This window comes from uncultured Methanobrevibacter sp., assembly GCF_902764455.1.
In the GTDB taxonomy this organism is placed as follows: domain Archaea; phylum Methanobacteriota; class Methanobacteria; order Methanobacteriales; family Methanobacteriaceae; genus Methanocatella.
In genome coordinates this window covers 1-57,671 of the sequence record NZ_CACWVY010000036.1, presented here as the reverse complement: position 1 = coordinate 57,671, position 57,671 = coordinate 1, and the positions used below count along the sequence as shown (strand labels likewise).

The following is a 57,671-nucleotide window of genomic DNA, read 5'->3' as shown; positions in this document are numbered from 1 at the left end:
CCTGATGATTTGGATGATGTTGAAAGCTATCTGTCAATTGACGGCAAAGTAGTTGGGCTGAACAGATTCGTAAGCGATTATTTTAAACAAAGCATTATCGGAATTATCAACACATTAAACCTTGATGAATACGGTGTTGAAAATATAGGTAAAATTGAACTTGTAATCCCTGATGAAGAAAAAACGGAAAAAAGTCCGAATGATGCAAGGTGCAGAATTTTAATCAACAATAAAGATCTTGAAATAAATGAATTTACAAACAGAATTGTCTCAAATTCAATTAAAGGCATGGTAAGTTCAATCAAAACAGAAAGTGATGTTAAAGTGATTGACATTGACATTTCCAATATTGCAAACGGAAACTTGAAAAATGCCGACATCAGCCTGAAGACAAACGGCAATGACGTTGAAATAAACAAGTTCACACAGGGAATTTTAAAGGAAACCATTTATGCTACAATAAATTCATTGAAAACAGACGGTGAAATTAAACAGATAACAATCAGAGTGGAAGAATGGTAATATGTTAGAAGATGTAGTAAAAGACAAATATGAAAGACCAATTCTTTCACTAAGAATTACAATAACAAACAGATGTAATGTAAACTGTTTATACTGTCATCACGATGGAATGGTTCGCTCCAAAGATGAAATGACTGCCGATGAGCTATATACAATATGTAAAATAGCTAAAAAAATTGGAGTTAAAAAAATAAGGCTTTCAGGAGGAGAACCTTTAATTAGAAAAGACATTGTTGAGATTGTTGAAAAGATAGCAAGTCTCGATTTCAAGGACATATCCCTTACAACTAACGGAACATTTCTAGAGGAATATGCAGAAGACCTGAAAAAGGCAGGTCTTGACAGGGTCAATGTAAGTCTTGATACCCTGAATCGTGAAACTTATGAATTCATCACAAAAAAGGATTATCTGGAATCTGCGAAAAAAGGAATTCTGAAAGCTGTTGAAGCGGGTCTGTATCCCGTTAAAATCAACATGGTAATAATGAAGGACATTAACCAGAATGAAATTAAGGACATGTTTAAATTCTGCAGGGACAATGATATTGTACTTCAGATTATTGAACTGATTGAAAGTGAAAATTGTGATGATGATAAATTCAGCGAAGACTATCACTATAAGTTAGATGATGTTGAAAAAGAGTTAGCTGATATAGCTGATGAAGTGCGAGAACGTAAGTTTATGCAGGGCCGTAAAAAATATTACATTAACGGTGGAGAAATCGAGGTAGTCAAGCCAGTTGATAACGCTACCTTTTGCGCAAATTGCTCCAGATTAAGGATAACCCCTGACGGAAAAATAAAACCTTGCCTGCTTAGAAACGACAATCTTGTCGAACTGATATCACACATCAGAAATAATGAAAGTGAAGAAAAATTGGAAGAAATCTTTTTGAGTGGAATCTACAAACGTGAACCGTTCAACAAAGACTAATTGAGTTTTTCATTAACTTCTCTTATTCTTTCTATTTCTTCAACAAAAAGGGCATGCAAGTCCACATCTTTTTTCATTAATGTGTGTATTCTGGTGTGTATTTTAATGTTTTTAGGCATTTTCATGAAATCTTCACCATAAGACATTGCAAGATAAGATTTTGGATCCCTTGCACCCAGGAAATACTGGTCATCAAATTTAACCTTTTGCAGAGGAAAAATTTCTTCTTTTTTATAGATTCTGATTCTGCCTGGCCTTAAGTTTATAGCTGACGGAATAATATATTCATCTTCATGGTCAACAATGCCTACAATTTCATTAAGTTTTTCATTGGCCTCAACAGGGTTGATTTTGAAATATTCCTTTTCTAAAAATTCTTTTTGAGTTTTTTCGACTTGGTCAGAAATTCTATTTTTCAATTCCTCTTTTTCCAGGTTATCATCATTTTTTAAATATTCATATGGAAGAATGTCAACGCATGCAAGCATGTTAGGCAACTTAGGACTTTGAGATATGAGCTGGATAAAACCTGTTACTGTATTATCATATTTTTTCATATCCTTTATTATGAGATAATCTTCAAGATTATTCTCCTTAATCTCTTTTCTTGTATACTTAAGCAATTTATCGAAGTTATGTTTAAGCATACCCAAATCAAAATCATCATCCCAAGGCAGGAAACCTCCGTGACGGACAGGTCCAAGCAAACTGCCATAATCCAGCCAATATTCAATGTCATATTTCTGACATATTTTGTCTAGAAATATCATCAGTTCCATGCATAAATCCTGCATATCCTTCAGAGCACTTTTTGGTGTGGTTTCATGGAAAATATACAAATCATTGAATAATTGGTTATAGGAATCCAAAATTTTATACTGATTTTGATTTTGCTTTTTTAGACGTCTAATCTCAGCATTCAATTTAAATTTGTCATTGTTTGGCTGCCTTCCTTCCCTTCTTCCGTGCAGCACATAATGTACCAATGGATTTTCACCTGATTTCTTAACATCAGCATTGTGTTTTAAATAAAAATTATTATCGAAAAGTTTTCCAGGCTGTCTGCCTTCCTTATATCCGTGATAGAGATAGTGATGAAGAGGATTTTCATTAGCATCCTTAACATCAGGATTGTTTTTTAAATAAAAATTAGGATCAAATAAATCTAACTGGTTAATTTTTTTTGAAGCTTTATACATTTTATATGCTTTTTTAAGATTTCCTTTTTCTTTTAAAATATAAGATAACATTTTTTCACTTATTCTTTTGTAATATACTATTACTATAATATTATTTTTATTTAAAAGTTTGTATGAAAAATAGAGCTAAAAAGTAACTGAAAACTAGGAATTTTAAAAAATAAAGCTCAATAACAGTGATTAAATAAAAAAAAGAAAAAATTGGTATAAAAAGGAAAATCCCAATTATAACCATTTAGCTTTGGATACGTGGTCTGTGAATGGAAGTGGGTCGTCACTGCCCATACCAGGGATGTATCCGTAGATTTCTCTTACTTTGTTGTTTACAGTACTCCATACTTTGTATCCACCAGGTACCCATTCAGGACCTTCAGCTTCAAGACAGCAGTCTTCACAGAAACATAATGGACATGCTTCACGACAGCCGTAACATTTCATACATTTGGAGAATTCATCTTCGTATTGGTAGAATACGTCGATAATGTCTCCGGTAGTACCTGCATAGTCAACATCTTTTTTAGCTTGAGATTCTTTTAACATGAAGTTGTTAATGTTTTCTCTGATTTTGACACCTTTTTCGATTGGTTCAGCGGTTTCAATTAAACCAGCTTCAATTACTTTGTCTAATACTTCAGCACCAGCATCGGAGAATACTTCTACGAAAGTAGCTTTTCCAGCTAATTCGCCGATAACTCCCCAGTTACCTAAAGCTAAGTCAGCGTTGGAAGGTATTTTGAGATTACATCTTTGACAGTTTTCTCTTCTACCCATACCTTGTTCTTCTAATTCATCAATTTTGAAACCTTTTTCCCCGTCAGCGGTTTCCATGATGAGTTTTCCTTTAGCAATTTCTTCTTTGATAACATCTTTAGGATCGAGTTCGTATACATCTCTAATCATGTTCATGGTTGGAACAGGTGACATAGTTCCACCACAGTTTACACCAATCATAATCACGTTATCTTCGATGATTTTGCCTTTTTTCATTAATTCACGGATGGTCATTGCATCACAAGGTTTACATGCAACAGCGAGTTTCATGTCTCTTGCACCATCTAAGTATTTGGATACAAATTTAGCAATGTTTAAAGTACCACAGTGAATGGAACCTGCAGTTTTAATAACATCAGCAGGGTCAGTTACGAGAGTTGGTACACCATCATAAATATCGTGACCTTGGGTTACACCTACAACACCGTCAACGATACCTTCTTCTAATAAGTATTTCATGATAGTGGTTACTACTCCACCGTACTCTCCTTTTTCTTTGATATCGTCTATAGCAGAGTATGCGTAGTACATATCGTTAATTTTTGCGCTCATTTAAATCTACTCCCAATTTATTTACCTACTTTTACGGTAGTAGTAGCCATGTTTTCAGCTTTAATTTCAGTGTCGGTACCATCTTTGTAGACTTCTCCTTTCATTTCTACTTTTTCAGGGAGTTTTTCTACATTAATAGCACAAGCTTTTAATTCAACCATTTTGGATTTAGGGTCGAAAGAATCGGAGTTAGTTAATACATTTGCAGCACATTCTACAAAGTGCATTGGAATGTTTACAATACCTTCTCTGATGTCATCAGTTACACGAGCAGGAATTGCGATTTCTCCTCTTCTAGAGAATGCTCTTACTACTTCACCGTTAATAATTCCTCTTGCTTCAGCATCTTTAGTGTTGATTTCGATGAATCCAGTTTTTACCTCATTGTTTAAGGTTTCACATCTTCTGGTCATTGCTGCGTGGTAGTGGAATAAAATCCTTGTAGTAGTTAATAATAATGGGTATTCATCATCTACAGTTTCAACAGGACCTTTGTGTTCTAATGCTTGGAATACACCTAAACCATCAGGGTGTGCGAATTTTTCTTTGTGCATTAATGGTTGACATGGGTCGTCTTCAGAAGGACAAGGCCAGTGGAGTGCTTCTGGAGTGTCTAATCTTTTACGGTCCATACCTGCCCCATGCGCCTTCAGGAGGTTCTTGAGCTTTGTGTAAGCATTGTACTCTTCTTTCACCACTGGTGAAGGTACCTTCTTGTTCACCCCAACCTGCTGCAGGTAATACAACATCAGCACATTGTGCGGTATCGGTTAAGAAACATTCTTGAACAACTAACATTTCTAAGTTAGCGAGTGCTTCTTTGGTGTGTTGTACATCTGCATCAGAGAGAACTGGGTCTTCCCCGTGGATGTATAATACTTTTAAGTCACCAGCGTGAGCAGCGTTCATCATTTCTACTAAAGTTAAACCAGGAGTGGTTGGTAAGTTTACTTCGTAACCTTCTCCACTGTAGTAGTCGTTGAACCATGCGGTGGTTTCTGGGTCTTTAACTTACAAGCACCTTGTACGTTGTTTTGTCCTCTTAATGGGTTTACACCAGTACCTTGTCTACCAATGTTACCAGTTAACATTGCGAGGTTTGCAGTGGACATTACGTTATCAGCACCGTGAGAGTGTTCGGTAATACCTAAGGAGTATACGATAGCTGCTTTGTCAGCAGATGCGTATTCTACAGCTAAGTGTTCAATAACTTCAGGTTTGATTCCGGTAATTTCGGAAGCCATGTCTAAAGTGTATTTTTGTACGGTTTCTTTCATTTCTTCGAAACCTTTGGTTCTGTTTGCGATAAATTCATCATCTTGTAAGTCTTTGTCAATGATGACTTTAATCATAGCGTTCATTAAAGCTACGTCAGTACCAGTTTCAAATTGAACATATTCATCTGCAATTTTAGCAGTAGGAGTGAATCTTGGGTCTAATACAACTAATTTAGCACCATTTTGTTTAGCTTGGATTAATTTACGTCCAAATAATGGGTGTGCTTCCATGTTGTTTGATCCAATACAGAAAATGTAGTCAGCTTCTTTAATACTGTCGAATCCGTTGGTCATAGCACCGGAACCGAAAGTAGTAGCTAAACCTGCTACAGTAGGACCGTGACAAATACGTGCACAGTGGTCTACGTTTTGAGTACCACAAGCTACTCTTGCTAATTTCTGAGTAATGTAAATGTTTTCGTTAGGTGAACGAGCACATGCGTAAAATCCAACTTTGTTAGGATCTTCGTCAGATACTTCTTTGAGTTTGTTAGCAACAAGGTCTAATGCTTCATCCCAAGAAGCTTCTCTAAATTCACCATTTTCTTTTATTAAAGGAGTAGTTAATCTGTCTTCCCTATTAATAAACTGATATCCAAAGTTACCTTTTGGACATACTTTACCCTCGTTTACAGGGTGTCTTTTTAAAGGTTCTACACCAACAATTTTACCGTCTTTTACAACGAAGTTGAGTCCACAACCAGTACCACAGTACGGACAGATTGTTGGTACATATTTTATTTCAACCATTTTATAATCTCCAAAATATATTATTTTTTAAATAATTTAAAAAAAGAAGCTTTAAAAAGCTTCTTTAAATTTTAATTTACAAGCTTATCCTTTTAAGTAGGTGTACCAATAGATACATGCTACAAAGATAGCTCCACCGATAATGTTACCAAGAGTAACTGGTACTAAGTTACCAATAATAATACTGCTCCAGTTTACTCCTTCAGCGCCTAAGAACATACCTAACGGAATGAAGAACATGTTTGCAACACTGTGCTCAAATCCGATACATACAAACGCCATGATTGGGAACCAAATACCGACGATTTTACCAATTACATCATCAGATGCATTAGCTAACCAAACAGCTAAACATACAAGCCAGTTACAACCTATACCTCTAATTAAGGCTGCAGTAAAGCTCAGTTTAACTTTGGCCTCAGATACTGCAATTGCTTTAGCGGCAATAGCGTTAGAAGGATCAGCAGGGACAATTCCGCCCATGAAAGCGAGAACGTATGCTACGAATAATGCACCAACGAAGTTGAAGATCCAACTGATAACCCAGTTTTTAGCGAGACCTCCAGCGGAAGCATTACCATCTAAAAGACCTAAAGTCATAAACATTACATTTCCTGTAAATAACTCAGATCCTGCAATTACAACAATGATTAAACCTACAGGGAACACTGCACCGAATACGAATTTTTCTAAACCCATAGGTGCGCCTGCTTTTAACATTCCTGCACTAGCTACGATAGCTAATAAACCACCGAATGCAATATAAGCTCCTGCTAAAAAGGAGAGTAATATTACATTAACAATATTTGCAGAGTTTTTTGCGCCAGCAGTTCCGGAAATTGCTTTCGCAGTATCTACTGGACTTTTAAAAGATGAACTCATTTTATCAACCTCTTATTCCCTTTTTTTAATTTTTAAAATAATACTATGGAATCCCATAAATAAGATTAATTCAAAGTATTATGATAATATGTTTAGCTTTAATATATAAAAAGGCTTTGTTATATGAAGCTAAAAGAAATATTTAAATAGGAGAATTGAATTATATATAATTGTAATAATTAATCATTATAAATTTTTTTTCATAACGATACATATCTATTTTTTTATTAATTACCTTTTGATTATCCATATTACTGGTTTATAATAAAATTTTATCAAGTAATTCTAAAAAAAAGTATTTTTTAACTTGTAATCTAAAAATAAATGCAGTATAGAGTGTTTCTAAAATATCGATTATAATATAATTTCATATCACTTTTAGCTAAAAAAGGCCTAATCGTTGGTAAAAAATTTACAAAAAATAAACAATGAAAATATTTTTTTATTGACCTAAAATTATAATAAATATTCGTATAATATCAAACAAACTTTGATTAAATCGAATAAAATACTTTTTCGAAAGAAAATTTAACTCAAATCAATATAACTTAAATTTTACTTAAAAAATTAAAACTCGTTTACTCATACCATTCACATCAATGAAATATAGCATAAATCCTCAAAAATATCGAAAAATTAATAAAAATAATTATTATATATTGTTTTGAGGATTATTATGAAAGTCGAAACAATTGAAGCAATCAACTATAAAAATGGAAAAGCAAAAGAAGTTGAAGAAAAAGTCGTACTTGATGAAACCATTACACTGACAATTAACAATGACATTAGCCGCAGCTTATCTGCCATTGAAGATTCTCTTGAAGAATTTGCAGTAGGATATCTTCTCAATGAGAACATGGTAAAAACACTTGATGACATAAAAAAGATAGAAGTTGACGGATCTCAGATTAATGTGGAAATTGACGATACCCTTTTGAAAACAAATGAAACCGTTTTATGTTCTGACTCTGCAGGAGGATGGAGAAGTAAAATCAAACATGTCAATCCCGTTGAATCCGATTTTCAAGTCAGTGTCAGTGAACTGATTGACAGAATCGAAGAGTTAAAAAACAATGCTGAAATCTGGCAGGCCACCGGAGGAACACACGTTGCCGGAATTGTCTATAAAGATCAGTTTATTGTAAAAGAAGACGTAAGTAGACATGTTGCTGTGGACAAGGTTATTGGTTATGGGCTATTGAATGATTTTGATTTAACACATTCCTATGTAATATATAGCGGAAGAATGCCTGCGGACATGGTTATAAAAATGACAAGAGCAGGTGTGCCTATTCTGGCGTCTAATGCCGCCCCTGCAAATTCAGGATACAATATTGCAAAAAAAGGAAATATTACACTGGTCGGATTTTTAAGAGGCCAACGCTGTAATATATATAATAATCAGAACAGAGTAATTTTTGACTAAAATTACTCCATCACTGCATGTCTGTTTTTCAAATCAGATTCAGTCTGATGCATCTTATCCATCAATTCAGAAACTACTGCATCTAAAAACACTAAAGTAGTCAGTTCAAACGCTGTTCCCAAAGGAGTAAGTGAAGTATAGTTACCATGAATCTGACGTTTCATATAGTTTTCATCATCCACTTCCTGTTTGGTTCTTCCTTTAACAAAAAGATAACCGTCAGCCAATTGACCAAGAGTTGAATCAGGATAGGAAGTGACAGCCAATACTTTGGCACCCCTACTTTTAGCAATATTCGCTGCAGAAACGATAGTGTTAGTTTCACCGGAACCTGAAATAGCTATAATGCAGTCTTTTTCATAAATAGCAGGAGAAATAGTTTCACCAACAACATATGCACTTATTCCCAAATGCATTAATCTCATGGCAAATGCCTTAGCTGCAAGACCAGACCTTCCCGCACCAGTTACAAAAACATTTTTGGCACTGATAATCACATTTTCAAATTCTTCTATAGTTTCTTCATCAAGATATTCTACAGCATTTTCAATATTATTCAATATCGCCTGAATTGAATCTTTCATTATTTCCATTATATCTACCCAAAAAGTTAAAACAATATATTTTATATTATGATTCTGCTTTATATATAATTAATGAAATTTCATAGCAAAGGACTGATAAGCCTAGATATAAATGGTGAAATTTATAGCTATAAATTGTACCAAAGCCTAGAATCACTATCCAAAACAAAATCACAAAGACAATCTGCAAAAGAATTAAACATATCCCATACAGTCTTTAACAGAAGATTGCTTAAAGCTGAAGAAAAATTAGGTTTTAAAATTACTGAAAAAGTGGGAAACGGCACAATACTTACAAGAGACGGCCTTGATTTACTTGAAGAATTTCAAAAATACATAATAAAAATTGAAACTACAAACAACCTGAACATTGCCGGAGGACATATAAGCTCCGGACTTCTGGAAAGCATTAAGCATCCATTCAATACGAACATCTACAGCAGTTCAGACAAGGATGCATTCGAGCTTGCAAGAAGAGGTGCAGTAGATATTTTAACATTGGACGATCCCCTTATAGCATATGAAAGAGATATCGATTTTACACCGATAGCCTATGACTATCTTGTTCTGATTTCAAGCCCGAACTGTGAGGAGATAAAAAATATCAGCGATTTGAGAAATCTGGATTTTGTAAATGTTACAGGCTCGGCCCAAAGGCTTGCATGGAACACACTGAAGCATTATGATATAGAATACAATATCAAATATAAACTCACATCCCAGTTTGATGCTTTTAAATTGGTTAGAAACTCAGAAAACCTGCATTGTTTTTTAAATGCAAGTTATTTTAAAGGAAATGAAATATTAAAATTCGATACACGCCATGTAATCAGTTTAATTAAAGTTAACGAAGATAAAAGCGAAGTTGATGAGTTTATTGACTTTATATTAAATGAGGGTCAGGAATCAATTAAAAATCAGGGCTTCATACCTATCTGAAAAATTACTTCTCAAATGCTCTTGCAAAAATAGATTATATAATATATTATATATAGTAGTTTCAGTGACAATGTGAAATTTCACAGATGTGTTTTTTATTACTTTCAAAAGATTAAATAATGAGAAAGCACAATATTATATTGAAATATAAAAAGGCGATATTATGGCAAAAAACAGAGATTTATTAGCAATTGGCCACTCTGCTCATGATTACATTATTAGAGTGCCTGAATTTCCAAAAGCAAACTTTTCAGCTCCAATTACCAATATGAAAACCTTTAATGGTGGTGCAGCAGCCAATGTTGCGTGTGTTGGTGCAAACCTCGGATTGAAAACATCATTGGTTTCAGCTGTTGGCGGTGACTTTAAGAAAAGCGAATACTTTGAACATATGCAAAATTTAGGTATTGATACCGATTCATTAATCATTGTTCCAGGTGAAGCAACACCAACCGCATTCGTCCTCACCGATGACAATGATGACCAGATCAGTTATTTCTACTGGGGAGCTGCCCGTGAATTTGCAGAAAGCAAAGTTCCTTCATCTGCAATTAAAAATGCTCAAGCAATACACTTGGCAACAGGCGATCCTGATTTCAACTGGAAATGTTCCGAAGAAGCTAAAAATGAAGATTTGCTTGTTTCATTTGATCCGGGCCAGGACCTTGGAATGTATGATACTAAAAAATTGATTGATGTTTTGGAAAACACTACAATCCTTTTCTGCAATCATCATGAAATTGAAAGAATCCTTGATGCACTGGAGCTTGATTTAAATGGACTTAGGGAATTAGGACCTAAAATCATTGTTAAAACCTGTGGAGCACAAGGCAGTGAAATTTACTCAAATGAAGAAAAAATTAAAATCGACGCTATAAAAACAGAAGCAGTCGATCCGACAGGTGCAGGAGATTCCTACAGAGCAGGATTCCTGTCAAGATTCTTAAATGGCGCATCATTAGAAGAATCCGCTAAATTTGCATCTGCAGTATCTTCTTTTATTATAGAACAACAAGGCTGTCAAACCAACATGCCTAGTTTCGATGATGCATTTGAGAGAATGAATGGATTTTACTAAATCCATTTCCTTAACTTTTTTTAAAGTATACTTTATTATTATCAATAAGGCTTTAATTTTGAAATACTAAATGAAGAATTACTATTTTTTAAAAAAAAATTTATATATATCAATAAAGTTTGAATTAACAATAATCCAATTAATTTAAATACTATTAAATAAAAATAACACAATATCAATCTATAATGAGAAAATAGTAATATAAATTTGACTGTTTAATCTATTAATTAAGGAGGAGAATAATGACACAAATTAGTGATGCAAAAAAAGGCATTTTAACAGATGAAATGAAACATGTTGCAGAAATTGAAGGTGTTTCAGAAGATTTCATCTTAAAATCAGTAGCTGAAGGTACCATTGTAATACCAAGTAACGTTAATAGAGATATTGAAGCATCAGGTATTGGTGCAGGATTAAGAACCAAAGTAAATGCAACTGTAGGTACTTCAACCGATATCGTTAACTTTGATGAAGAAGTATTAAAAGCACAAATCGCAATAGACAACGGTGCAGACTGTTTAATGGAATTAAGTATCGGAGGAGACTTAGACGTAATAAGAAACAGAGTTTTAGACATGTCTCCATTACCAGTAGGTTCAGTACCTGTTTATCAGGCAGCTATTGAAAGTATCAGAAGAGACGGCTCTGTAGTTTACATGACTGAAGATGATTTATTCAACACCATCGAAAAACAGGCAAAAGATGGTATTGACTTTATGGCAGTCCACAGTAGTATTAACATTGAAACTTTAACCAGACTCAAAAGGCAAGGCCGTGTAACCGGACTCGTCTCAAGAGGAGGTTCATTCATGTCCGGATGGATTGTTGAAAATGAACAGGAAAACCCATTATACGCTAACTTCGATTATGTTTTAGAAATTGCAAAAGAACATGACGTAGTTCTTTCACTTGCAAACGGTATGAGAGCAGGGTCCATTGCCGATTCAACCAATGTATGATTGAAGGACCAGGACACATTCCAATCAATGAAATTCCAACAAATGTAATGATTCAAAAGAAAATGTGTTCCAACGCTCCTTTCTACATGTTAGGACCTATTGTATGTGACGTAGCACCAGGTTACGACCACATCGTATCCGCAATCGGTGCAGCATCCTCTGCAAAAGCCGGAGCAGACTTCATCTGTTACGTAACTCCTGCAGAACATTTGGCTTTACCTAACCCTGATGACGTAAGAGAAGGAGTAATTGCAACCAAAATCGGAGCTTACGCTGGAGACCTGGCAAGTGGCCAAATCGACGGTTCACAAGACTTAGCAATGGCTGAAGCTCGTAAAAATCTCGATTGGGAAGCACAATATGCCTGTGCAATGTTTCCGGAAGCTGCACGTGCAAAAAGGGATCAAAGACCTCCTGAAGAAGAAGACACCTGTACCATGTGCGGTAACTTCTGTGCAGTAAAAATCGTAAACGAATGGTTGGATCAATCCGATTCCGACTTAATCAAATAGATATTCTTATCTATTTAACTTCTTTTTTTATTTTTAATGTTGTATAAATCATTGCCTCAAAAAATTCAAAAACCTCAAAAACAAGAAAAAATTTTCATTTTTAATTTTAAGTTAAAAGACCTTATTTTTCATTAACACTAAGCTTTTGAAATTCACATCTGATTTTTGAACTGGGGTATATATCCTGCAGGTAAAACTCATTGAAAAATGCAAATTGCTGACGTTAATGTCAATGGATATTTGACAACAATTTTACAAAGTCACAACAATTTTACCAAATGACTGCAATTTAAGAAATAAGTATTTAAATTATCCAGTTACCTAAAATATTACCTTTAAAATAGTTATAAATGAAAATATTTAAATATAATCAGAATATAAATACAACCAAACCAATTTTAAAGGTGAACAATATGAACATCAACAAAAACATTTCCATTGTTTATGACACAGAAACACTAAATACCATAAAAATAATGATAAAAGAAGGATTTGACAAACTAAACTCATTTTTTAGTGTAAAATCTTCAAAATTTAAAGTATACTTTGAATTAAAAGAAAAATTTAACGAAATTGCCGATAAATTACGCAACATTAAATCTTTCAGCAATGAATTTGCTTATTTCCGTTTCATAAAAAGGAAAATATTACACATCATTTACCAAAATTGTGAAGACAAAAATTATGGCCATTATGACTTCGCATTAGAGTTATTTGACTTTTTTATGGAAATATGGGATGCAAGAATTAAATTAAATAAAGAATTTTCTCAAAAAGAATTAGAATTATATGAAACACGACAAATTTCATTTAAAAGAAGATGCCACAAGTATCGACGTGAGTTTTATCTCAATATTTACCATCCTGACGGAGAATATAATGAAAAAGAGATTTATAATATTCATAAAACATTAATGGAATGAGATGAATGCAATTTTTCACTGATACTAACATACCTATAGCCTACACCGTTATTCATGACAAATGGCATGAAAATGCAATTAAATTTTTTAAAAAACATGAAAAAGACAATATTTTTTGGTCCAACTTAGTTAAAAAAGAGTATGATGAAAAATTAGGAGACATTATTGATGAAGTGACAAATTTCTTGGAAACATCAGAAGATTTGCTAAACATTAATAATAAAGATTTTATAAACTATTACGATTTTGAAAAATATCTTCTTAAAAGAACAGGAGAATGTAACTTAGATAGAACTAAAAAACAAAAAATTCTTGAACATTTTTGGGAGAAATATGGCTTTTCAGAAGGTATTTCTGGAATCATTTCATCAAAATTTTCAGTTTTTATAAATTATTTTGAACTAATATATTATACACGAGAATCACGACTGGAAAACATTTTAATTTTGCATGATTGCGGTTTAAACAACTATTTAAAATATTTAGATTATGCAAAAAAATTATACAAATGGGGTGTTCACAAGCCTGACTGCAAAATAGTCATCGATGCTCACGACTGCGGAAAAAACCATGACGATTTGATATTCATTTCAGCTGATAAAAAAATGATAGAAAAAATCTTAAACCATAATACAAACTTTTTAAGCATTACTGAATTCCGGTCATGCAATTAGATAGATACCCGCCTATCTTTAATTTAATTGTATCTCTTTTACATTAACATTGACATTTCAAATTCTACAGCAAATTTTAAAATAGTGATATATCCAATTGTCAAATTAACTTCAAAATAGCGAACATCAACCGTTAATGTTAATGTTAACATTCACCAAATGTTAATTCAATGGGAGATGATTGAATGGAAACTAACAGTGATGCTTCTAGAGAGGAATTAATTGAAACAATTGAATTTTTAAAGCAGGAAAATGAAAAGACCGTTGATGAACTAATGGAAAAGCTAAGAAGTATTGAAGGTGAACAGCTCAAAACCAACATCACCAATCGCCAAATGGAAGGAAAGATTAGAGAACTGAAAGGTGAAATCAACTCATTCAAAAAGACCCCACTGATTCTTGCAACAGTAACAGAAGTCTTTGACGACAAGCAGGTTGGAATTCAGGGAGCTGTAGGCCATGAATTTTTAGTTACATATCCCGGTTCAATAAAAAAAGAATTACTTCAGCCCGGCGCCAGAGTTGCACTGAATCAGAAGAACTTAGGTGTTGTCAGTGTATTTCCAGCTAAAAAAGACAAGAATGTAGCAGCAATGGAAATTGACGAGAAACCAGAAACCACCTATGAAGACATTGGCGGACTGGATTTGCAAATTACAGAAATTAAAGAAACAGTGGAACTTCCAATTAAAAATACTGAAATATTTAAGGAAATCGGAATCGATCCCCCAAAAGGAATACTTCTTTACGGACCTCCAGGAACCGGTAAAACACTTCTTGCAAAGGCAGTTGCCAACGAAACCAATGCAACATTTATAAAAATCGTGGCATCTGAATTTGTAAACAAATACCTGGGAGAGGGTTCAAGGATTGTGCGTGATGTCTTTGAGCTTGCAAAAGAAAAAAGTCCTGCAATAATATTCATTGATGAAATTGATGCAATAGGAACAAAACGTGTAAGCAGCAGCGAAGGAGCAGACAGAGAAGTCCAAAGGACATTAATGCAGCTTTTAGCAGAACTTGATGGATTTGAATCAAGAGGAGATGTAGGAATCATCGGCGCTACAAACAGACCGGACATTCTTGATGAAGCTCTTTTAAGACCTGGAAGATTTGACAGGACAATTGAAGTGCCGAATCCAGTAAAACAAAGCAGACAAAAAATCCTTGAAATCCATACTGCCAAAATGAAGATAGATGAGGACATTGATTTCGACAGCATCAGCGAACTTACAGATGGATTATCCGGAGCTGACCTGAAGGCAGTATGCACAGAAGCCGGAATGTTTGCAATCAGAGCCGAAAGAAAAAAAGTCATCTCAAAAGATTTCCTGGATGCAATCGATAAAATTATGGAAAATATCAAATAAGTTAATCTTTTTATATTAATAGATAGATATATTATTATAATATAACTTATTTTATGATAATTTTTTTATTAATAATGGTGAATATAGATGACACACTGGATTGAAAACATAGCTGATGAATTAAGTAAAATGGATGTAGAAGAACATATCATTGCAAGCGGAACCTCAATTTCAGGTTCAATACATATTGGAAACTCTTGCGACATATTTATAGCTAACGGAATTGGAAAAAAATTAAGAGAAAAAGGAAAGAAAGCTAAAACAATATGGATTGCAGATGACCACGACCCTTTAAGAAAAGTTCCATATCCATTACCTGAATCTTATGGCAAATACCTTGGAATGCCATACTCAATGATTCCATGTCCTGACGGATGCTGTGCAAACTTTGTAGAACACTTTGAAAAACCATTGTTTTCAGTAATGGACGATTATGGAATAGAAATAGAAGCCAAATCCGGTTTTGAAATGTACAAGTCAGGTGTATATAACGACTACATAAGAACCGCACTTGAAAATGTTGAAAGAATCAAGGAAATCTTCAACGAATACAGAAGAGAACCGTTGGCTGATGACTGGCTTCCTTACAACCCGATTTGTGATGAATGTGGTAGAGTAAACACCACCTATGCTTATGATTATGACGGCGACATCATCAAATACAGATGTGAATGTGGCCATGACGGTGAAATGGACATCAAATCAGGAAACGGTAAACTCACCTGGAGAGTTGAATGGGCAGCCAGATGGAAAATATTCGGAACCACCTGCGAACCGTTCGGAAAAGACCATGCTGCAAGCGGCGGATCCTACGATGTAAGTAGTGTGATTTCAGAAGAAATCTTTAACCATCCTGCACCATATCCAGTGCCATACGAATGGATTACACTCGACGGAGAAGCTATGAGTAAATCCCACGGAGTATTTTTCGCTCCTGATGAATGGTTAAAAATCGGACCTGCTGAAAGTCTCCATTATTACCTGTTCAGATCAAAACCTATGAAAGCAAAAGATTTCTCACCAAAAATGCCTTTCCTGGACTTTATTGATCAGTTCGATACTGTTGAAAAAGTATTCTACGATGAAGTGGAAGCACCATCTGAAAAAGAAGAAAGGAAATTCAAGGAAATCTATGAAATAGTGCAGATGAATCCGGATGCACCTCTGCCTTTCAGACCTCCATTCAGATTTTTGGTCAATGCTTACCAGATTGCAGGTGATGATTTAGAAAAAATCTTTGAAATATTAAAAAGAAACTCACAACTAACCAAAAGCTTTGAAAATAAAGAATTTGGTGATTTAACCGAATTGGAATTAGCTCAATACCGTGAAAGAGTCGATAATGTAAAATATTGGTTGGATACTTATGCACCTAAATTTGTAAAATTCCAAGTGCAAACCAAAAAAGTACCTAAATTACCATTAACCGACGAACAAACCGCATTCTTAGGCGATTTAGCTGATTTGATTGAAAATAATGAGTTTAAAGATGCAACTGAATTGCACGATGCAATGTATGAAATCCTGGAAGCGCAAGGCTTAAAACCTCAAAAAGGTTTCCAGGCAATATATAAAATGATTTTAGGTCAAAAACAAGGTCCAAGAGCAGCATCATTCCTGTTAAGCCTTGACAAAGACTTTGTAGTAAAAAGATTAAGACAGGAAGCTTAATCTTTTAAATTTTTTCTTTTTTTAAATTAAACTTTTGAACTCTTTTTTCATTAAAAATTCATCTACAAAACGATAATCCAATTTTTCAAAAATTTCAACTAAAATATCTTCCCTGCTATCAAATTTGACAACCACACTACTAAATTCATAGTCCATTGCAATTTTTTCGAGTTGCCTGATTAGTTTATAAGCTATTTTTTCACGGTTATCATATGAATTTAAAAATAAAGTAATAATCTCTGCAGAATCGGCATCATATACTTTAAAACTGCTGCAACCAACAATTTTTCCGAAATTATCTAAAAGCAATACTACCTGAGGGTCATCTATCTTACACCCGAAAGATGCACAGAATTCTATAAATCTTTCATCCCTTTCATCAGTCACTATTATTTCCATCTTTAGCCTCCGTAGTATTTCCTACTTTTGCAAGCTCTTCATCCCAGATTTCACAGTTATTGCAGGTGAATTTCAAAAACAAGTCCCTGCATCTTAAATCATTTAGAACAACAACTTCAACGCCGTTGCATTTAAGAAAATTTTCAGCGCCCATAAGTGTGGTATTCTCACCTATGACAACTTTTGGTATATTATACAGTATTACAGCTCCCGAACACATCGGACAGGGAGATAATGTAGTATAGAGAGTGCATTTAATATAATCTTCATAATTGAGACGCCCTGCATTTTCGATTGCATCCATTTCCGCATGCAAAACAACAGAATCATTCTGAATTAGTCTATTATGTCCTCTGGATATGATTTCATTATCTTTAACGAGGACTGCTCCTATTGGAATTCCGCCTTCCTCTAAAGATATTTGAGCTTCCTTAATTGCTTCACCCATAAAATAGTCATCTTGAGTCATTTTAAAAAAAAATAAGTTATAGATGAAATTAATCATCTATTTAAATCTGTTGAATAATCCTTTATTGGATTGTTTTTCCAAATCTTCTTCAAGTTTAGCAATTTGTTTTCTTAATTCAGAAATGGTCTTGTTTGAATCATTGGACAATTTGTCATAGCTGCTTTCCTTAAGTTTAAGTTGAGTTTTAAGAGAGGAGATTTCTTCCTTATATCCTTCAATCTCTTTTTTGTTATTGTTGTCAACTTCCTCTTTATAGTTTCCAAGTTCAATAAGTTCAGCTCTTAACTTGTCAACTTCTTCAGAAAGCTCTACATTTTCTTTTCTGGAAGCTGCCAGTTTTTCACTTAATTCATCGACTTCATTGGATAATCTGGCGTTTTCTTCTTTGATATCATGAACATCGATAGCAGCTAATTTATCTTTATACTCTTGTATTTTAGCTTCAAGTTTTTCACGAACAGAATCAACTTCAGATTCCAGTTTGTCTGCTCTTACTTTACTAACAGCACTTTCAGCACCGAGTTTTCCAATTTTATTACTTAAATCTGCATTAATATCCAATTGATCGAAATATTTCCTTGTGGTTTTTTCCAATGCATCAGTCAATTCTTTTTTAAGTTTGTTCAACTCGGCATTTTCTTTTTTGAGTTTTGGTATAATTTTATTAGTTAAATAATTTAGTTCACTTGACTGATTTGATAATTTTTCATCTTTTTCTTTGAGTTTCTTTTTCAAATCATCAAATTTGGAATCATTTTTATCGGCTGATTTATTTTCACCAACAGGTTCCTCATCATCAATGACTCCATTGATTACCGGATCATCAATAACTTCCTCAACGACAGGTTCATTAATAACCTCTTCAGTCTCGTCATCCTCTTCAACAGGCTCTTCGAAAACCTCTTCCGGTTCATCATCAGCAGCCTCTTCAACAGGCTCTTCGACAATTTCTTCACTAGCTTCTTCAACTACAGGTTCGCTAGTTACTTTTTCAACAACAGGTTCTTCGGAAACTTCTTTAGGAGCTTCTTCAGCTTCTGATTTTCTATTTTTAATTTTGTCTAAATCTAATTTAACTTTTTGGCCATACATGGCATTCATTGGTTTATCACTTGGCATTAAAATCACCGTAATAGCAATTATAATTAAAAATTCGACAGTCCAAATACAATATAATAGAGTTATATTTAATAACATATTTAACTTTTTTTTATCATGATTTTTCATATTGGAAAATCTTAAAATAATATGAAAATCTAACTATATTATACTGAATTAATTTTGTAACTTGGGCGATACCATGGATTATTTTGATAGATTAGAAAAAGAAACCCATCACCTATACGACATAGCTAATAAGGCAAGGTCCAAAGGATTGGATGTTGAAACAGAAACAGAAGTGCCCCTTGCAAAGGATTTAGCTGAAAGAGTAGAAGGGCTGGTTGGCCCTGAAGGTGTGGCAGCACGTATTAAGGAATTGGAAAATGATATGGACAGAGAGTCTGTTGCATTTGAAATTGCAGCCGAAATTGCATCAGGAAAATTTGAACTTACCGGTGAAAAGGCAGATTGGAATGAGGAGCAAAGGTGTGACCAAGGTTTAAGAACTGCTCTTGCAATTTTAACAGAAGGAGTAGTAGCTGCACCGTTAGAAGGTATTTCAGATGTTAAAATCAAAGAAAATTTTGATGGAACAAAATACATTGGAGTTTACTTTGCAGGCCCTATCAGAAGTGCAGGAGGTACTGCTGCTGCTTTAGCTGTGCTTCTGGGAGATAAAATCAGACAGGCTATAAATATTGATGCATTCAAACCTATTGAAGATGAAATCGAAAGATATGTGGAAGAAGTTGAACTTTATGAGTCCGAAGTTACAAACCTGCAATACTCACCAACACCAGAAGAAGTGAGATTTGCCGCTAACCACATCCCCGTGGAAGTTTCAGGAGAACAGACCGACCAGGTAGAAGTTTCACACAGGGATTTGGAGCGTGTTGAAACCAACAACATCCGTGGGGGAGCACTGCTTGCGATGGTTGAAGGAGTTATCCAGAAATCCAAAAAGATTCATAAAATATCTAAAAAATTAGGGCTCGACTGGGAATGGCTTACCGAGTATTCAAAACCTAAAAAAGATGATTCCACAGGAGATGACAGCGGAGATTCAGATATTGTAAGCGAACCTAAATATATTCAAGATATTATTGGAGGAAGGCCTATTTTAGGATATCCTTCAGAAAAGGGAGCATTCAGATTAAGATACGGAAGATCAAGAAATACCGGCCTTGCTACCATGGGAGTTCACCCTGCAACAATGGCACTGCTTGAATTTTTAGCCGTCGGAACACAGCTTAAGATTGAATATCCCGGAAAAGGTAACTGTGTTGTTCCTGTAGATTCCATTGAAGGACCTACTGTTAAGCTTAAAAATGGTGATGTTTTAATTCTTGACAGCGTTAGAAAAGCACGTGAAGTTAAAAAGGATGTCGTTGAAATACTCTTTTTAGGTGACATGCTTGTTGCATTCGGAGAATTTTTAAGAAACAACCAGCCGTTATACCCGTCAGGATGGGTTGAAGAATGGTGGATTCAACTGCTGATGCAAAGTGAGAACTTTGACAAGGACAATAACGATCTGGATTTGCATAAGCTTGAATACGAATATTTAAGTTCAGTTGAAGCACTGACATTATCAAAAAAATATGATATTCCTCTTCATCCAAAATACACTTACTGTTATAATGACGTTACCATTGAAGATTTGAATTCATTGATTGATTTAATAGAATCTGCCAAATTAAATTATAAACCGAATGAGGAATTGAAATTAGACTTATCTTATCCTAAAAGAGTTTTGGAAATTATCGGCGTTCCTCACATTGTCCGTGACGGCAAAATCATTATAGACAAGGACCATTCATATGCCCTTTTGGTGACATTATCCAAAAGGCTGCCTGAAAAGGACACAACAATAGAAGCCGTTAATGAAGTTTCACCTATTGAAATTAAAAATAAAGCTCCGGCATACATCGGTACACGTGTCGGCAGGCCTGAAAAATCTAAAGAAAGACTTATGAGACCTGCACCACATGGACTGTTCCCAATTGGAAATTTCGGAGGTTCCAGAAGACTGATAGCAACAGCAGCTAAAAAAGGAAGTATCAAAGTGCAGCTAGCAAGAAGGAAATGTACAAATCCTTCCTGCGGAATCAGTTCAAACAATTCTCTTTGTCCGAAATGCGGAAGTCCGACTGAAATCGGTGCTGCCAGTGAAAAAAACATACCTCTCGCATCCATGCTTAAAAAAGCATCAGATAACGTTAAAGTAAGAAGAGTTGACGAAGTTAAGGGCGTAGTAGGTATGATTTCCGAATCAAAACTGGCCGAACCTCTTGAAAAAGGAATATTAAGATCCAAAAATGAAGTGTTTACATTTAAGGATGGAACAATACGACACGATTCAACAGATTTGCCATTGACACATTTTATCCCAAAGGAAATCGGAGTTACTGTTGAAAAGCTCAAAGAAATGGGCTATGAAAAAGATTGTTATGGAAATCCTATTGAAAATGAAGAGCAAATTATAGAACTTAGAGTACAGGATATTGTAATTTCCGACAATTGCGGAGAATATCTGCTTAGAACCGCACAATTCATTGATGACGAACTTACAAGATTTTATGATATGGAACCCTTCTATAATGTTAAGGAGAAAAGCGATTTAATCGGACATCTTGTTGCAGGTCTTGCACCTCACACATCAGCAGGAGTGCTTGGAAGAATTATAGGATTTACAAAGGCATTGGGATGTTATGCCCACCCTTATTTCCATTCAGCAAAACGTAGAAACTGTGATAGTGACGAAGATGCAGTCATGCTGCTTTTGGATGCTTTAATTAACTTTTCAAAATCATACTTACCAAATACTAGAGGAGGAAGTATGGATGCTCCTTTAGTTTTATCTTCAAGAATTGACCCGGAAGAGATAGATGACGAATCTCACAACCTGGATATCTTTGAAAGATTCCCTGTAGAATTTTATGAAAAAACATACAGCCCTTTAAAACCTGCTGAGGTTTTGGAATACATTGACAATGTGGAAATGCATCTGGGAACTCCGCAGCAATACGAAGGACTGATGTTTTCCCATCACACATCAAATATCCATGCAGGACCTACAATTTGTCTTTATAAAACCTTACCATCAATGCGAGAAAAAGTTGAAGCTCAAATTAGTCTTGCTGAGAAAATCAGGGCAGTTGATCAAAGAGGAGTTGTTGAAAAGGTATTGTCTTCTCATTTCTTGCCAGACATCATGGGCAATTCAAGAGCCTTTTCTAAACAGAAGGTAAGATGCACCAAGTGCGGATCAAAATACCGCAGAATACCCCTCAGCGGAAAGTGCAGATGTGGAGGTAATTTAATCCTGTCAGTTTCAAAAGGGTCTGTTACAAAATACCTTGAAATTTCACAGGAACTGATTAACAGGTACCCTATATCTCCATACTTAAGACAACGTTTAGAAATTCAAGAGTTTGGTATTAACTCGCTGTTTGAAAGTGACAAGTCCAAACAAAGCTCACTGGATGTTTTCTTCTAGTGAGATTACTTCTCAAATGCTCTCGGACATTTGATTTTTATTAGAAATTATATAGTAAATTTCAGAGTGGACAAATATTGTTCGTAATAAGACGAACGATTTATATACCATGAAAAACTATGTATTAACTATATGTTCGTATGTATACGAACAATAATTATACATGTGTTGACATAGATTATAACAACTGAGAGACGACTCTCTCTCACTTGGATAATAAATTTTTTTAAAAACTAGGAAAATGGTGTGAATGAAATGGAAAAGATCTCAGAATTAGGAAATAATTTAAATGAAACCGTTAAAATAAATGTAGAGAAAAATAACGGTATCAGAGAAAGATTCAGTTATGAAAAATTAGTAAAATCATTAGTAATGGTGGAAACCCCATTCTTTGAATCTGACAAAATTGTAGCTACAGTAGTATCTCAGTTATATGATGGAATTAAAACTAAAGAAATTAAAAAAATCGTCTACGAATGCCTTGAAGATATCGACCCAGAAATCGCAAATAAATACTTAGCAAGTACACAATTAAAAGTACGTACATCCAGAGACACTATTGAAGCATTTGACTTATCAAAAATCGCTAACACCTTAATTGAAGAAACTGGTGCTAGCCAAGAAACTGCTTTTGAAATTGCTACTGAAACCTGGAAAGAACTTAAAAAATTAAATGTTGAATACTTGACCGCTCCTATGATTAGGGAAATGGTTAACACAAAATTAATTGAATATGGTTTAGAAGACTTAAGAAGCCGTTACACTCGTTTAGGTATTCCGGTATACAATATCACCTCATTAATTGAAAACGGAAACAGAGATAACGCAAACATGATTCACAACCCTGAAAGTATTCACAAACATGTAGCAGACGAAGCATTAAAACAATACGCACTCTTAAAAATGTTACCTGCACATTTAGCAGACGCACACATGTCCGGTGACATTCACATTCACGATTTGGAATTCTTCGCAGGAAGACCTCTCAACTGTATGCAGCATGATATAAGAACCTTCATCAAATACGGACTTAAAGTGGACGGTACCGGTGACCACACATCCATTGCAGGTGCACCAAACCACATGGAAACTTTAATGAACCACACAGGTGAAATCATGCTCGCAGCACAACAAAACATGTCCGGTGGACAAGGAATGTCCCTTTGGAACGTATTTGTTGCTCCATTTGCAAGAGGAAGAACCTACGATGAAATCAAACAATCAGTACAAATGCTTGTTTACAACTTAAACATGGCTTACGCAGCAAGAGGATCCCAAGTACCATTTACAAGTATGGCATTGGAATTCGGAGTTCCTGACTTCTTAAAAGATGAAACCGCATACGGACCAAAAGGTAAAGTAGTTGGAACCTATGCTGATTTTGAAGAAGAAACCAGATTAATCCAAAGAGCATTCACTGAAACATTACTCGCAGGAGACAACGAAGGTAAACCTCATTTATTCCCAAATACTATTTACACCCTCCGTGAAGAAACAATGACCAGTGAATACGAAGATGACATAAGATTAGTTCACGAATTATCTGCAAAATACGGTTCATCCTACTTTGTAAACATGTTCCCTAAATACAGAGGAAAAATGGCAAACTATATGGGTTGCAGAACCTGTTTACAAGACACCTGGACTGGTGACTGGGATCAAGACTGTTTAAGAACAGGTAACCTTGCATATGTAACTTTAAACTTCCCAAGAATTGGATACCAATCCAAAGACGAATCCCAAGTATTTGAATACTTAGATGAATACATGGATCTTGCAACTGAAACATTAATGCTCAGAAGAGAACAAGGATTAAAATGTTTAAATGATTTCCACATTTTACCATTCTTAAAACAGCAAGTTGCTGAAGATTCCTATTACAGAATCCAAAATTCAACCTTATCTTTTGGATTTGTCGGACTTAACGAAATGTTATTATCCTTATTCGGTGAAGGTATTGAAAATCCTGAAGCCAACAAATTTGGTATCAAATGTCTCGAATACGTAAATGACAGAGCTGAAAAATTAAAAGAGGAAACTGGACTTAGATGGTCTGTTTTACAAACCCCTGCAGAATCCACTGCATACAGATTTGCAACTCTCGATAAAAAACTATTCGGAGACCAAGCAATCGTACAAGGTGACGGAAATGCTAACTACTATACTAACTCCTCACATGTACCAGTAGATACCGGATTATCCTTAATCGAAAAAATCAAAATTGAAGAACAATATCACAGTTTAACTCCTGGTGGACACATCTTCCATGCATTCATGGGAGAATCTTACTCAGATCCAGATTCATTAATGAGTTTAACTAACAAAATTGCAAGAAAATCCGATATCGGATTCTGGGCTTACAGCTCAGCATTAAGCTTCTGTTTAAAATGTAAAACCTTAATGAAAGGTTTAAACAATACTTGTCCTACCTGCGGTGAAAGTGAAGATGTAGAATGGTATGACAGAATTACCGGATACGTACAACAAGTTGGACGTGCAAAATCTGCATCCGGAGGATGGAACCCAGGTAAACGTCAAGAATTAATTGATAGAAGAAGATTTGAAGATAACTAAACAGTTATCTTCTTCACACCATTTTTTTTACACCAAACCATCAATACTTATTAAAACTCATTATTTTAAAAAAAAATCCTTAACTCGTTCTAAAACTTAAATATTATAGTACATATTTATATAATATATAACATATCTATTAACATAACTAATATTAGTTATACGATTTTAAATTAAAAGGTGAAAAAATGAGAAAAGGTTTACTTGTATTAATTGCATTACTTGCAATTTGCATTACAATTAGTGCTGCAAGTGCAGCAGATTGGAGTTTCAACTTCGGAAGCTCCAGCAGCTCCGATGGCGGAGACATTAAAATAGACAATGACAAGCTTTCCCTTCAAGGTATAAACTTCAAAATCCCTGAAGGATACAAAGAAAATGAATCTGCTAGAATATTAGCTAAAGACACTAATCAATTTGGTGAAAACGGAAAAGTATCTGCTACTGAATTCTACAACAACAATAGTACCATCGTAATTAAAACATTCTTCGCAACAGACGGTAAATACGAAAACCTAAACGCTGATAATGCAACTGAAAAAACTATTGGTGGTCAAAAAGGATTCGTTACTGAAAAAGATGGTGAAGTACTTTTCGATTACCTTATTGACGGTAAAATATGTGAGATTGTAGCTCCAAATGAAGATACAATCGGATCCCTACTGAAAGTATAACTACTTTTTTGAATGTGGCTTAATGCCACATATTTTAATTTTCTTTTAATACTTTTACAATATTGTTTAAAATAATTCACTTTTTAATATATACCACACATATAATCAATTTTATATATCACCATTATTAACCTATTAAACATTGACTCAAACAAAATAATTACTATAATTTAAAGGAGAAAAATAAATATGAAATTGTTTAAGATAAGTACAATATTTCTATTATTAATGATTTTCTCTGTTGGATTTGTTTGTGCCGAAGATATAAATCAGACCGGCGATAATTTAGAAATAAATGATGGAGACATCATTTCAGCCGGTGAAGTTAAAACTTATGATGATTTATTTAAAAGTATCGGTGATGAAAAAGCAGATTTAACAGCAGATTATACATATAACAAAGAAAGCGATACGTTAAAGAGAATTAACATTACAGGAGAACCTAATTATAAATATATCATTAGCGGTAATAACCATACTATTGATGCAAGCAACATTGCAGGGGTTTTCAAATTTACCAAAGGTGATTTTGTAATTAATGATTTGACTATTAAAAACTGTGCAGAAAGTGCTATAATAGCACAATCTTCTACAATAACATTAAACAACGTGAATTTTATAAACAATAAAGATCCTACAACTGGTGCGGCCGTTTATTCATATAACAGTATAGTGAATACATATAACTGTCTGTTTGAAAACAATGACGCTCCGAATGGTGGAGCTATTTTTGCTGATGAAAGTAACTTGTACATTAAAATGACTACATTAACAAATAAAAATCCTGTAAAGTGGTCATTAATTTACGCTACACAATCAATTATTGATATTCAAAATACTCTTATTGAAAATGCGACATCCACATATGCAACAGCACTTTATGCAACAGGATCCAAAATAAATATTAAAGACAGTGTATTCTCAAATTTATATGCCAGTGCAAGTGCAGGTGCAATAGGTATCAAAAACTTATATAAAGGAGACGACCCATTTTCATTCAATATACAAAAGTGTAAATTTGTAAATGTCAGCTCTGCAAAAAACGGTGGAGCAATTTATGCGGATGTTAACGGTGCTATTAGCAATTCTTCTTATGCTACTGAATGGGTTATAATCAATAATACCCTATTTGACAAATGTTCCTCCGGATTCGGCGGAGCCGTTCTGCAGCTTGGAGGAAAATTGAATATTATTTACAGTACATTGTCAAACAATAAGGCAACTTACTGCGGAGGAGCTGTTTATACCTCCAACTGTACATTTTATGCTGGAGGAGACGTTTTTGAAAACAATACTCTTTTATATAAAGACCAGTACTTCGCCAAAGGTGGAGCAATGTATCTAGATTACGGCATCCAAGAGATTGAATTTTCAGATTTCTTAAATAATTTAGCTTATGAAGGCGGAGGAATCTATTCATTTGGCAGTTATATTGCAGTCAAAAATTCCACATTTGAAAATAACAAAGAAGCACTTCATGGCGCATTCCTTAAAAAAGGCTCATATTACAATGGAATTAGTACAAAAAGCCAAGATAAATTCGACTTAAACGATGAAGAATTTGCAACTTTTGTAGATTTTACAGGTAAAAAAATAGTTTTAAACCCAATTGAAGTAACCGGAAGTGTTGATGACACTTCATTTGACTTGCGTAAATTTGGAGTTGTAACTCCTGTTGAAAATCAGGGAGATAACGGAGCATGTTGGGCATTTGGTACTACAGGTGCTTTTGAATCCGCATTCTTAAAAGCAACAGGAATTACATTAGATATTTCCAACAATAACATCCAAAACTCCGGTATCAGATATTCAATTTATGGAATACCTACCGTAACTGAAGGAGGTTACATTTTCAGCGGTTTAAGCTACATTTTAAGTTGGTTAGGTGTTGTAAATACTGAAAACGACCAATACGATGAACTTGGAAAAATATCTCCAGTAATATTTACAGAAGACAACTACCATATTACAGATGCAGTCATCCTTGAACCTAAAAACATCACTTCAATGAAAGATGCATTAATAAAGTATGGAGCATTGACCGTTTTTGTTAATGGAGCAAATCCAAAAAATGAATATTTCAACAATGAAACAAATGCTTCCTACTGTAACAATGAAAGTTTAGGAAATCATTTCGTTACCGTAGTCGGTTGGGATGACAACTATTCCAGAACAAACTTTAAATTAGATCCAGGTCATGACGGTGCATGGATTGTTAAAAATAGCTGGGGAACAGACTGGGGAAATAAGGGATACTTCTATCTTTCATATTATGATGCACCACTTACAAGCGACTATGCAGTGGGTTATGTAATCAACAATACTGAAGTCTATGACAGGCTTTACCAGTATGATGTTGCCGCTTTCCAAGACAGCTACTTTGGCAGTACAAAAGGCAATGACATACTTTACAGAAATTATTATACCAGTGCAGAAGGGGATTTGATTGCTGCTGTTGGAACCTATTTCCAAAACCCTAATCAAAATTATAAAATAACAGTTTTTGTTAACGGCAAACAGGTATACACCCAAAGTGGAAAATCTAAATTCAAAGGATTTGAAACAGTGAAATTAAACAAATATGTTGCTGTCGGCAAAAATAGTAATTTTACAATCCAAATTCAAACAAAAACTGCCCCATACCTTGAAAATTCAAGACAATACTTTGAAAAAGGCACTTCAATATATCAAAACGGCGATAACATTATAGATTTCAGTGCTGAAGGTAAAGCATTTTGTATTAAAGCATATACCTTCAAAAATAATAATACTGATTCAAATCCAACTCAATATTACAGTCCAGGCAATACTGTAATTAAAGGATTTGTTGAAGGTGCTAAAGTAACTATTTCCCAGGACGGTAAAAGCATAGCTTCAACTACTGTTAAAAACGGTAAAGCAGAATTTGACAAAAATTTAACCCCTGGAAATTATAGTCTTACTGTAGAGTATGATGACATCGAAATTGAAGATATCTTCGAAATATATTCCACTATTGATGCAGATGATGAATATAAAAAAGCATACGGTGCCGAATTAAAAATTGAAGCTAAATTCTATGATGAATTAGGTAACACTTTAAATAACACCAGCATTACAGGATCAGTTGATAATAAAAACTTCACATTAACTACTGATGTCAATGGTAGTGTGACTGTAGACCCCAACAAATTAGCTATAGGCACACATGAATTGATATTACTCAATCCTAAAACTGGAGAAATATCTTTTACTACAATCAATATCGTATCAAGATTCTCCAATGTCAACAATATTGTAATGGATTACTATGATGGAACTGCATTTAAAGTAAGAATATTTGATGATAACGGAAACCCTGCTGGAAAAGGCAAAAAAGTAACATTTAAAATTAAAAATAAGAATTATTCAAGAACTACTGATGCAAATGGTTACGTTTCATTTAAAATACCTAATACCATTACACCAGGAACCTCTAAATTAAAAGTTACATATGCCGGTTCAAGTATTGTAAAAACAGTTAAAGTAAAACAGGTATTGAAAGCAGCTAAGAAAACTGTAACTGTCAAAAAATCCGCTAAAAAATTAGTTTTAAAAGCAACCCTCAAAACCAGTAAAAACAAAGCTATAAAATATAAAAAAGTTTCATTTAAAGTAAATGGAAAAACATACTCTTCTAACACTAATAAAAAAGGAATTGTTCAAGTTACAATTAAAAAAGCAGCTATCAATAAACTTAAGGCAGGTAAAAAATACACCGTTAAAATTACCTATCTTAAAGATACCATCAAAACAACCTTAAAAGTTAAACGTTAGAGATTCAAATTCTCTAACTTTCTTTCTATTTTTTTTGAATAACCTTAAATATTTTATCAGATAAAGTAGGATTTGTATAAAATATTTTGAGGCTAAAAATGAAATATAAGAAACTTATTTTACAGTCATTTATATTGCTCGTATTAATGTTTTCAATTACGGCAATATCTGCAGCCGATTTAAATGATACTGATAATTTCGGAGACATATCAAATAACCCTAAAACATATGATAATTTTTATGAAACAATAAAGAGCAACACGACAAAAATTGACCTTGATAGTGATTATAAATTTAACATTGACGAAGATATAAACTATATTTCAGGAATTCCAATAGAAAAAGACCTTGTAATTAATGGAAATAATCATATAATTGACTGCAACAATATGACACGGGCATTTGAGCATTCAAACGGCAGCTTAGAAATAAATAATTTAATTATTAAAAATGGATATATAGCTCTGGGTTCTGCAATTACCTCAAACAATAATCTAACCCTAAACAATGTAACTTTTATAAATTGTAATGGTCTAAATAGGACAACTAACAATAATTTCGGAGCAGTATTTTCTACATTTAACAACTTAAATATCAACAATTGTAAGTTTATAGACAATTCAGGAGAGAATTCCGCTTCAATATATGCTTCAAACAGCACAGTCACCATATACAATTCAATTTTTACAAGCAGTTCCACCCGTATTCTCAAAGGACACATACGAGTGGAAAATTCAAATCTTACAGTTACAAACTGCAGCTTTTCAAATACAACATCAAAGTATGCAACAGCAATATTCGCTTTGAAGGGCAATGTAGCAATCTACAACACCAAATTTAAAAACCTTATGGCCAATAAAACTGCCGGTGCAATTTTTTTAAAATTATCTGATAGCTTGAAAATAATCAATTGTCAATTTGACAATATCCTCAGTGAAAAGAATGCTGGAGCGGTCTTTGCAGACATAGATGGAGGTGAACGAGATCATGAAGGCACAGTTAAAATTGAAAATACCACCTTCAACAATTGTTATTCTGAATTTGGCGGTGCCTTTCTTCAGTTAGGTGGAGAGTTAAATATTGAAAATTCAAATTTCACTTCAAATCAGGCAAAATATGAAGGGGGAGCTATCTACACCAGTTTTGCCAATGTGAACATTTCCAAATCAAATTTTAAATTCAACAGTTTAATCGACGAAATGTCCTACGGTGGAGCCGCATACTTTGATATGGGAACTGCTATTCTCAAAGAAAACATTTTTGAAAACAATTTGGGCTTTGAAGTTTCCACCATCTATGCACATGATATCAATCTAACTTTGAGCAGTAACTACTTCAACAATCCTTCAGAAGTTACAAGCATATACACAGAATTTGGAAGTGCAACACTGCAAGACGAGAACAAATTCAACAACGACACCCTATCATTTAACAATACAGATTACGTTTTCAATATAGAACTTTCAAATAAACCATTCATATTGCTTAACAATACCATAGCATATACCACATTGCCTTCCGCATTTGATTTGAGAAATCTAAGTTGGGTTTCTCCGGTTAAAAATCAAGGATTCATGGGTTCATGTTGGGCATTCGGAAATGTCGCTGCAATGGAATCAGCATTACTAAGATATGCAAACAGCACTTATCTACTCTCAGAAAACAATCTTCAAAATACAATGCTCCAATATTCAAAATATGGTGAACTGGAATCAACAGAAGGTGCAAGCCCATATGCAGCAGCAGCTTATGTAATTGACGGACTTGGAATTTTCCCCAGTGTCTATGACAGTTATGATGAGCTGGGAAAAATTTCTTCATTAGTTACAACAGCCAATGATTTCCATATTCAAAATGTGATAATTATCCCTCCAAGAAAAAACAGCACAGACAATGACCTAATAAAAAGTGTTTTAATCAGATATGGTGCTTTAGCGGTTACTCATAAAGCAAACTTCAATAATAGTTACTTTGAATCGCTACTCGGCACACAATATTATTATGGGAATGAAAAAGCAGACCATACAGTTTGTATAGTTGGATGGAACGATACCTATCCAAAAGAGAATTTCGCTAAAACCCCTCCCGGAAACGGTGCATGGATTGTCAAAAACAGCTGGGGAACCGATTGGGGTGATGAGGGATATTTCTATGTTTCATATTATGACACCTCCATTGCACGCCACGGACATCCTACAGGATACATTATCACCAATGACACCTACAACATGATTTATCAAAATGGTATTGGAGGGACATTAACTTCCCTTGATATGGATTGCTATGCGAATGTCTTTACCGCAGTAAAGGACGAATTGATTGGTGCAGTTGGAACTTATTTCAACGAAACCGGCACAAATTATGAAATAACAATAGAAGTAAATGATATCGAAGTTTACAAACAAAATGGAATAAGTGAATTTAGCGGATATGCAACAATAAAACTAGATAAATATGTCCAAATAAAAAAAGGAGATAACTTTACAGTATTCATAGACAATAATAAATTGTTTGTTACCTATGACTATCGAGTTCATGCACAGACAGACAAATCATTTGGAAGTGCCGATAAAGGTAAAACATGGACAGATTTGGTAAAACAGGGAAACGTTGCTATTTTAAAAGCATATACAGTTACTGACATTAATATTACAAGTAATCTGGTGAAATATTATGGTAATGACACTCCATTTGTTGCAAAAGTTGGTGCAGGCGAAACCGTCATTTTTGAATTTGAAGGTAAAAACTACACTGTAATTGCAGATGAAAACGGATTAGCCAAACTTTCAATAGACAAAAATACCGGAAATTATAACATTACAACAACATACAACAACATTTCAATTGTCAATTATATTATAATAAAGAGCGCAATTCTTTCAAGCAATGTTACAAAAGGATATAACAGCAACTACAATTATAAAATGCAAATATTGACTTCTGCCGGGACCCCCTTAAACAACACTAAAGTTGCAATTTCCATCAATGGCAACTCAAGAAACTATACAACTGACAATTCAGGTTACATTACCATCCCATTTACAAAATTAACCAAACAGCAAACAATTCTAGTTAGAAATCCTTCTAATGGAGAAAATAAAATATCTAAAATTATAGTTAAATCAAGGTTCAGCGGCGCTAAAAACGTTGCAATGTATTACTTTGACGGATCCAAGTTTAAAGCAAGGATTGTTGGTGATGATGGTAAATTTGTAGGTAAAAATCAGGCAGTAAGCATCAAACTCAACAAAAAAACCTACAAAGTTAAAACCGATAAAAATGGCTACATTACCTTAAAAATACCAAATACAGTAAAACCTGGAAAATATACCTTAAAAGCAACTTACAAAGGTCAAACAATTTCAAAAACTGTTAATGTAAAACAAAACCTTAAAACAAGTAAATACACCGTTAAAAAAACTGCTAAAAAACTCAAAGTTAAATAAAAATGTTATCAAAAAACTCAAAGCAGGAAAAACATACACCATGAAGGTTACATACCTCAAAAACACCATCAAAACAACATTAAAAGTTAAACGTTAGAGGTTCAAAGTCTCTAACATTTTCTTTCTATTTTTTGAATAACTTTAAATATTTTATCTTATAAATTATAATTTGTATAAAATATTTGAGGCTAAATATGAAATACAGAAAGTTTATTTTACACACATTAATATTGTTTGTATTATTGTGTTCAATTACGGCAATATCTGCAGCCGATTTGAATGATACAGACAATTTTGATGTTTTAAAAGATGATAATCAAGACGGATCCTTTATGAATCTCGAAGGAGACATGTCACTTCAGGGTTCAACATTTAACCTTGAACAGAACTATAAATTCGATAATACAAGCGATTTGCTGTATGTAGACGGAATAAATATAACCAAGAACAATTATGTGATTAATGGAAACAATCACGTAATTGACTGTAACAATCAAGCAAGAGCATTTACTATCACTGGAAGCAATGTGATGGTAAATAATCTAATTATTAAGAATGGATTTCATGATTTGGGTTCAGCAATCAAATCCACATCAAGTTTAACATTAAAAAATGTGACTTTTATAAATTGTTCAGGTAACGGAACTGAGAATGTAGGTGCGGTTTTTTCAAGTGAAGCCCTATTAACTGTTATGAATTCTAATTTTATTGATAATGCTGGAGAAGAAGGAGCTTCAATATCAGGTTATGGCTCTATAGTAATAGTCGGTAATTCTACATTTATCAGCAGTTCAGATAAAATCATCAAAGGTCAGATTTATCTTTACCAATCAGATGCAACAATTGACAAATGTAATTTTTTAAATACTACCTCTAGGTACGCAGCGGCAATATTTGCCGAAAAAGAACTGGAGTTAAAAATTACCAATTCAAGATTTAAAAACCTGCACGCAAATAAAACCGCAGGAGCAATTGCAATTAAACTAATTAAATCATTAAATGTTGAAAATTGTGAATTTGACAACGCTACCAGCGCCAATAATGGTGGTGCAATCTTCGCAGATGCAAATGGAAATATTGTTAAAAATAATCCTATGACCGTTTGGATAGATGAAAGCAGATTCACTGACTGTTATTCCGGATTTGGTGGAGCCATTCTCCAATTAGGTGGAGGGTTAACTGTTTTAAATTCAAATTTCACATCAAATGTAGCAGAATATGAAGGTGGTGCACTCTATACCAGTTATGCTATTGTGCAAATTACTAATTCAAAATTCGATTCAAACACCCTTTTAGACAATATATCCTATGGTGGAGCGGCTTATTTCGATATGGGAAGAATACGCATTGTTGAAAGCGATTTTACAAATAACTTAGGTCATGATGTTTCAACCCTCTTTTCATATGACAGCAATGTAACTTTGATAGATAACTATTTCAATAACCCTTCCAATGTTACAAGCATATATGCAGTATATGGAAAAGTACTTTCAAGTGGAAACAACTTTACTAATGATAAACATTCAACTAACAACACAAACTATAACTATAATTTTGAAAATGTAGCAAACCCATTTATAATATTGAACAATTCTCTTTCATTTGATGAATTACCAGATAAATTCGATTTAAGAACTTACGGTTGGGTTTCCCCTGTAAAAGACCAGGGATTCATGGGTGCATGTTGGGCATTCGGTAATATGGCTGCATTAGAATCAGCACTTATGAGATATGCAAACGTGACATATTCCTTATCCGTAAATAATGTTCAAAATACAATGCTAAAATATTCAAAATATGGAACTAAAAGTTTTGTTGAGGGAGCAAATAATTTCCACGGTTTAGAATACATGATTGATTGGTTGGGAATTTACCCGGAGGAATATGACGGTTATGATGAACTTGGTAAAATATCCTCATTGTTTATCACTCCTGAAGATATTCACATTCAAAATGTGATTGTTATTCCTGCAATAGAAAAAATGGAGGATAATGATTTACTCAAAGAAGCCTTAATCAAATACGGAGTATTATCAGTTAGTCACAGAGCAGATTTCAATGAAAGTAAATATTATAACCCAGTATATAGTGCACAATTTTACAACGGCAAGGAAGCTTCAAGTCACATGGTCGCCCTTGTAGGATGGGACGACAATTTTTCTGCAGGTAATTTCAATCCATTAAACAGACCTCCTGGTGACGGTGCATGGATTGTTAAAAACAGCTGGGGAACCGATTGGGGTGACAATGGATATTTCTATGTATCATATTATGACAAATCATTTGCTGATGATGTAAGTATAGCATACCTGATTAATAATGATTCATACAACAGGGTTTATCAGCTGGATGTAGGTGGAGACAAAGGATATTATAAAGACAGTAAATATTATTTGAATGAATTTACTGCTGAAAAAGACGAATTAATTGCGGCAGTTGGAACATACTTTGATAACCCTGGTCAAAGTTATGAACTTGCAATAGGCGTAAATGGTATTGCAGTTTATACTAAAACTGGTGTAAGTTCATTTGGAGGATATGAAACCATTAAACTTGACAAATATGTTCAAATCAAAAAAGGCGATGTTTTTAGAGTAGTATTCCAAAATAAAGCACCACTTATCCTGAATTCTAGAATTCATCTCCTACCCGACAAGTCATTAGTAAGTACAGATGTTAATGGTGATACATGGATAGATTTGGCAGGTGTAAATGCTGTTGCTATCGCAAAAGCTTATACCATTACTGACATTAACATTACTAATCCTTTAGTAAAATATTATGGTAATGACACTCCATTTATTGCAAAAGTGGGTCCGGGCGAAACAGTCATTTTTGAATTCGATGATGAAAACTATACTGTAATTGCAGATGAAAATGGAATAGCCAAACTTCCAATAGACAAGGATACTGGAAATTATAACATTACAACAACTTACAACAACATTTCAATTGTCAATTATATTAAAATAAACAGTACAATTATCTCTTCAGATGTTACAAGAGGTTATAACAGCAACTACAATTATAAAATACAAATAGTGACTTCTGCTGGAAAACCTTTAAGCAACACCAAGGTTCCAATTTCCATCAATGGTAAGATGAAGAATTATACAACTGACGGTTCAGGATATGTAACCCTTAAATTTACCAAACTGACCAAACAGCAAACAATTATTGCTGTAAACCCTTCAAATGCGGACAATAAAAAGACTAAAATTACAGTAAAATCAAGGTTCAGCGGCGCTAAAAACGTTGCAATGTATTACTTTGACGGAACCAAATTCAAAGCAAGGATTGTTGGTGATGATGGTAAATTTGTAGGTAAAAATCAGGCAGTAACCATCAAACTCAACAAAAAAACCTACAAAGTTAAAACCGATAAAAATGGCTACATTACCTTAAAAATACCAAATACAGTAAAACCAGGTAAATATACCTTAAAAGCAACCTACAAAGGTCAAACAATCTCAAAAACTGTTAAAGTAAAACAAAACCTTAAAACAAGCAAATACACCGTTAAAAAAACTGCTAAAAAACTCAAAGTTAAAGCAACCCTTAAAAACGGCAAAACTGCTGTAAAAGGTAAAAAAATAACATTAAAAGTCAATGGTAAAACATAAAAATGTTATCAAAAAACTCAAAGCAGGAAAAACATACACCATGAAGGTTACATACCTCAAAAACACCATCAAAACAACATTAAAAGTTAAACGTTAAGAGGAAATTACTTTCCTCCCTTTTTTTATTTTTTTGATAAAGACTAATATTCATCATAAAGCCCGTTCAAATGAAAGCATAACTGGTTTTTTAAAAGGAGACAATGGAGTTTTGAAATTAATCAGAACTGGCTAAAAATGAAAAATAACGCCTATTTTGCTACAAAAATAAGGAAAATAAGAATGATCTTAAACCCTTAAAAATTAAAATTTCCACCTGCATTAACTAAAAAACTAAAAGTATATTAATGACATTAAACTAAAAATATAATATTATCATATCACTGGTGATAATTTATTATTTTAACATTCTATGTTACTAGTATTTATGGGCTTTTTTAATACTAGGTCGCTGATAACATAGATTTATACCCAGACTAGAACTGATTAGAGGTTATATAATGCAAAGATCAAGAGGATTAAAAAGTAGATCAAGGAAAAAAATGACTAAAGTACAAAGACCAGGAAGAACCAACCCAATTACTAACAGACTCCAAAAATTCGAAGAAGGAGATTTGGTTCACATTACCATTAACCCAAGTATTCAAAAAGGTCAACCTGCACCTAGATTCCACGGTAAAACAGGTAAAATTGTTGGTCAAAAAGGAAAAGCATACCTTGTATCTTTAAAAGATGGAAACAAAGCAAAAGAATTAATTGTTAGACCAGACCACCTAAAATTACAAAACTGAGTTTTATGATTGGAAAAGAGATTATTGAAAGTGAACCTATTCCAGGTGTTAAGGTTAAAGAAGTTCTTGATGAATTTTCCGAAACAAATGAATTAAACTATGAACAGAACGTAACTTTAGGACATCTCGAAAGATTCAAAAGATATTCACTTGAAGATGCCGAAGAGATTATGGAAAAGCTTCAAACAGACTTTAATTTAAGGACTAGAGTTGCAGTTCATATTGTAGATTTGGTGCCGCAGGATTTAGCTGATTTAAGATTAATATTTGCTAAAGAACCGGGCCAGCATGACAAAGAAGAAATGGAAAAAATTCTTGAACTTTTAGAACAATACGACATTATTGAATAGTTGCAAAACTATTCCTTTTTTTACTTATTTTATATCCAAATAAATTAGCTTTTTTTAGATATGTTTATTACACTTAAAAATAATAACTATATATAATATTTATTCTATGTCATATTTTTTGACAAATGAAAAACAATAGTGGAGTGATACTATGGATAATAGGAACAAAAAAAAAGAGAAAACACCAACAGTGAAAAAAGAAGAATATGCTGTTATACTTGATTATTTAAGTAGAGGATATGTTAAATCTGATATGTCCAAATTTGGTGGAAAAGCTATTGCTCAAGCTATTGGTACTGAACAATTCACTTTACTAGAATTAGCTCCAAAAACTGGTGTAGATTTGGAAATTCAAGATACCGTTTATATTGGAAAAGGTAAGAGAGATAAAATATACAGAGTTTTAGGGAAATTAGATTTCGAAAATTTAACTGCAACAAGCAGAATCGAATTGGAATATGCAATTCGTGACATTGTTGAAGCAAACGAAGAAAAATATGTCAATTTCTTCAATACTACTGATTCATTAAGTACAAGGCTTCACAGTTTAGAGTTAATTCCTGGAATTGGTAAAAAATATATGTGGGACATAATCAAAGCAAGAGAAGAAAAGCCTTTCGAAAGTTTTGAAGACATTACCAAAAGGCTTCCAACATTAACTGATCCTGCAGGAATGATTGTTAACAGAGTTAAACAAGAATTAGATACCTCAACTGTAAGAAGAGGTAAAAATAAATATTATATCTTTACCCAGCCTCCAAGAAAACCTAGAAGATAAAGTGATAATTTGAATAGTGAGTCCAGCCAGTCTTTATCTAAAACAACAAAAGGCATCTTAAATAAGTATGGGATAAAATTAAATAAAAATCTTGGTCAGAATTATCTGATTGATAAAAACAAAAGAGACCAAATAATTAATTTCGGAAATCTCACAAAAGATGATGTTGTGCTGGAAATCGGAACTGGAATCGGAACACTAACAATTGAACTTGCCAAAAAAGCCGGAAAAGTAATAGCTATTGAACAGGACACCAAAATAGCGAATATCTTAAGTGAAAGACTTGAAGAAGAAAAAATAGATAATGTAGAATTAATTAATGATGATGCACTAAACATTGATTTTCCGAAATTCAATAAAATCATCTCCAATCTACCTTATCAAATTTCATCACCAATCACCTTTAAATTTTTAAATTATGATTTTGATTTAGCCGTCTTGATGTATCAAAAGGAGTTTGCAAGGCGAATGAACGGTCAGGTAAACACAAAAGACTATTCCAGACTGTCTGCAATGCTTTATTTTAAATGTGATGTTGAAAAATTAACTGACGTAAGTTCTGAAAGCTTTATTCCAAAGCCGCAAATTGATTCAACTGTTGTAAAACTCACACCAAAAGAAAATAAAATCAGCAAAGATGATTTTAAAGTTTATTCAAATTATACAAAGGCTCTGTTCCAGCACAGAAATAAAAAAATCAGAAATGCCCTTATCGATTCCAGGCACGTGGTCTGCGACCTTGATAAAAAAGAGATGAAAAACAAAATCAACTCAATTGAAAACGATGAAATAAATGAGTACCTTAAAAAAAGAGTAACAGCTATCAGCCCTGAAGAGATACTATTTTTATCAAAAGAATTGAATTTAATTTTAAATGGGTAGATAATATGTCCGAATTTATAATAAATACAGATGACAACGTTTATATTCCTGCTGAAGACAGTTATCTTCTTGCTGAAAATTTAATCATAAAAGAAGGTCAAAGTGTTCTTGAGATTGGAACCGGATCAGGAATTGTTGCAATGTATGCTTCAAAATTAACTGATAAGATTACCGTAACAGACATCAACTTCGATGCCTGCGAACTTGCAAGGAAAAATTTCGAGCAAAACCACATTGAAAATATTGAAATCTTATTTGGAAATCTCTTCGAACCTGTAAAAAATAGAAAGTTTGATGTAATTTTATTTAATACTCCATATCTACCTACTGAAGAAGACGAAGTTATTGACAGCAATTTAAATTATGCATTTGACGGTGGATTAAATGGTAGAAAAGTTATAGATTTATTTTTAAATGAAGTGGGAAATCATTTAAATGATCGAGGAATTGTTCAGCTAATTCAGTCTTCATTTTCAGACAACAATATGACCCTGCAGATGCTGGACGAATTAGGATTTATAGCTGAAATTGCCGCAAAAGAACACTTCTTTTTTGAAGATATTACTTTAATTAATGCTTACAAAATTTAGGAATGGTGATATAATGGAACAATGGAAAATGTCAATTTTAACAGGAGCTGCCCTTTTAATTCTTGCAATAATATTTGCAATTCTTAGAGGCGGACCAAGCATCTGGACTGCGTTAATAGTTATACTCGCAGTAATTGATATAGCACTTGGAGTATACAGAAAAAAAGTAAATAAATAGGAGAATTAGAATTCTCCATCGAAAACAAGCTCTGCAGGACCTTCCATGAAGGCTCCAAGAGCATCTTCTTTTTCATAAATTGTAAAGTTCAGGTCTCCACCAGGCAAGTGGAGCAATACATTTTCATCGAATAAACCTAGTTTATAGCCTGAAATAGCTGTGGAAGTTGCACCTGTTCCGCATGCAAGTGTTACACCTGCACCCCTTTCCCAGGTAATCATTTTACCTTCATTTTTTGAAATAACTTCAACGAAGTGCACATTGATTTTTTCAGGGAAAACTTCATGAGCTTCAATAGCCGGACCGTACTTGTTAATGTCAATCTCATCCACATTATCAACAAAGATTATAGCATGAGGATTTCCGACACTGATTGCTGTTAAGTTGAATTTTGTATCTAAAACATCAAGTTCGCCATCCAAAAATTCATCTTCATCACTGGTCATTGGAATTTCAGTGGTTTTAAATGTTGAAAGACCCATATCAACTTTAAATAATACCGGTTCATCATCTTCCAGTGTTATTTCAATGGTTTTTATTCCTGCTCTGGTTTCAACAGTCATTTTTTCCTGTTTTAAAATGCCTTTTCTGTAAACAAAGTCACCAAAGCATCTTATACCATTTCCACACATTTCGGCTTCACTTCCATCCGGATTGAACATCCTATATCCAATGTCAGCAACTTCAGATGGAACAACAAACAATACGCCGTCTCCACCTACACCGAAGTTTCTGTGGCATAATATTCTGCAGGCTTCCGGTTTATCGGCTTCTGGAATAACTTCCCCTTTACTTTCATCGATTATTGGAAAGTCATTGCCTATGCCATGCATTTTTGAAAATTTTAATCCTTTTAAGTCTAACATAGTATCAACTTATTCTAAATGTGGCGGAATGATTTGTTGTGCGTATAAATCTTCAAAGGTTTGTCTTTCACGTACTACATTGCATTTTCCGTCAGTTACTAACACTTCAGCTGCAAGAGGTCTTGAGTTGTAATTTGAAGACATTGTAAATCCATATGCTCCTGCATTAAGAATACCCAATACATCGCCTTCTTCGACATCAGGCATTGGTCTGTCACGTGCAAATAAATCTCCGGATTCACATACGTTACCTGCAATATCCACTTCCTGAGTAATTGGAGCATCCATTTTGCTTGCATCAACAATATGATGGTATGAATCATACATTGCAGGTCTTAAGAGGGTGTGGAAACCAGCGTCTACCCCAATGAATTTTCTGTAACTTTGTTTTACACTGTTAACAGTTACTAAAAGTACGCTTGCATCAGCAACAATGTATCTTCCAGGCTCTAAAAACATTGTAGGATTGCCCATGTCAAATTCTTCTAATTTTTCTTTAAATAAGCCTACATTGACTTCTGCAAATTTGTCTAAATCCACTATGTTTTCTTCAGGAGTGTAAGGAACACCAACACCTCCTCCGAAATCAACAAATTCGAAATCAATTCCAGCTTCCTGATGAACTTTTCCTGCAATATCCATTGTAGATTCGATAGCTAATTTGAAAGGTTCCGGATCTAAAATACCTGAACCGATATGAGAATGCATACCAATAGGATTAAAGCCCAATTCTTTAGCTAACTGATAAACTTCAACAGCTTCATTGTCCATAATACCAAATTTACTCATTACCCCACCAGTGATACAGTGGTCGTGGTGACCTGCACCAACCATTGGGTTTACCCTAAATGAAATTTTCAATCCTTCAGGATCAACCATTTTGGCCAGTCTTTTAAGTGCAGATACAGAATCTATATTTAAGACCACTCCTTCATCATGCACAAATTTTAATTCTTCATTAGTGATGTTGTTACCTGTGAATAATATTCTGTCACCTGAAAATCCGATTTTTTTAGAAGTGTAAACTTCTCCAGGTGAAACTGCATCAATACAGCAGCCTTCACTTTCCAATATTTTTAATACTGCAAGGTTGGTATTGGCCTTACATGCATAAAATACTTTAAAATCAGGGTAATATTTTGAAAAAGTACTATAAAATCTGTTATAGTTATCTCTTATCCTATTCTCATCAATTACATAGGTTGGAGTTCCAAATTCTTCTGCGATGTCAATAGCATCGGCACCACCAATATCTAAATGGTTTTTATCATTTACTTTAATATTTAAATCCATAATAAAACTCCTAAAAAGTTACATTATGTAAATAGATATTTAGTTCAATCTATTTAAAATTAGTGAAGGAAAATATTTTGCCGATTGGAGTAACAAATCAACTGAAAAAAAGAAAAAAACACAACATCATGTTAGAAAATCTCTTAAAAATTTAAACATTAAAAGGTTCACTGATGAAACACAGATTAATTTTTCCATTGAAATTATAATAGTTGAAATTTAAAATAATAATATGAAAGCTTATGGACTTACAGTAAGAGGAATAATCAAAAATAATAATGAACTTTTAGTTTTAAAAAGACATCCGAAAAGTAGAACTGACCCTGAAATGTGGGAACTTCCCGGAGGAAAAGTGGAGAGCGGAGAATTCTTTACTGATGCACTCGTTCGTGAAATCAAGGAGGAGACAAACCTTGATGTTAGTGTCGGAGACTTTTGTGAAGCAATCCAGAATGACTACTCCCACAAAAGAACAGTACAAATTATGATGTATCTTGAAAACATTGAAGGTGAAGTTAAAATAAGTGATGAACACACTGACTGGAAGTGGGCCACTTTAGAAGAAATTAAAACATTGAATATATCAACATCTCTTAAAAAACTATTAAAAAAAAGAAATTGGGAAATTTAATCGATGAAAGATTGATTATCCAACACCAATTCCCCTTCTCTGCAGCTTGGACATTTTGAAGATTCACCCAACACACTTAGTTCACTTCCACAATGAGGGCAAAAAGCATAAGTGTCATTGATAAATACAGTCAAATCATTAGTGTGGTCTTCTAAAATCTCTTTTATTAAAGATTCATCCAATTCTGCATTGTTTTCAAAAATTACAAATTTGTTAATCTGCTTGGAACAGTCCCTGCAGAAATAACCATAATATTTACCGCTTAAATCAAGATTCTTTTCTGAAAATGCATTGTGATTTGAATCCTCTATGAAAAACTCACCCTCATCATCGAGAGCAAATGATTTTTCCAATTTCAAATCCAAATTTTTTCCGCACTCAATACAATTCTGGAATTTGGAGTCAAAATCTATGATTTTGACATTTTCATCCAGATTTTCTATAAGCTCGATTATTTCATCCCTTTCAATGAAATCTGATTTTGCTGTAATGTGGAAATTATAAATAATTTCGTCACAGTCATAACAGTAGTATTTATAGATTCCACCCAATACTAATCCTTTAGAAGCTTCATTGGAAGCCCTAACAGTTAAAATATCCACATAAACCTGTTTATTTGCATCAATCCAGAAAATATTAGAGAAATCTTCCAGTTTAAATCCACATTTGCTACAGGAATATTCAGTGTGGACACCCATTAAATCACCTATAATATTTCATCCATAGCTTTAACAAATTCGTCAATATCGGCTTTTGTAACTATTAAAGGTGGAACAAATCTTAAAACATTTCCTGCAGTACAGTTAATTAAAAATCCTGCTTCTCTGAATTTATCAACATATTCTGCACCAGGCTTGGTAAGTTCCACACCAACCATCAGACCTTTTCCTCTTACATCAGCAATTATTTCCTTATCCAATTTTTTAAGCTCTTCAATGAAGTAATCTCCAACTTCATTAACATTGTCAAGGATATTTTCTTCATCAAAAGTATCCAATATTGCATTTGCTGCTGCACAGACTAAAGGTCCTCCTCCGAAAGTGGTTCCGTGATCACCAGGCACAAAAGCACCAGCTACTTTTTCGGTTGCAAGAATTCCGCCCATTGGAACTCCTCCGCCAATTCCTTTAGCCATTGTCATGATATCAGGTTTGACGTCGAACAGTTCATGTGCAAATAATGTTCCGCATCTTCCAAATCCTGTCTGCACTTCATCAACAATGAATACAATGTCTTTTTCATGACATATTTTTTCTATTTCCTTTAAATATTCAATATCAGGTACATTGACTCCGCCTTCACCTTGTATAGGTTCAACAATGATTGCGGCAGTATTTTCATTGACTGCTTCTTTTAAAGCTTCAATGTTATTGTATTCCACATTAATAAAACCATTAGGCAATATTGCTTTAAACGGTTCCTGATAATCTGCATGACCAGTTGCAGCAAGAGTCATTGAAGTTCTTCCGTGGAATGATTCGATTGTTGAGATAACTTCACTTTTTCCTGTGTATTTGATAGCTAATTTAATAGCTCCTTCGTTAGCTTCAGCACCGCTGTTAGAATAGAATATTCTGTCGAAATTGGTTCTATCAATTAATTTTTTAGCATAAAGCAAAGCAGGTTCATTATAATAAATGCTTGAAATATGAATGAGCTTTTCAGCTTGTTCTTGGATTGCTTTTACAAGTTTAGGGTGATTATGACCTAAAGCATTAACAGCAATACCTGCAAACATGTCTAAATATTCGTTTCCGTCAATATCGGTTACTTTAACACCTTCTCCATGATCTAAAACGACAGGTTGTCTTGTGAAAGTGTTAATGAAATAATCGTCTTCAATTTTAATAAGTTCTTGAGTGTTCATAAAAAATCTCCATAAAGTATTTAATCATTAACATTTATACTATTAATAATATTTAAAATTGGTGATAAAATGAAAGTCGCTATAATTGAAACTGATAAAGGAAATATTGAATTGGAATTATTCCCAAATGAAGCTCCAGGTACTGTAGCTAACTTTGAAAAATTAGCAAATGAAGGTTTTTATGACGGATTAACATTTCACAGAGTTATTCCTAACTTTGTAATCCAAGGAGGATGTCCAAAAGGAAACGGTACCGGAGGACCAGGATACACCATTAAATGTGAAACTGAAGGAAATCCTCACAGACACGGAACTGGTGCATTATCCATGGCACACGCAGGTAAAGATACCGGAGGAAGCCAATTCTTCATTACTCACAGCCCACAACCACATTTAGACGGTGTTCACACCGTATTCGGTCAAGTTATTAAAGGTCAGGATGTTGTTAATGCAATCCAACAGGGCGACGTAATGAACAAAGTGACCGTTGAAGAAAGATAAACTATCTTTCAACTTCTTTTTTATTTTTATTAATGTATAATCTTTAAATTATTTTTAAATAACTAATTATTTGACTTGATTCCCACAAATGAAGCAAATACAGATGCAATACATAACACCACACAAATAATGCAAGTTATTTGACAGCTGCTTATCAATAGAGGATAGTACTGCTCAATTATCGGAACATCACCCATTACAAATGCAAATACCAATGTCAATATTCCCATACTCATCGCCTGACCTACAGTACGCATTGTTGCAACTGCCGCTGAAGCAACTGATGTGTCCTTTGGCGGAACTGAACCCATGATGACATTTGTATTTGGCGGTGAAAACAATCCGAAACCGATTCCATAAATTATCATTGCCACGATTAAAAATTCCATTGATGTTGCACTGTCCAAAGATGAAAACAGGAACAGTGAAATTGTTCCAAGCGCCATTCCGATAGCTGCAAGGATTTGCGGTACGAACCTGTCGGACAATCTGCCGGCAATTGGAGCCAGCACTACCTGACACAACGGTGCTACAAGCAATATCATTCCTGCAGTCTGTGAATCAAATCCCTTGATGTATTGCAGGTGATAATTCAGGATTGTTGTGACTGCATATGTCGCAAGATATGCACAGAGTGATGCGAAATTGGCTGATAGAAACTTATGGTTTTTGAAAAATCGGATATCAAAAACAGGATAGGACTGTCTTAGCTCAATCATTGCAAATATTATTAAGATTACAACTCCCAAGATGGTTAAAATAATTCCCAACTGAGTGTTCAGTATGGTAAATCCATACATAAACAATACCATTCCTATACCGTATGTCAGTGATCCTTTAACGTCTAATGGTATACCCTCAAAGGAAATCCATTCATCATCAATTTTTGTTAAAAGCAATGCCAGAATTACAAACAGAAAAGGTACGCCAAAAAGCACTACGGATTTCCATCCCAAATTATAATTCAAAATTCCCCCAATAACAGGAGACAGGGATAAACCCACATAAACACCGGTGATATTTATTCCCAATGCCTTTCCACGCTCTTCAGGAGGAAAAGCATTCACAATCATTGCCATTGAAGTAACATTAATAAATGCCAGAGAAATTCCTAAAATCAATCTGCAAACCAGGAACTGTTCCTGTGATGTGACAATAACATTGACAATTGAAATTATGATAAATAAAACTACACTTATAATTGTGACTTTCTTAAGGCCGTATTTTGCTGAAATCTGACCTGCAGGAACTGAAAGGACTGCCACAACCAATAAAAAAATAATAGTTACCCAGTTTTGAACAATATTGCTCATTCCAAATTCAGTTGCAATGCTGGGAATTACAATAGTCACTGCATTGACCGCAAAAACCGTGAAAAATGACAATACTGTACAAATCAATAAGAGTAAATTTTTCTTCTCCATCAATTAATATATATTTGAATATGAAATTTATATATTTTTAAAATAATATTATAATCATGAGCGAAGATGACTTTCCGGAATATATAACATTCCCCAGAACTTTTGAAACATACAAATGGTATAAACCCATACTTGTTTTCATAACCGGAGCAATTGTATACATAATACTGCAAGTTTTAATATTTGTAATTTTTGGGATGACCTACGGACTGGATGCAGTTATCCAATTAACACAAGGATACGAGTCTTTGAATTCTGAAGTTGGAAGCTACATCAGTTATTTATCCGTGGTAATATTTCTTCCCTCACTTTATATTGCTTCCAAAATTGTTCGAGACAGACCATTTTCCTCCTATTCATCATCACGAGGAGGATGGGATTGGAAACTATTTTTTAAATCATTAAGCATTCCATTAGTTGTGTATTTAATCTATGAAACTGTAACTTCCCTAATTCGTGGTCCTGTTGGCCCAAATACACTAACACTGGCATTCTTTTTAATATGCTTAATTATTATACCTTTACAATGTATTGCAGAAGAATACTTTATCCGGGGTTTAATTATGCAAACCTTCGGATCATGGTTTAAAATACCCCTCCTGGCAATAATTCTCCAATCCATAGTTTTTGCATCAATGCACCCTTATAGTATTTTGGGAGTACTCGGAGTATTCGTACAGGGAATGATTTTAGGACTTTTGACCTGGCGCAGCAATGGTTTGGAAGTTGGTTCTGCACTCCACAGTGTGAATAATCTAACCAGTGCCTATTTTGTAGCTATAGGATTTGAAATAAGTTCATCCGTAATCAGCCCTTTCGATTTTGCTTCAACAATGATTGTTACTACAATTTCAGCATTAGGCTTATATTATGTCGGAACCAGAAAAGGCTGGTTTGGCGAAAAAACAGAAAAATTAATGTAAATACGAAAATTAATAGCATTATATTTAACACCACACCTGCTATTAATCAAAGCTCACCAATCATGCTGAAAAGATATTTTTCCTATTTTAGACATGAGTGAAGGCATCGCTTTGAACCCTTCATAATTTCAATATTTAATTTTTGTCAAAAAAACAATTACCTCAAAAAGCAACAGCAAAGGAATTGTAAACCTTCAAGTTAGCCAAACTAACACAAAAAAGAAGTTTTCACTAAAAAAATTTTAAAAACACTTGAAAAATATAAGGACAATACAACCTCCACTATTGCTTAAATAATTGGAAAAACACTGCAATAGATAATCAATCAACAATGTAAAGAAAAGAAGAAAAATTACATTAAATCTTTTAGAAAAGAAAATATAATTACAAAAAAGCAAACCGAACAAAGAATATGTTTAATTCTTGATGATTATAACATCCACAAATCCGCATTCATAAAAAAACAGCTTTAAATCCCAATATCGTATTAAAAAACCTCCCACCATACTCTCCCCATTTAAATCCAATCAAACAAAATTGGAGACAAATGAAAAGAGAAATAAAACATTATTATTTAGAATCCAAAGAATTTTTACAAGAATTAACTATAAATACTTACTTTGAGTCGATTTTAGATACAAAAGTATATGACATGGTTTGAAACCTATAGAAAAAGTTTGGTAACTAACTATAATGATTAATAGCCATAGTATGCAATGATAATATTAAATATATATTCTAATTTTAATTCAAAATATAGAAGAATGTAAATTATTTTTTACAAAATTTATTTATATATTTATTAATATAATCTTTATTGTATTAAATGTTTTTAGCAAAAATAGTGATTTTTAATATTTTCTGTTAAATCTAAACTATTTAAATTGAATGTATATTCAAGGTGTCGAGAAAATGAAATATAAAAAAATTATAATCCTATTGATACTGGTTATTTTCCTATTCACAATGGCAGCTGCAAGTGCAGGTGATGTGAATAATACGGCAATAGCCAGTCAAGATACGGAAGAAATGGAATTATCCTCAAATGATGGAATAATAGAGGATAATCTGCAAATAAGCGAAAATAATAATACGTTGATACAAACGGATGATAAACAAATAGTAACTGGTGCTAGTGATTCGCAAATCATGGGTGCAGGTGAAGAAAGTGATTATATGGATTTGATGGTGGAAGCTTATAATGGTAAATTAACCAAAAAAATATACCATATTTATGATGGTAGAACAAGTCTTGGTCAGAAGTATGATACAATTAGATTAACAAACTCTTTTGATGGTAACGGTGCGATTATTGACGTGTCACATGCATCTTTCCCCATATTTGATATAATGGATGATAAAACTATAGTAATTAAGAATCTGACTATTATAGGCAGTAAAAGTACTGGAGGAGGTGGAGCCATCTATTCAGGCAGTCATGCTACCACTAATTTGATAGATTGTACTTTTATTAATTGCTCTTCTTCGACTAAGGGCGGTGCAGTTTTTATGCAAGGTAGAGGAAGTCTGACAAATTGTATTTTTATTAATAACCACGCAGATGGTAAGGATACATATGCTGGGGGTGCAGTTTATTTTCAGTCTGGAGCGTCACCTGGTGATTCGACTAGTCCTCCAGATTATAATAATATGGTTACAGACTGTACTTTCATAGGTAACTCTGCGTTTGCTGATGGTGGTGCACTTTATGTAAGGTATGGTATTGTGACAAATTGTAATTTTGTTAATAACAAAGCAACTGGCGATATTAATTGGGGCGGTGCTGTCAACATATATTCAGGTATTGTGACAAAGTGTAATTTTACTAACAACTATGTTTCTGAGGATGGTAGTGCAGTTTACTTCTCAGGTAGAAGTGGTGAAGTGATAAATTGTAATTTTAATAATAACTCTGCTTCTAATGATGGTGGTGCAGTTTACTTCACGTATAGTGGTGATGTGACAAATTGTAATTTCAATAATAACCATGCAGGGCGTAATGGAGGTGCTCTCAAGTCAGAAATGGGTAATGTCAGAAATTGTAATTTTTCAGATAATTCTGCAGTATATGGTGGTGCAGTTTCCTATGAATATAATGGTGAGATTATAAATTGTAATTTTAATAATAACACTGCTGAAGATGGTGGTGCAGTTAATTTATATTCAGGCAATGTCAGAAATTGTAATTTTACCAATAACACCGCTATTATGGGCGGTGCAGTTTATTTTAAGAATGAGGGTGCTTTTTCAGATTGTATTTTCACTAATAACTATGCAATATATGGTGGTGCGCTTTACGCTGAAAAGAATTTAAATGTGAAAGATTGTAAGTTTTATAATAACCGAGCATTGTATGATGGAGGTGCAATTAATTTTGAAGATTACGGAAATGTAGTTGGTTGTGAATTCAATAATAATATCGTGACCAAGGGAAACGGTGGTGCTGTCTACATGGATTCAGGTAGTGTGACATCTTCTAGTTTCTCAGGCAATAATGCGACAGCCGGTTCTGCAATTTATTTCTCCAACAGTAATTCTAAAACAAATAATACTATTTCCAATTCTATTTTCTTAGACAATAGGGCAGACGTAGATACTTATAATCCTTTACAAGTGACACTGAATGATAACAAAATTGAAATTATTTTCTCAGGCCAGAACAACCTTATAAATGCGATCTATTCTGATAATGATATTGACATCATTTTTACCAATGTGATTTATTGGAGCTCAAATGGTATTTCAACCACAGGTCCTAACCCTGTAAAGCCATCCAGATCCACTAGGGAAGCAGGTCAAAATATAACTGTTGGATTTGTTGATAATAGTGGTGTTGTTTTTAATGATGTTTTCGTCACAAATAATGAAGGAAAGATTATTTTGAATCAAAATCTTAATAGCAACTTTTACATTAGTATTCGCCATGACGAAGATACCTATTATACATCAGCCGACTATATATTTCCAAATATGAAGATCTATGTAAATGTAAACTCCCTTACAACTAACAATATGACTGTAAACCTCACTGCAAATTCCAATATATATAATGAAGTTGTGAACCGTCATTTACAGTTTGTTTTACCAGACGGCTCTGTCATCGATGCTAATTATGGTGCTAACGGTACATGGTGGGCAGAATATACATTTGATAACTATGGAGTTTATCCGATAAGTGCAATATGTGATGAATTTTACTATTTAGATGTCCAATATGGAACTGTTACCATCACTGATGCTTATTCAGAATTAACACTTGAGGATCTGGTTTTAAGACGTGGAGAGACATATAATCTAACTGTAAAGACCAAAAATGCAACCGGAATAACCGCAATGATTGACGGAAAGGAGGTCAATGTTGTCAATAATTTCACCATTCCGATTTCAGGTTTGGATGGTGGCAATCATACTTTAACAGTCACAACAATACCTGTTTTCGGCTATAACCCAGTAACAAAAAACGCTACAATAACAGTTATCAGGACAAATACAAACATATCTGCTGATGTTACTTTTGGTGAGGTAGTCAATGATGTGCGCATTACCGCTACTGTTGACCCATCTGCTACTGGATTTATTGAGTTTGTCATTGGAGATAAACTTGTTAATGTGCCTGTTACTAAAGGAAAAGCTGTTTATGAATTATATTTACCATTTGGAGATTATGATGTTGACGTATATTACTCCGGAGATTCCGTATTCAATCCTAACTCAACATCCAAATCATTCACAGTTAAAGAGAATTCCAAACTCGACACTAAAATTATTGCTGTTCCTATGGTTGACGGCAAAGACGTTTCCATAATGATTGTCGTTACAGACGGAGATACATCAGATATTACCAATTACCTTTATAGCCTCATTAAAATAACTAGCGGTTCTGAAGAATCCGGAGAATCCGGAAGTGTTGACTATAGCGCTTTGGCAGGCGTTATTTCAGGAATTATCGGAGGCGGCGAATCCGGCGAATCTGACTGGATGACTGATGCAATTGGAGGAATCATTGGTTCATTTATGGGCGGCAGTTCCGGCGGCGATTCAGGCGATGATGATTTAACTGGCATTATTAAAGGTATTGCAGGCCTTGCTGGCGGTTATTATGGCGGCGCCACAGGTTCCATGGCAGCAACAACCGCCGTAGACATTATTTCAGGCCTCATATCAGGAGGTTCAAGTTCCGGCGGATCCAGTGGAGAATCCGGCACTTCAGGTTCAACTGATGCCACCGGTGCAGTAACAGTTGAAATCAAAGGAGTAAAATATCTAGTTGATTTACAAAACGGCAAGTGTGTTTTCTATTCCACATTCGAACCTGGCGAATATGCAGCAAATATCGCATACCCCGGAGACGAGGTTCAAGCACAATAACCACATTTAAAGTAGAAGAACCATCAAAACTCGACACAAAAATTATTGCAGTCCCTATGGTTGACGGCAAAGACGTTTCCATGATGATTGTCGTTACTGCTGAAGATACATCAGATATTACCAATTATATTTATGGACTTATTAAAGTGACTGGAGAATCTGGAGAATCTGGTGAATCCGGAGGTGTTGATTATAGTGCTTTGGCAGGTGTTATTTCAGGAATTATCGGAGGCGATGAATCCGGTGGATCTGACTGGATAACTGATTCTATTGGTGGAATCATTGGTTCCTTTATGGGTGGTGGTTCCAGTGGTGGTTCCGGTGATGATGATTTGACTGGTATTATTAAAGGTATTGCTGGTCTTGCTGGCGGTTATTATGGTGGTGCTGCAGGTTCTATGGCTGCAACTACTGCTGTAGACATTGTTTCAGGCCTTATATCAGGAGGTTCAAGTTCCGGCGACTCCAGTGGTTCAGGCTCCAGTGGAGGCTCTTCTGGTTCATCTCCGATTACTGGTACAGTAACACTTGAAATCAAGGGAGTTAAATATTTAGTTGACTTGAATAATGGTATGGGAGTTTTCTATTCCACTTTCGAACCTGGCAAATATGATGCAGGAGTAGAATATGGCGGTGATGAAAACTACAATCCTTCAAGCACTATGGCTGAATTCACTGTTGAAGAACCTACTAAAGCAGATGTTGAAATCACTGCCCGTCCTAGTGTTAACAACAGGACAGTTACTATTAATATAAAATTGGAATCCGACCTTAAGTCTGCTACTCCAACAGGTTATGTCACTATTGCTGTTTTAGGCCAGTATTACCTCGTTCCGGTAGTAAGCGGAACTGCTAGCTTCTCCAATGAGTTCCCACCTGCAACCTATGATGCCAATGTAGTTTACATGGGTGATGATAAATTCAATACAGCATCTACTGATGTTTCATTCACTGTTGTGGATAGCGGAAGCAGTGAAAAGAAAAACACACCAATTAATGCGGATGTTAATGTGAATGATAATGATGTAACCATTACTGCTACTGTAAGCCCTCTTGCAAGCGGAATCATCGAATTCAATGTTGCAGGCAAAGCATTTTACGCTCCAGTAAACAATGGCCGTGCAGTCTATAATACAAATCTCACTGCAGGCAATTATAATGTATATGTAACCTATCTTGGTGACACCAGATTCAACCCGAATTCCACATCTGTAAGATTCACAGTAGCAGAACACGTCAAAAAAGACCCTTCAATCAAAGCCAGCGCTTCAGTAGAAGGACAGGATGTAAGCATTACAGTTGAAGTTGATGATGATGCAACAGGATATGTAGAGTTCACACTGGATAACAACAAGCTATATGTAAAAGTTTCCGATGGTGAAGCAGTACTTAAAACAAGACAACTTCCTGGAAAATACACCGTACCTGCAACATATCTCGGAGACGATAACTATAACAGCAAAAGCACATCAGTAAGCTTTGAAATTCTCGAACACGTCAAAAATGATACAGAAATTGAAGCAAATCCAAGCGTAAACGGCACTACAGTTACAATAGTTACAACTGTCGACGAAGCTGCTACAGGCAATGTCACTATTGATGTAGTGGGTCAAACATTCCTTGTTCCTGTTTCAAAAGGAAAAGCGGTTTTCACTTATGATTTCTTCCCTGCAACATACTCCGCAATTGTAAAATATTTAGGTGATGACAACTTCAATGAAGCATCCACAACCACTTCATTTACAGTACTTGAAACATCCCCTGAAATGAAAAATACTACAATTGAGGTTAATGTAACTACCGTAGACAATAATGTGACAATTACAGCAACAGTTAATAAATTGGCTACCGGCCTTATTGAATTTAATATTGAAGGTCAAGCCGTATATCTTCCTGTTAACAACGGTCAAGCGGTTTATGATGTCAATTTACCTGCAGGTGCATACACTGTAGTAGTTACATATATGGGTGATGACAAGTTCAATCCTAATTCCACTTCTGCTGATTTTGAGGTTTCAGACCACATCAAGCAGAACACTACAATTGACGCCAATGCTAGTGTAGCAGGTTATGATGTAACCGTTACCGCCGAAGTCAATGAAAATGCAACAGGATTTATTGAATTTGCATTGAATAACACTGTTGTGGCCGTAAAAGTTGTTGACGGTGTTGCAGTATGGGAAACATTCATGAGTCCTGGCGAATACACAGTAACAGCAACATATCTTGGAGATGACGAGTTCAACTCCAATGCTACAGACGTTTCATTTGTTGTTGAAGAAATGCTTCTTGAAAACACTCCAATCGATGCAATCGTCAGTATTATTGACAATAACGTGACCATAACAGTAAATGTAAATGAACGTGCAACAGGATTTGTCAAATTTAATGTCAGCGGTCCTGAAAACTACGTTTTATACATGGTTCTTTCAGATGGAAAAGTTGTTCTTGAAGACGTATTGTCTGTCGGAAACTACACTGCTGATATCACATACATGGGTGATGAAAACTTCAACCCTAACATTACTTCAGTAAGCTTTGAAATTTTAGGACACATCAAAAAGGACACACCGATAACCGTTGAGCCTGATGTTAATGAAACAGAAGTAACAATCAATGTAGGTGTAGATGAGAACGCTACAGGTTATGTGACCATTGAGATTTCAGGCAGAACTGTTATGATTCCTGTTGAAGACGGAAAAGCTGTTTTCACATATGATTTCTTGCCTGGAACATACTCAGCCAATGTAAAATATTTAGGAGACGATAACTTCAATGAAGCATCTGCAAACACTTCATTTACCGTATCTGAAATATCTCCTAAATTGAGAAATACAACTATTGATGTTAATGTAACTACTGTTGAAAACAACGTGACAATTACAGCAACAGTCGATAAATTGGCTACCGGCCTTATTGAATTTAATATTGCAGGACAGGCAGTATATCTTGCTGTTAACAACGGTCAGGCAACAATATCCAATCTTATTTTACCTGCAAACACATATACAGTGGTAGTTACCTATCTGGGTGATGACAAGTACAATCCTAATGCCACTTCAGCTGAATTTGAAGTTTTAGACCATATAAAACAGAATACAACAATTGAAGGCGATGCTGCAGTAACTGGTTATAATGTGGCCATTACTGTCGAAGTTAACGAAAATGCAACAGGATTTGTTCAATTTGCATTGGATAATAAGGTAGTGGCTGTAAAAGTTGTTGACGGCGTTGCTGTATGGGAAACATTCATGAGTCCTGGCGAATACACAGTAACAGCAACATATCTTGGAGATGATGAATTCAACTCCAATGCTACAGACATTTCATTTGTTGTTGAAGAAATGCTTCTTGAAAACACAACAATCGATGCTATTGCGGATATTGTCGGCAATAACGTGACAATAACTGTTAATGTTGATCCTAATGCTACCGGATTAATCATGTTTGAGGTCACAGGTGCTGAAAACTATACTGTATACATGGCAATTGATGAGGGTAAGGTTGTTCTTGAAGACGTATTGACTGTCGGTGAATACTTAGCTGACATTACATATCTCGGAGATGAAAACTACAACCCTAACAGCACAAGCATAAGCTTCGAAGTTTTAGAACACGTTAAAAAGGACACACCAATAAGTGCAGTCACTAATGTCAATAAGTCTACAGTAACTATTGATGTAGGAGTTGATGAGAACGCTACAGGTTATGTCACTATTGACATTTTAGGTCAGACATTCATGCTTCCTGTTGAAGACGGAAAAGCTGTTTTCACCTATGATTTCTTCCCAGGAATATACTCAGCCAATGTAAAATATTTAGGAGATGAAAACTTCAATAATGCATCCACAACAGCTTCATTCAGCGTATTTGAAACATCTGATGAGCTTAAAAACACCAATATTGATGTTAATGTAACCACTGTGGAAAACGATGTGACAATAACTGCTACAGTTAATCAAATGGCAACAGGCCTTATTGAGTTTAATATTGCAGGTCAGGTAGTATACCTTGCTGTAAACAACGGTCAGGTAGTATATAATCTTAATTTACCTGCAAACACATATACAGTAGTCATTACATACATGGGTGATGAAAAATTCAATCCAAATGCCACTTCAGCTGAATTTGAAGTTACAGATCACATCAAACAGAACACAACAATAGAATCCGATGTTAGCGTAGCAGGTTATGATGTAACCATTAGTGCTAAAATCAATGAAAATGCAACCGGATTTGTAGAATTTGCATTGGATGGCAAGGTTGTAGTTATAAGGGCTGTTGACGGTGTTGCCGTATGGGAAACATTCATGAATCCTGGCGAATACACAGTAACAAGACATTTCCGTTATTGTTAAAGAAATTTTCCTTGAAAACACAACAGTCGACGCAGATGTCAATGTCATTGACAATAACGTGACAATAACTGTTAATGTTAATCCTAATGCTACCGGCTTTGTCAGATTTGATGTGAGCGGTGCTGAAAACTACACAGTATACCTATCTATTGATGATGGCAAGGTTGTTCTTGAAGATGTACTTATTGTCGGAGAATACACAGCGGATATCACATATATGGGTGATGAAAACTTCAACCCTAACGCTACAACAGTAAGCTTTGAGATTAGCGGACACGTCAAAAAGGACACACCTATAAGTGCAGTTCCTACTATTGATCAAGCCACTGTAACAATAGATGTGGGCATTGATGAGAATGCTACAGGTTTTGTCACTATTGAAATTTTAGGCGACAGTTATGCTTCCGGTTGAAGACGGAAAAGCATCTTTCACTTATGATTTCTTGCCTGCAACATACTCTGCTAATGTAAACTATCTTGGTGATGATAATTTCAATAATGCATCTACAACAGTTTCATTTACAGTGTTTAAAACCTCCAGTGAACTGAAAAATACTCCAATTGATGTTAATGTAACTACTGTTGAAAACAATGTGACAATAACTGCCACTGTCAGTAAAATGGCTACCGGCCTTATTGAGTTTAATATTGACGGACAATCAGTATACCTTGCAGTTAACAATGGTCAGGCAGTTTACAATGTCAATTTACCTGCTAGAATTTATACTGTAGCAGTAACCTATATGGGTAACGATAAGTTCAATCCTAATGCTACTTCAGCTGAATTTGAAGTTAGAGAATATGTCAAGCAGAACACAACAATTGATGCTGATGCTAGTGTAACAGGTTATAATGTGACCATTACTGTTGAGGTCAACGAAAATGCAACTGGATTTGTTGAATTTACATTGGATAATAAGGTAGTGGCTGTAAACGTTAATGACGGCGTTGCTGTATGGGATACAGTCATGCTTCCTGGCGAATACACAGTAACAGCAACATATCTAGGAGATGATGAATTCAACTCCAACACTACTGACATTTCCTTTGTTGTTAATGAAATTTTCCTTGAAAACACAACAGTCGACGCAGATGTCAATGTCATTGACAATAACGTGACAATAACTGTTAATGTTAATCCTAATGCTACCGGATTTGTCAGATTTGATGTGAGCGGTGCTGAAAACTACACAGTATACATGGTTATCGATAACGGCAAGGTTGTTCTTGAAGATATGCTTAATGTCGGAAACTACACTGCTGATATCACA

At 34.3% G+C, this 57,671-nt stretch carries 41 protein-coding genes and 2 pseudogenes (1 of these 43 running past the window's edge); 30 read left to right on the top strand and 13 right to left on the bottom strand.

What is annotated here, in order from left to right; all coding sequences use genetic code 11:
- Positions 1 to 522, top strand: the end of a protein-coding gene (gene mobB / locus QZU75_RS10430; protein WP_296883578.1) for a molybdopterin-guanine dinucleotide biosynthesis protein B. 522 nt of this gene lie to the left of the window's left edge; the window shows 522 of its 1,044 coding nt (coding positions 523-1,044); the start codon falls outside the window, past its left edge; the stop codon is at positions 520 to 522.
- Position 523: 1 nt separating this feature from the next.
- Entirely contained in the window at positions 524 to 1,456 is a 933-nt protein-coding gene (gene moaA, locus QZU75_RS10425; protein ID WP_296883577.1) for a GTP 3',8-cyclase MoaA, read from the top strand.
- On the opposite strand, the gene QZU75_RS10420 is transcribed toward moaA, so the two are convergent.
- The 4 genes and pseudogenes from QZU75_RS10420 to QZU75_RS10395 form a co-directional block, all read right to left on the bottom strand.
- Positions 1,453 to 2,706 (bottom strand): phosphorylcholine transferase LicD, encoded by a 1,254-nt coding sequence (locus QZU75_RS10420; protein WP_296883575.1) that lies wholly within the window; start codon positions 2,704 to 2,706, stop codon positions 1,453 to 1,455. The two genes, moaA and QZU75_RS10420, sit on opposite strands and share 4 nt — an antisense overlap.
- Positions 2,707 to 2,880: 174 nt before the next feature.
- Positions 2,881 to 3,978, bottom strand: a complete 1,098-nt coding sequence (locus QZU75_RS10415) for a Coenzyme F420 hydrogenase/dehydrogenase, beta subunit C-terminal domain (RefSeq protein ID WP_296883574.1) — start codon at positions 3,976 to 3,978, stop codon at positions 2,881 to 2,883.
- A gap of 17 nt (positions 3,979 to 3,995) precedes the next feature.
- A pseudogene (locus QZU75_RS12765) lies at positions 3,996 to 6,005 on the bottom strand (molybdopterin oxidoreductase family protein).
- A gap of 84 nt (positions 6,006 to 6,089) precedes the next feature.
- Positions 6,090 to 6,887: a formate/nitrite transporter family protein gene (locus QZU75_RS10395; RefSeq protein WP_296883568.1), complete on the bottom strand. Its 798-nt coding sequence runs from the start codon at positions 6,885 to 6,887 to the stop codon at positions 6,090 to 6,092.
- 676 nt (positions 6,888 to 7,563) lie between these two features.
- Between QZU75_RS10395 and fdhD the strand changes: the two genes are divergently transcribed.
- Entirely contained in the window at positions 7,564 to 8,313 is a 750-nt protein-coding gene (gene fdhD / locus QZU75_RS10390; RefSeq protein ID WP_296883567.1) for a formate dehydrogenase accessory sulfurtransferase FdhD, read from the top strand.
- Positions 8,314 to 8,315: 2 nt separating this feature from the next.
- Here fdhD and hxlB read toward each other — a convergent pair whose 3' ends face one another.
- Positions 8,316 to 8,906, bottom strand: coding sequence for a 6-phospho-3-hexuloisomerase (gene hxlB / locus QZU75_RS10385; protein ID WP_296883565.1), 591 nt, complete (start codon positions 8,904 to 8,906; stop codon positions 8,316 to 8,318).
- 63 nt (positions 8,907 to 8,969) lie between these two features.
- On the opposite strand from hxlB, the gene QZU75_RS10380 reads away from it, so the two are divergent.
- The 7 genes and pseudogenes from QZU75_RS10380 to lysS all read left to right on the top strand — a co-directional run bounded on the left by QZU75_RS10380 (position 8,970) and on the right by lysS (position 17,023).
- On the top strand, positions 8,970 to 9,836 hold the full coding sequence (locus QZU75_RS10380; protein WP_296883564.1) for a LysR family transcriptional regulator: 867 nt from the start codon (positions 8,970 to 8,972) through the stop codon (positions 9,834 to 9,836).
- A 163-nt stretch (positions 9,837 to 9,999) separates the two neighbouring features.
- Positions 10,000 to 10,914: a carbohydrate kinase family protein gene (locus tag QZU75_RS10375; RefSeq protein WP_296883563.1), complete on the top strand. Its 915-nt coding sequence runs from the start codon at positions 10,000 to 10,002 to the stop codon at positions 10,912 to 10,914.
- A gap of 242 nt (positions 10,915 to 11,156) precedes the next feature.
- A pseudogene (thiC, locus tag QZU75_RS10370) lies at positions 11,157 to 12,385 on the top strand (phosphomethylpyrimidine synthase ThiC).
- A 413-nt stretch (positions 12,386 to 12,798) separates the two neighbouring features.
- A complete protein-coding gene (locus tag QZU75_RS10365; protein WP_296883562.1) occupies positions 12,799 to 13,308 on the top strand; it encodes a hypothetical protein in 510 nt (169 codons plus the stop codon).
- Between the two features lie 5 nt (positions 13,309 to 13,313).
- Entirely contained in the window at positions 13,314 to 13,982 is a 669-nt protein-coding gene (locus tag QZU75_RS10360; protein ID WP_296883561.1) for a hypothetical protein, read from the top strand.
- Between the two features lie 185 nt (positions 13,983 to 14,167).
- Positions 14,168 to 15,352 (top strand): proteasome-activating nucleotidase, encoded by a 1,185-nt coding sequence (locus QZU75_RS10355; protein ID WP_296883560.1) that lies wholly within the window; start codon positions 14,168 to 14,170, stop codon positions 15,350 to 15,352.
- Between the two features lie 87 nt (positions 15,353 to 15,439).
- The gene (gene lysS / locus QZU75_RS10350; RefSeq protein ID WP_296883558.1) at positions 15,440 to 17,023 is read left to right on the top strand and encodes a lysine--tRNA ligase; all 1,584 of its coding nucleotides are present in this window, start codon (positions 15,440 to 15,442) and stop codon (positions 17,021 to 17,023) included.
- Between the two features lie 21 nt (positions 17,024 to 17,044).
- Here the strand turns inward: lysS and QZU75_RS10345 are convergent, their stop codons facing one another.
- Genes QZU75_RS10345 through QZU75_RS10335 form a run of 3 tightly spaced genes read right to left on the bottom strand, consistent with a single transcriptional unit; the run spans position 17,045 to position 19,010 of the window.
- A complete protein-coding gene (locus tag QZU75_RS10345) occupies positions 17,045 to 17,422 on the bottom strand; it encodes a GNAT family N-acetyltransferase (RefSeq protein WP_296883556.1) in 378 nt (125 codons plus the stop codon).
- Positions 17,403 to 17,891, bottom strand: a complete 489-nt coding sequence (locus QZU75_RS10340) for a nucleoside deaminase (protein ID WP_296883555.1) — start codon at positions 17,889 to 17,891, stop codon at positions 17,403 to 17,405. The genes QZU75_RS10345 and QZU75_RS10340 overlap by 20 nt, the downstream gene beginning before the upstream one ends.
- 36 nt (positions 17,892 to 17,927) lie before the next feature.
- A complete protein-coding gene (locus QZU75_RS10335) occupies positions 17,928 to 19,010 on the bottom strand; it encodes a hypothetical protein (RefSeq protein ID WP_296883553.1) in 1,083 nt (360 codons plus the stop codon).
- A gap of 181 nt (positions 19,011 to 19,191) precedes the next feature.
- On the opposite strand from QZU75_RS10335, the gene polC reads away from it, so the two are divergent.
- From polC to QZU75_RS10275, 12 genes are all read left to right on the top strand, one after another.
- Positions 19,192 to 22,491 (top strand): DNA polymerase II large subunit, encoded by a 3,300-nt coding sequence (polC, locus tag QZU75_RS10330; RefSeq protein WP_394350240.1) that lies wholly within the window; start codon positions 19,192 to 19,194, stop codon positions 22,489 to 22,491.
- Positions 22,492 to 22,746: 255 nt separating this feature from the next.
- Entirely contained in the window at positions 22,747 to 25,065 is a 2,319-nt protein-coding gene (gene nrdD / locus QZU75_RS10325) for an anaerobic ribonucleoside-triphosphate reductase (RefSeq protein ID WP_296883551.1), read from the top strand.
- 188 nt (positions 25,066 to 25,253) lie between these two features.
- Entirely contained in the window at positions 25,254 to 25,739 is a 486-nt protein-coding gene (locus QZU75_RS10320; RefSeq protein WP_296883550.1) for a hypothetical protein, read from the top strand.
- A 228-nt stretch (positions 25,740 to 25,967) separates the two neighbouring features.
- Positions 25,968 to 29,534, top strand: a complete 3,567-nt coding sequence (locus tag QZU75_RS10315) for a C1 family peptidase (protein WP_296883549.1) — start codon at positions 25,968 to 25,970, stop codon at positions 29,532 to 29,534.
- A gap of 146 nt (positions 29,535 to 29,680) precedes the next feature.
- The gene (locus QZU75_RS10310) at positions 29,681 to 32,980 is read left to right on the top strand and encodes a C1 family peptidase (RefSeq protein ID WP_296883548.1); all 3,300 of its coding nucleotides are present in this window, start codon (positions 29,681 to 29,683) and stop codon (positions 32,978 to 32,980) included.
- A gap of 194 nt (positions 32,981 to 33,174) precedes the next feature.
- Positions 33,175 to 36,603, top strand: a complete 3,429-nt coding sequence (locus tag QZU75_RS10305; protein WP_296883547.1) for a C1 family peptidase — start codon at positions 33,175 to 33,177, stop codon at positions 36,601 to 36,603.
- A 497-nt stretch (positions 36,604 to 37,100) separates the two neighbouring features.
- Positions 37,101 to 37,391, top strand: coding sequence for a 50S ribosomal protein L21e (locus QZU75_RS10300; protein WP_296883546.1), 291 nt, complete (start codon positions 37,101 to 37,103; stop codon positions 37,389 to 37,391).
- A 5-nt stretch (positions 37,392 to 37,396) separates the two neighbouring features.
- Positions 37,397 to 37,741, top strand: a complete 345-nt coding sequence (locus tag QZU75_RS10295) for an RNA polymerase Rpb4 family protein (RefSeq protein WP_296883545.1) — start codon at positions 37,397 to 37,399, stop codon at positions 37,739 to 37,741.
- A gap of 151 nt (positions 37,742 to 37,892) precedes the next feature.
- A complete protein-coding gene (locus QZU75_RS10290) occupies positions 37,893 to 38,519 on the top strand; it encodes a DUF655 domain-containing protein (protein WP_296883544.1) in 627 nt (208 codons plus the stop codon).
- A gap of 9 nt (positions 38,520 to 38,528) precedes the next feature.
- Entirely contained in the window at positions 38,529 to 39,401 is an 873-nt protein-coding gene (rsmA, locus tag QZU75_RS10285) for a 16S rRNA (adenine(1518)-N(6)/adenine(1519)-N(6))-dimethyltransferase RsmA (RefSeq protein WP_296883543.1), read from the top strand.
- Between the two features lie 5 nt (positions 39,402 to 39,406).
- On the top strand, positions 39,407 to 39,991 hold the full coding sequence (locus tag QZU75_RS10280) for a HemK2/MTQ2 family protein methyltransferase (protein ID WP_296883542.1): 585 nt from the start codon (positions 39,407 to 39,409) through the stop codon (positions 39,989 to 39,991).
- Positions 39,992 to 40,004: 13 nt separating this feature from the next.
- Entirely contained in the window at positions 40,005 to 40,169 is a 165-nt protein-coding gene (locus QZU75_RS10275; RefSeq protein WP_296883541.1) for a hypothetical protein, read from the top strand.
- A gap of 5 nt (positions 40,170 to 40,174) precedes the next feature.
- Here QZU75_RS10275 and dapF read toward each other — a convergent pair whose 3' ends face one another.
- Complete coding sequence (gene dapF, locus QZU75_RS10270) at positions 40,175 to 41,035, bottom strand: diaminopimelate epimerase (RefSeq protein WP_296883540.1); 861 nt, start codon at positions 41,033 to 41,035, stop codon at positions 40,175 to 40,177.
- 9 nt (positions 41,036 to 41,044) lie between these two features.
- Entirely contained in the window at positions 41,045 to 42,328 is a 1,284-nt protein-coding gene (gene lysA / locus QZU75_RS10265) for a diaminopimelate decarboxylase (protein WP_296883538.1), read from the bottom strand.
- 232 nt (positions 42,329 to 42,560) lie between these two features.
- On the opposite strand from lysA, the gene QZU75_RS10260 reads away from it, so the two are divergent.
- A complete protein-coding gene (locus QZU75_RS10260) occupies positions 42,561 to 42,959 on the top strand; it encodes an NUDIX domain-containing protein (protein WP_296883537.1) in 399 nt (132 codons plus the stop codon).
- Here QZU75_RS10260 and QZU75_RS10255 read toward each other — a convergent pair.
- Positions 42,956 to 43,657: a hypothetical protein gene (locus QZU75_RS10255; protein WP_296883535.1), complete on the bottom strand. Its 702-nt coding sequence runs from the start codon at positions 43,655 to 43,657 to the stop codon at positions 42,956 to 42,958. The genes QZU75_RS10260 and QZU75_RS10255 overlap by 4 nt on opposite strands.
- Positions 43,658 to 43,665: 8 nt before the next feature.
- A complete protein-coding gene (locus QZU75_RS10250; RefSeq protein WP_296883533.1) occupies positions 43,666 to 44,826 on the bottom strand; it encodes an acetylornithine transaminase in 1,161 nt (386 codons plus the stop codon).
- A 69-nt stretch (positions 44,827 to 44,895) separates the two neighbouring features.
- Here QZU75_RS10250 and QZU75_RS10245 point away from each other — a divergent pair, with 69 nt between their 5' ends.
- Positions 44,896 to 45,327 carry a peptidylprolyl isomerase gene (locus QZU75_RS10245; RefSeq protein ID WP_296805747.1) on the top strand — a complete coding sequence of 144 codons (432 nt, stop codon included), beginning with the start codon at positions 44,896 to 44,898 and terminating at the stop codon, positions 45,325 to 45,327.
- Positions 45,328 to 45,389: 62 nt separating this feature from the next.
- On the opposite strand, the gene QZU75_RS10240 is transcribed toward QZU75_RS10245, so the two are convergent.
- Positions 45,390 to 46,751 (bottom strand): MFS transporter, encoded by a 1,362-nt coding sequence (locus QZU75_RS10240; protein WP_296883531.1) that lies wholly within the window; start codon positions 46,749 to 46,751, stop codon positions 45,390 to 45,392.
- Positions 46,752 to 46,807: 56 nt separating this feature from the next.
- Between QZU75_RS10240 and QZU75_RS10235 the strand changes: the two genes are divergently transcribed.
- The 6 genes from QZU75_RS10235 to QZU75_RS10215 form a co-directional block, all read left to right on the top strand.
- Complete coding sequence (locus QZU75_RS10235; RefSeq protein ID WP_296883529.1) at positions 46,808 to 47,674, top strand: CPBP family intramembrane glutamic endopeptidase; 867 nt, start codon at positions 46,808 to 46,810, stop codon at positions 47,672 to 47,674.
- A gap of 445 nt (positions 47,675 to 48,119) precedes the next feature.
- A complete protein-coding gene (locus QZU75_RS12760; protein ID WP_363139650.1) occupies positions 48,120 to 48,335 on the top strand; it encodes a transposase in 216 nt (71 codons plus the stop codon).
- A gap of 251 nt (positions 48,336 to 48,586) precedes the next feature.
- Entirely contained in the window at positions 48,587 to 52,042 is a 3,456-nt protein-coding gene (locus QZU75_RS10230; RefSeq protein ID WP_296883528.1) for an Ig-like domain repeat protein, read from the top strand.
- A gap of 56 nt (positions 52,043 to 52,098) precedes the next feature.
- Positions 52,099 to 56,400, top strand: coding sequence for an Ig-like domain-containing protein (locus tag QZU75_RS10225; protein ID WP_296883526.1), 4,302 nt, complete (start codon positions 52,099 to 52,101; stop codon positions 56,398 to 56,400).
- Between the two features lie 58 nt (positions 56,401 to 56,458).
- On the top strand, positions 56,459 to 56,812 hold the full coding sequence (locus QZU75_RS10220) for a hypothetical protein (protein WP_296883524.1): 354 nt from the start codon (positions 56,459 to 56,461) through the stop codon (positions 56,810 to 56,812).
- Positions 56,799 to 57,671: Ig-like domain-containing protein (locus QZU75_RS10215; RefSeq protein ID WP_296883523.1), on the top strand; the 873-nt coding region annotated here is incomplete at its 3' end. The genes QZU75_RS10220 and QZU75_RS10215, both read left to right, overlap by 14 nt.

Bases quoted from the DNA above. Each gene is read 5' to 3' on its own strand.
- QZU75_RS10360 (WP_296883561.1), top strand. From the start codon at position 13,314: ATGCAATTTTTCACTGATACTAACATACCTATAGCCTACACCGTTATT.
- fdhD (WP_296883567.1), top strand. From the start codon at position 7,564: ATGAAAGTCGAAACAATTGAAGCAATCAACTATAAAAATGGAAAAGCA.
- QZU75_RS10305 (WP_296883547.1), top strand. From the start codon at position 33,175: ATGAAATACAGAAAGTTTATTTTACACACATTAATATTGTTTGTATTA.
- QZU75_RS10340 (WP_296883555.1), bottom strand. From the start codon at position 17,891: ATGACTCAAGATGACTATTTTATGGGTGAAGCAATTAAGGAAGCTCAA.
- QZU75_RS10310 (WP_296883548.1), top strand. From the start codon at position 29,681: ATGTTTTCAATTACGGCAATATCTGCAGCCGATTTAAATGATACTGAT.
- QZU75_RS10320 (WP_296883550.1), top strand. From the start codon at position 25,254: ATGAGAAAAGGTTTACTTGTATTAATTGCATTACTTGCAATTTGCATT.
- lysA (WP_296883538.1), bottom strand. From the start codon at position 42,328: ATGGATTTAAATATTAAAGTAAATGATAAAAACCATTTAGATATTGGT.
- QZU75_RS10355 (WP_296883560.1), top strand. From the start codon at position 14,168: ATGGAAACTAACAGTGATGCTTCTAGAGAGGAATTAATTGAAACAATT.
- lysS (WP_296883558.1), top strand. From the start codon at position 15,440: ATGACACACTGGATTGAAAACATAGCTGATGAATTAAGTAAAATGGAT.
- QZU75_RS10230 (WP_296883528.1), top strand. From the start codon at position 48,587: ATGAAATATAAAAAAATTATAATCCTATTGATACTGGTTATTTTCCTA.
- dapF (WP_296883540.1), bottom strand. From the start codon at position 41,035: ATGTTAGACTTAAAAGGATTAAAATTTTCAAAAATGCATGGCATAGGC.
- nrdD (WP_296883551.1), top strand. From the start codon at position 22,747: ATGGAAAAGATCTCAGAATTAGGAAATAATTTAAATGAAACCGTTAAA.
- QZU75_RS10420 (WP_296883575.1), bottom strand. From the start codon at position 2,706: ATGTTATCTTATATTTTAAAAGAAAAAGGAAATCTTAAAAAAGCATAT.
- QZU75_RS10255 (WP_296883535.1), bottom strand. From the start codon at position 43,657: ATGGGTGTCCACACTGAATATTCCTGTAGCAAATGTGGATTTAAACTG.
- QZU75_RS10335 (WP_296883553.1), bottom strand. From the start codon at position 19,010: ATGCCAAGTGATAAACCAATGAATGCCATGTATGGCCAAAAAGTTAAA.
- polC (WP_394350240.1), top strand. From the start codon at position 19,192: ATGGATTATTTTGATAGATTAGAAAAAGAAACCCATCACCTATACGAC.
- QZU75_RS10290 (WP_296883544.1), top strand. From the start codon at position 37,893: ATGGATAATAGGAACAAAAAAAAAGAGAAAACACCAACAGTGAAAAAA.
- moaA (WP_296883577.1), top strand. From the start codon at position 524: ATGTTAGAAGATGTAGTAAAAGACAAATATGAAAGACCAATTCTTTCA.
- QZU75_RS10235 (WP_296883529.1), top strand. From the start codon at position 46,808: ATGAGCGAAGATGACTTTCCGGAATATATAACATTCCCCAGAACTTTT.
- QZU75_RS10375 (WP_296883563.1), top strand. From the start codon at position 10,000: ATGGCAAAAAACAGAGATTTATTAGCAATTGGCCACTCTGCTCATGAT.
- QZU75_RS10300 (WP_296883546.1), top strand. From the start codon at position 37,101: ATGCAAAGATCAAGAGGATTAAAAAGTAGATCAAGGAAAAAAATGACT.
- QZU75_RS10225 (WP_296883526.1), top strand. From the start codon at position 52,099: ATGGTTGACGGCAAAGACGTTTCCATGATGATTGTCGTTACTGCTGAA.
- QZU75_RS10295 (WP_296883545.1), top strand. From the start codon at position 37,397: ATGATTGGAAAAGAGATTATTGAAAGTGAACCTATTCCAGGTGTTAAG.
- QZU75_RS10280 (WP_296883542.1), top strand. From the start codon at position 39,407: ATGTCCGAATTTATAATAAATACAGATGACAACGTTTATATTCCTGCT.
- QZU75_RS10250 (WP_296883533.1), bottom strand. From the start codon at position 44,826: ATGAACACTCAAGAACTTATTAAAATTGAAGACGATTATTTCATTAAC.
- QZU75_RS10245 (WP_296805747.1), top strand. From the start codon at position 44,896: ATGAAAGTCGCTATAATTGAAACTGATAAAGGAAATATTGAATTGGAA.
- QZU75_RS10365 (WP_296883562.1), top strand. From the start codon at position 12,799: ATGAACATCAACAAAAACATTTCCATTGTTTATGACACAGAAACACTA.
- QZU75_RS10395 (WP_296883568.1), bottom strand. From the start codon at position 6,887: ATGAGTTCATCTTTTAAAAGTCCAGTAGATACTGCGAAAGCAATTTCC.
- QZU75_RS10315 (WP_296883549.1), top strand. From the start codon at position 25,968: ATGATTTTCTCTGTTGGATTTGTTTGTGCCGAAGATATAAATCAGACC.
- QZU75_RS10415 (WP_296883574.1), bottom strand. From the start codon at position 3,978: ATGAGCGCAAAAATTAACGATATGTACTACGCATACTCTGCTATAGAC.
- QZU75_RS10275 (WP_296883541.1), top strand. From the start codon at position 40,005: ATGGAACAATGGAAAATGTCAATTTTAACAGGAGCTGCCCTTTTAATT.
- QZU75_RS10345 (WP_296883556.1), bottom strand. From the start codon at position 17,422: ATGGAAATAATAGTGACTGATGAAAGGGATGAAAGATTTATAGAATTC.
- QZU75_RS10380 (WP_296883564.1), top strand. From the start codon at position 8,970: ATGAAATTTCATAGCAAAGGACTGATAAGCCTAGATATAAATGGTGAA.
- hxlB (WP_296883565.1), bottom strand. From the start codon at position 8,906: ATGGAAATAATGAAAGATTCAATTCAGGCGATATTGAATAATATTGAA.
- QZU75_RS10240 (WP_296883531.1), bottom strand. From the start codon at position 46,751: ATGGAGAAGAAAAATTTACTCTTATTGATTTGTACAGTATTGTCATTT.
- QZU75_RS10260 (WP_296883537.1), top strand. From the start codon at position 42,561: ATGAAAGCTTATGGACTTACAGTAAGAGGAATAATCAAAAATAATAAT.